Here is a 56,392-nt window from a genome sequence, read left to right as displayed (position 1 = left end):
CGACTTCGACCAGCCCGTCGCGGTGATGTTCATGGGCGTGATGGGCTACGAGCCCGACCTCTCCGTGGTGCGCTCGATCGTCGAGCGGACCATGGACGCGATGCCCTCCGGCAGCTACCTCGTGCTCTGGGACGGCACCAACACCAGCCCGGCTGTCGTCTCCGGTGCCGAGCGACTGGCACAGAGCGGCGGCGTCCCGTACATCCTGCGCAGCCCGGCGGACCTGGACAGTTGCTTCTCCGGCCTGTCGAAGGTGGAGCCGGGCCTGGTGCCGATCCCCCTGTGGCGACCGGACGAGCCCGACGTCACCGCGATCGACGCCTACGGCGCGGTGGCCCGTAAACCCTGACCGACAGCACGCCGCCCCCGCTCGCGCCAGCACGGCGGGAGCGGGGCGGACGTCGTTTACCGGGCGCAGGCCATCGTCAACCCGTCGGGCACCGCGCTGGTCGTCACCAGCATTCCGAACGTCGTCGCACCGTCCAGCGCCAGCGCCCCGTTGTGCGAGGCATTGCGGACCGTGACGTCGACACCGACGGTCTCGGCCACGCCACCCCAGACCGACTGGACGCGCTCGTCACCGGACCACCGCCAGGACACCAGCCACCGGTCCAGTGGTTGGGTCCCGGTGTTGCGGACCGTGACCGTAGCGACGAAGCCGTTGCCCCAGCGGGCGTCGATCGTGGCCGTCGCGCGGCAGGATGCCAGCGATGCCGTCCGCGCCGACGCGTTCATGAACGGGTGCCGCCGACCGTCGACGTCGGTCAACCGGTACCAGTACTCCGTGTCCGGGGTCAGGCGGTCGACGGTGACCGAGCCGTCGCGCTCCGGCCCGGAGACGGCCACGGCAACCGGCGTCCGCCACTGTTGGGCGTCCTCACGGCTGGCGAAGAGGCTGACGGTCATCGGCGGGTCGTAGCCGCAGGGTGGGCGGAGGAAGATCGAGTACGAGATGGTGGCGCTGGTGGTGGTGACCCCGGCGACGTTGGTGGTGATCGGCAACACGGGCGGGCAGGTGAGCGTCGGCGAGGGCGTCGGCGTGGCCGTGGGCGTGGGCTCTGTGGTGCCGCTCGCCCCGCCCCAGACGGCGAGCGCGACGGTCGTGACGGCGAGGAACATGCGAAGCATCGGTACCTCCGGTGGTTGCCGGGCACCGCTGACCGAGATCGCAGCCGGTGCCGTGCTCAGGATCCGGTCGCCGACGAGGACTGCCCGGCACGGGTGAACTGGCCACCTCGTGCGTCCTGTGGACCGGAGAGGGTGTGGTGCGCGCTGGCTCCCGAGCACGACCGAACCACATCATGGCAGTCGACAATCATCGATACAAGGCCGTTGGGGTTGGCCTCACCGGGGCGACGCGGCGACCCGCACCCGGTCGCTCTCCTTGTCGGAGAGGAACAGCGCCAGTGCCTGCCCCTGCTCGGCGACGGCGGTGCGGTCGGCCCGGGAGAAGCCGGTCAACGGGTTGACGGTCACCGTGCCCGCCTCGACGCTCCAGGTCGCGGCGACCCGGCCGTCGACCAGCACCACGCGCTCACCGGCCACGGACAGGCCGCGGTGGGCGTCGTCGATGATCCGGCTGCGGTCGTCGTAGCCGAGGATCGCGTTGTCGAACGCCGGGAGGAAGCGCACCGGAGCGGGTGTCTCGGGGTCGGGGCGTGGTGCGTCGGCAAGGTCGATCAGCTTTCGGCCGCGCTCGTCGCGGAAGGTGATCAGCTCGTCACGCATCGCGGTCACCGCAGCCGGCAGCCCGGCGAGGCCGGACCAGGCGCGCACGTCGGCCGTAGCGGCCGGCCCGAACGCGGCCAGATAGCGCCGTACGAGGATCTGGCCGACGGGATCGGCGTCGTCCGGCGTCGGCGGGTGGACCTCCCGACCCAGCCACGCGGAGAGCAGGGCGTGTCGGGCGCCGCCCTTCATCCGCCACACTCCGCGCGGCGGCAGTTGGGTCAGCGGGACGAGGGCCATCGCCATCTCGCCCAGGGCCTGCGGACCCGGTGTCGGCCAACGCTCGCCGAGCGCTCGCCCGATCTCTGGCATCGAGCGCGGCTCACCGTCGGCCAGCAGCGCCCGCGCCGCTGCGGCGAGCTCGTCGAGGCCAACCCCGTCCAACTCGCCGCGGTAGACCCCGAGCACCCGCTGGCACAGCATGGCCTGGTGCCGGGATCGCCAGGCCAGCGCGTCGTCGGCGACGAGCAGGTGCACGGTGCGGCGCATGAGATGGGTACGCACCACCTGTCGCTGGGTCAGCAGGGTCGAGAGCACCGCGGGGTCGAAGGTGCGCAGCCGCGACCAGAGCCCGACGAAGGGTTCCTGCGGTTCCTGCGCCTGCAGGCCGCCGAGGTGCGCGACGGCGTCGAGGACCGGAAGGTCGGCGCGATCGAGCAGCAACTGCCGGGCGAGCGTCGCGCGGTTGAGCGCCCGCGGGTCGAGAACGGTCACCTCCTCATTGTCAGGCCCGGGGGGACAGTCACTGACGACGCGGCCGGTCGACGGGGCGGGTCACCGGGAACGAGCCGTACGTCACGCCCGGCGCGAGCCTCCCGGTCGAGGTGACGGTGATCCGGGTGCCCGCCTGGGCTACCGTGGCGGTCGCGGGCTGCGGGGACACCAAAAACTTTTGTTCACTTCCTACAACTGAGAGACGGTTGGTTCGGTGGTTGCGCCATAGCGCTGGCAGCCGCCAGCCGGAAAGGTGATCACTGCTGGGAGCCGTCGTCTCGCGGCACGCAGTTCAAGGTCTAGCTAAGGGGTCAGTCGGGTGTTCAACCGTGTCGCCATCGTCAACCGTGGTGAAGCCGCCATGCGGCTCATCCACGCGGTCCGCGAGTTGGCCGCGGAGACCGGCAACCAGATCGAAACCGTCGCTCTCTACACCGACGTCGACCGCACCGCCACCTTCGTCCGCGAAGCGGACATCGCCTACGATCTCGGTTCCGCGTCTGCCCGCCCGTACCTCAATCTGGCGGTGCTGGAGCGCGCCCTGACGGAGACCGGGGCCGACGCCGCCTGGGTGGGCTGGGGTTTCGTCGCCGAGGATCCCGCGTTCGCGGAGCTGTGCGAGAAGATCGGCGTCACCTTCGTCGGGCCGAGCCCGGACGCCATGCGCCAGCTCGGCGACAAGATCGGCTCCAAGCTGATCGCCGAGGAGGTCGGCGTGCCGGTCGCGCCGTGGAGCCGTGGCGCCGTCGAGACCCTGGACGCCGCTCGCGCCTCGGCAGCCAAGATCGGCTACCCGCTGATGCTGAAGGCGACAGCGGGCGGCGGCGGGCGCGGCATCCGCGTGGTGCGCACCGAGGCCGAGCTCGTCGACGCGTACGAGCGGACCAGTCAGGAGGCCGCGCGGGCCTTCGGCAGTGGCATCGTGTTCCTGGAACGCCTGGTCACCGGGGCCCGGCACGTCGAGGTCCAGGTGATCGCCGACGGGCAGGGCACCGCATGGGCGCTCGGGGTGCGCGACTGCTCGGTGCAGCGACGCAACCAGAAGGTCATCGAGGAGTCGGCGTCGCCGGTGCTCGACCCGGCGCAGGCCGCCGAGCTCAAGACGTCGGCCGAGCGGCTGGCCATCGCGGTCGGCTACCGCGGCGCGGCGACCGTCGAGTTCCTGTACCACCCCGGCGACCGGCTGTTCGCGTTCCTGGAGGTCAACACCCGCCTCCAGGTCGAGCACCCGATCACCGAGTTGACCACCGGGTTCGACCTGGTCAAGGCGCAGCTGCACGTCGCCTCCGGTGGGCGGCTCGAGGGCGAGCCGCCGATGGAGCGCGGGCACGCCATCGAGGCCCGCCTGAACGCCGAGGATCCCGACCGCGACTTCGCGCCGTCGCCGGGGCGGATCGCGCGGCTGGACCTGCCCAGCGGCCCCGGCATCCGGGTGGACACCGGCGTCAGCGAGGGCGACACCATCCCGGCCGACTTCGACTCGATGATCGCGAAGATCATCGCGTACGGCCGCAACCGCGACGAGGCGCTCGGCAAGCTGCGTCGGGCGATGGCGAACACCACGGTGATCATCGAGGGTGGCGCGACCAACAAGAGCTTCGTGCTCGACCTGCTCGACCAGCCCGAGGTGATCGACGCCAGCGCCGACACCGGCTGGATCGACCGCGTCCGCGGTGAGGGCCGACTCGTCACGCACCGCCACTCCGCGGTCGCCCTGGCGGCCGCCGCCATCGAGTCGTACGAGGAGGAGGAGCGCGCCGAGCGGCAGCGGCTGCTGTCGACGGCGTCCGGTGGGCGCCCGCAGGTGCAGCACGCCAGCGGCCGACCGCTGGACCTCAAGCTGCGCGGTGTCGGCTACCGCACCCGCGTGGCACGGGTCGGCCCACACCGGTTCCGGGTCGGCATCGAGGCGGGCACCGTCGTCCGCACCGCCGACGTCGAACTCGACCGGTTCGACCGGCACACCGGCCAGATCGTCGTCAACGGCATCCGATACCGCCTGCTCACCGGCACGTACGGGCCGACCCACCTGGTCGAGGTGGACGGTGTGACGCACCGGGTCAGCCGCGACGAGGGCGGCGTCCTGCGCTCCCCGATGCCGGCACTCGTCGTCGCCACACCGCTGGAGGTCGGCGCCGAGGTCGAGGCGGGCGCTCCGGTGCTGGTGCTCGAAGCGATGAAGATGGAGACGGTGCTGCGCGCGCCGTTCAGGGCGCGGCTCAAGGAGTGCGCCGTCTCGGTGGGCAGCCAGGTCGAGGCGGGCGCGCCGCTGATGCGCCTGGAGCCGCTCGCGGACGACGCCGAGGAGACCACGGACGACCCGACCGCCGAGACCGTCGAACTGGACCTGCCGACCGCCTACGAGACCGTTCCGGCGGATGAGCGGGGCAGGCGCGGTCAGGAGGACCTGCGGGGTCTGCTGCTCGGCTTCGACGTCGACCCGCACGACGACCGTCGGGTGCTCGACGGCTATCTCGCCGCGCGGCGGGAGGCCGCCGAGGCCGGTCACCGGCCACTGGCCGCGGAACTCGACCTCATCGAGGTGTTCGCCGACCTCACCGAACTGAGCCGCAACCGGCCGACGGGTGAGGACGGCGGCGCCGCCCACGTGCACAGCGCGCGGGAGTACTTCCACACCTACCTGCAGAGCCTCGACGTCGAGCGGGCCGGGCTGCCGGACGCCTTCCAGACCAGGCTCGCCAAGGCACTCGGCCGGTACGGTGTCACCGACCTGGAACGCTCCCCCGCCCTCGAAGCCGCCGTCTTCCGGATCTTCCTCGCCCAGCAGCGCGCGTCCGCCGACGCCACGGTCATCGCGACCCTGCTGCGCGCCTGGCTGCGGGAGACCCCGCCGGACGAGAGTTTGCGCGAGCCCGCCGGCCTGGCGCTGGAGCGGCTGATCGCCGCGACGCAGGTCCGCTTCCCCGTGGTCGCCGACCTCGCCCGCGGCGTGGTGTTCGCCTGGTTCGCCCAGCCGCTGCTGCGCCGCAACCGCGCCCGGGTCTACGCCGAGGTCCGTGGGCACCTGCGGCACCTGGACGCGCACCCGGACGCGGCGGACCGCGCCGAGCGCATCGCCGAGATGGTACGCAGCACCGAGCCACTGGTCCGGCTGCTCGGCCAGCGGCTCGTCCGCGACCACCTCGACAACGCGGTCATGCTGGAGGTGCTGACCCGCCGGTACTACGGCAACAGGGCGCTCACCAGCGTGCGTACCCAGGAGGCCGCGGGCTGCACGTTCGTGGTCGCCGAGCGCGCCGATTCGAGCGTGGTCTCCGCCGCGGTGAGCTTCGACGCGTTGGGCGGTGCGCTGCGCGGGCTGGCCGAGCTGGCCGGCGACGAGGACTCCGTCGACGCCGACATCTACCTCGGCTGGGAGAACCAGCCGGAGGACTTCGACGCGATGGCGGCGGCGCTGGCCGAGGTCATCGCCGCGCACCCGCTGCCGCCTCAGGTCCGCCGGGTCACCACCACCGTCGCGGGTCGCGGCGGAGCGGTGATGCACCACCACTTCACCTTCCGGCCGTCGGGCACCCAGCTGACCGAGGACCGGCTGATCCGCGGCCTGCACCCGTACATCGCGCAGCGGATGCAGTTGGAGCGTCTGCACAAGTTCGACCTGACCCGGCTGCCGTCGTCGGACGAGGAGGTCTACCTCTTCCAGTGCGTGGCGCGCGAAAACCGGTCGGACGAGCGCCTCGTGGCGTTCGCGCAGGTGCGTGACCTGACCGAGCTTCGCGAGCAGGACGGCCGACTGGTCGCGCTGCCGACGACCGAGGACGCCATCGCCGCCTGCCTCGACTCGATCCGCCGCGCCCAGTCGCTGCGGCCGTCGAAGACGCGCTTCAACACCAACCGGATCGTGGTCTACGTCTGGCCGCCGAGCGAGCTCACCCGCGAGGAGATGGAGATGATCGCCGGGCGCGTGCGCCCGACGACTGCGGGGGCAGGGCTGGAGGAGATCCTGTTCATCGCGCGCCAGCGCGACCGCCGGACCGGCGAGCTGACCAAGATCGCCGTACGGATCTCGTTCGACGCCGCGGGCGGCGCGGAGCTGGCCGTCGGCGAGCCGCCGGTCGAGGCGATCGAGCCGCTCGACGAGTACCGGCTCAAGGTGTTGCGGGCGAGCAGCCGCAACACGGTGTACCCGTACGAGCTGACCGGCAGGCTCGGTGACTTCGTCGAGCACGACCTCGACGACGACCACGCGCTGCAGCCGGTGGACCGGCCGCGGGGGCGCAACAGCGCCGCGATCGTCGCCGGGGTGGTCACGACGCCGACCGAGCGCTACCCGCAGGGCGTCACCCGGGTGGTGCTGCTCGGCGACCCGACGAAGTCGCTGGGCGCCCTGTCCGAGCCGGAGTGCCGGCGCGTGATCGCCGCCCTGGACCTGGCGGAGCGGATGCACGTGCCGCTGGAGTGGTGGGCGCTGTCCGCCGGCGCCCGGATCTCGATGACGTCGGGCACGGAGAACATGGACTGGGTGGCCGCGGCGCTCAAGCGGATCGTCGAGTTCACCCAGGCCGGTGGTGAGATCAACATCGTGGTCGCGGGCATCAACGTCGGCGCGCAGCCGTACTGGAACGCCGAGGCGACGATGCTCATGCACACCAAGGGCATCCTGGTGATGACCCCGGACTCGGCGATGGTGCTCACCGGCAAGCAGTCGCTGGACTTCTCCGGTGGCGTGTCGGCCGAGGACAACTTCGGCATCGGCGGCTACGACCGGGTGATGGGCCCGAACGGGCAGGCACAGTACTGGGCGCCGAACCTGACGGCCGCCCGGGACGTGGTGATGGCGCACTACGACCACACGTACGTCGCGCCCGGCGAGGACGCGCCCCGGCGGGCGGTCACCACCGACCCGACCGACCGCGACATCTCCGACTTCCCACACGACGTGGCGGGCAGCGCCTTCGCCACCGTCGGGGAGATCTTCTCCGTCGAGGCCAACCCGGACCGCAAGAAGCCGTTCGACATCCGTACGGTGATGCGGGCGCTCTCCGATCAGGACCACCCGGTGCTGGAGCGCTGGGCGGGCATGGCCGACGCGGACACCGCGGTCGTGCAGGACATCCACCTCGGTGGCATCCCGGTCTGCCTGCTCGGCATCGAGTCCCGGTCGGTGCCGCGGCACGGCTTCCCGCCCACCGACGGTCCGGACACCTACACGGCGGGCACGCTGTTCCCCCGCTCGTCGAAGAAGGCAGCGCGGGCCATCAACGCGGCCAGCGGCAACCGGCCCCTCGTCGTGCTGGCGAACCTGTCGGGCTTCGACGGCTCACCGGAGTCGATGCGCAAGCTGCAACTGGAGTACGGGGCCGAGATCGGCCGGGCGATCGTGAACTTCCGGGGGCCCATCGTCTTCTGCGTGATCTCGCGCTACCACGGCGGTGCGTTCGTGGTGTTCTCGAAGGCGCTGAACCCGAACATGACAGTGCTCGCGCTGGAGGGCTCGTTCGCCTCGGTGCTCGGTGGCGCGCCCGCCGCCGCTGTGGTGTTCGCCGCCGACGTCAACGCCCGTACGGCGGCCGACCCCCGCGTGCGGGACCTGGAAGCCCGCGTCGGCGCCGCGGCCGGCACCGAACGCGCCGCGCTGACCGCGGAACTCGACGAGCTGCGCTCGTCGGTGCGCGCGGAGAAGCTGGGCGAGGTGGCGACCGAGTTCGACCGGGTGCACAACATCCAGCGCGCCGTGCAGGTCGGCTCGGTGGACGCCGTCATCCGCGCCGCAGAGCTGCGTCCGCGCATCATCGAGGCCATCGAGGCCCGCCTGGGGTGAGCGGACGGGATCGGGCGGGGGTCCCAGCCTCAGCTGGTTCGCCGCGTACGGCTCTGGTCGCCCTCGGCCTGCCAGGCGGCGACGAGGTCCTCCCTCGCCCGGGCGACCCGGGAGCGGATCGTGCCGATGGGGCACTGGCAGACGTCCGCGGCCTCGGCGTAGGAGAGGCCGAGCACGTGGGTGGCGACGAACGCCTCGCGACGCTCCCGGGTCAGGCCGGCGATCAACTGGTGCAGGGTCACGCCCTCGTCGGCCCCGGCGGCGATCGCGCCGGCTGACTCGGCCGCTGTCTGCCAGTCCGGCACCGACGCGATCCTCGGCCGGGCCACCGCCGTCCGGACATGGTCGACGGCGACGCGCCGGGCGATCGTGAACACCCACGTCCGGGCCGACGAGCGGCCGGCGAAGCCGGGCAGGTTGCGGAACGCCCGCAGGAACGTCTCCTGGGTCAGGTCGTCAGCCTCACCCGGCCCGGCGAGGTGCGACAGGAACCGCCAGACCTGGTCCTGGAGGGCCCGGATGAACGCGGTGGCGGCCTGCCGGTCACCCCGGCCAGCCTCCTTCGCCCAGCGGGTCACCTGGTCGTCGTCAGCGACGCCGTCTCGCACGGACCACCGTCCTGTGTGCCACGGGCGCTCCTTCATGGCGAGGTGCCGTCGTCGGGACGCCGCCGGTCAGCCGCGCATCCTGGTTGTCGCTGGCCGGTCCGGAAAAGTTCCCGGGCTCCCCCGTTCGGTCGACTTCCCGGTTGCGTACCGGCGGGCCGGGGGGCCACGGCGGGACGGCGCGCGCCTCGCCGGCCGCTCAACCCAGGACGGGCTGCTCCTCGATCTGCTCGGTGCTCCCGCGCCCCTGCGGCGGCACGGGGTCGGGCATGCGCCAGGACCGCCACAGCTGGCTGTAGCCGCCCCCGGCCGCCAGCAGCTCGGCGTGCGTGCCGTGCTCGGTGACACGCCCATGCTCCATCACGATGATGCGGTCGGCGGTGGCCGCCTGGCTCAGTCGGTGGGCGACGACCAGGGTGGTACGTCCCTCGGTGGCCGCCACGGCGGCGCGGTCGAGGTCACGCGCACCCGCGCTGCCCGCCTCCGCGGTGGCCTCGTCGAGGACCGCGACGGCGGGATCGGCGAGGACGAGGCGGGCCAGCGCGAGCTGCTGGGCCTGGGCCGCGGTGAGGTGCCGTCCACCCTCCCCCACCTCCGTGGCGAGGCCGTCCGGCAGGGTACGGAACCAGTGGGTGGCGCCGACGAGGTCGAGGGCGGCGGTCAGCTCGTCGTCGGTGGCGTCCGGGTCGGCCAGCCGCAGGTCGTCGGCGAGCGGCCCGGCGAAGACGTGCACCTCCTGGCTGATGAGGGCGATCTCGCGGCGCAGCCGGTGCTCGCCGAGCTCGGCCAGCGGCACGCCGCGCAGGGTCACCGACCCGTGGGTGGGCGCGATGATGCCGGCGATGATCCCGGCGAGCGTGCTCTTGCCCGCGCCGCTGGCGCCCACGAGGGCGACGCGCTCGCCCGGTGCGAGTCGGAGGTCGACGTCGCGCAACACGACCGGCCCGTCGTCGTAGCGGTGCTGCGCGACGGTCACCTCCAGTGCCGCCGGTTCGGGCCGCGCCGGCCGGGCGGGCTCCGGGCCGGCCGGGGTCGCGGTGTCCGGCAGCGCGGTGACCCCGACGAGCCGGGCGAGGCTGGCACCGGCCTGCAGCACGGAGTCCGACTCGAACAGCAGCAGGCCGATGGGGTTGAAGAGGCGGTGGAAGTAGAGCGCGGCGGTGGTGGCGGCTCCCACCGTGGCGAGGTCGTCGCGCACCAGCAGGAAGCCGGCGAGCAGCACGGCGGCCAGCCCCACGAACTCCGACCGGTTGATGCGCAGCCCGAACCGCGTGAACAGCCCGAAGATCTCCAGCGACAGGTCGCGGGCTACGCCGGAGCGCGCCGCGATCCGGGCGACGTGGGCGTCCTCCATCCGGTAGGCGCGCACGGTCGCCGCGCCGCGGAGCGCCTCGGCCGTCGCCTGCGCGCGTTCGCCAGTGGCCACCCGCTCAAGGGCGTAGTACGGGATCGACCGTTTGAGGTACCAGCGCAGCGCCAGCGCGTACGCCGGTGCGGCGACCAGGCCGGCGATGCCGAGCCGCCAGTCGAGGGCGAAGAGCCCCGCCGCGGTCAACACGACGGACAGCAGCGCGCCGAGGAAGGCCGGGCCGCTGGTGGCGATCACGTTCGTCACCACGGCCACGTCGTCGCCGGCGCGGGCAACCAGGTCCCCGGTGCCGGCTCGCTCCAGGGTGGCCGACGGCAGGTGCAGGGCGCGGTCGAGGACCCGCTCCCGGAGCCGGGCCAGCACCGTCTCGCCGAGGCGTGCGGCGACCGCGGCGCCGACCGCGGTGAGGAGGCCCGCGAGCACCGCGGCACCCGCGATCACGCCCGCCCAGGTCACGATCTGCGACGTGTCGGAGCCGGCGATGACGTCGTCCACGAGGCGACCGAGCACCCAGGGGGCGACGAGCCCGGTCGCGGACGCGGCCACCAGCAACGTGCCGGCGACGGCGCTGAGCCCCGGCAGGCGGGCCAGCTCGGTGCGGAGGGTGGCCCAGGTCTGTCCGGCGGTGGCCGTCGGCAGCAGTTGCCGGGGCTCGGCCCCGGTCATGGTCGGCTCGGTCATCGCAGGATCTCTTCCCGGTAGCGGGCGTCGCTGGCGAGCAACTGCTCGTGCGGCCCCTCGGCGATGACCCGGCCCCGGTCGAGCACGACGACCCGGTGTGTGACCCGCAGCAACGCCGGGCTGGTGGTGATCAGCACCGTGCCGTGGGTGTCCGCTCCGCGGGCCGAGGCCAGCCCTTCGGCGAGCAGGCCCTCGGTCACGGCGTCGACCGCCGTGGTGGGGTTGTGCAGCACCAGCACCGGAGGGTCGGCGACGAGCGCCCGGGCCAGCCCGATCCGCTGCCGCTGCCCGCCGGACAGGTTCGCCCCCCGTTCGGTGAGCTGGCGGTCGAAGCCGTGCGGGTGCGCGGCGAGCACGTCCTCGGCCGCCGCGGCCCGCATCGCGGCACGCAGGACCGTGTCGTCGACCTGGGCGCCGGCGCTGAGGTTGGCGCGCAGGGTGCCCTCGAACAGCGCCACGTCATGCTGCTCCACCAGGACCACGGCGCGCAGGGCGTCGATGTGCAGCTCTTCGGCGGGCACGCCGTCGACGTACAGCGTTCCCCGGCGGTCCGGTTGCGGCGCCCGGCCGGCCAGCACCGCGACCAGCGCCTCGGCGTCGCTCGGGTCGTAGGCGAGCACGCCCAGGATCTCGCCGGCGCGGACGTGCAGGCTGACACTGTCGAGGCCCGCGTGACTGACCCCGTCGAGGGTCAGCCGGGACGGGGTCGGCGCGGGCGGCCCGGCGTCGCCCGGCACCAGGACCGGTGCCGCGCCGAGGACCCGGGCGACCCGCCCCGCGGAGGCCCGGGCCATGGCGAACAGCTGTACGCAGTACCCGAGCGTCTGCACCGGCTCGGCGATGAACTGGGCCAGCCCGACGACGGCGACGAGTTCGCCGATGGTGAGCCGGCCCTGGAGCGCGAGCCAGCCCGCGACGCCGGCGACCGTCGCGAGGAACAGGCCGTTGACCATGGTGGTGAGCCCGAGGTGCAGGCCCTTGGTGGTGGCGGCACGCAGGGTGACGTCGAGCGCGTGGCGGCTGGCGCCCGCGTACCGGCGCGCGGCGTGGTCCTGCGCGCCGATACCGCGCAGCACGCGCAGGCCGGTGACGAGGTCGACGGCGAGCGCGGTGGTGGCCGCGAGGGCCTCCTGCTGCGACGAGCTGCGCCGGGTGAGCAGCGGTGCCATCCGTTGCAGGGCGAGGACCAGCAGGGGTACGCCGAGGAGCACACCGAGCCCGAGCGGGACGTCGACGACGAGCAGCGCGACGGCCGCGACCACGATGGCGGTGAACGCGGCGGCGGTGAGCCCGGCGACCCGCACGACCAGCGCGGACAGTTCGGCGTCGGAGGCCGTGACGGACAGCAGCTCTCCGTCGCGCATACCGGAGTGGTGTCCACGCGGGTCGAGGGCGCTCCGGGCGATCTCGACCCGCGTCGCGTGCGCCTCGTGCTCCACCGCGGCGTACGCCATCCGGGCACCGGTCCGGTAGGCGAAGGCCAGGACGGTGAACAGGGCGGCCAGCCCGGCGAGTGAGAGCAGCAGCGCGCGGACGTCACCGGTGGCGACCGCCCGGTCGATGACCACCCCGATGGCGACGGGGACGAGGGCTTCGGCGGCCTGGTGCGTGCACAGCAACGCGATGCCGAGCAGCACCCGGCCACGCTGTCGGCGCAGCGCGCGACGAAGCACCACGCCACCGCTGATCTCGGCGACTGACATGCGAGGCGGACTCCGTTATCGATTAGGGTTGGCTAACCTAACACGCTCCCTTGCGGGTCCGGACGGCGGTAGGGGTGCAGGCCGAGGCCGTCCACTGCCGCCGCCACCAGCGCCTCCGGGGTGAGCGCGACGTCGAGCACGAGCACCGACTCGTCCGGCTCCGCCGGCTCCAGCGTGGCGAGCTGGGATTCGAGCAGGCTCGCCGGCATGTAGTGCCCCTCGCGCAGGGCCATCCTGGCCCGGATGACCTCCGCCGATCCGGCGAGGTGCACGAAGTCCAACCGGAACGTGCCCTGGCGCAGCACGTCCCGGTACGACCGCTTGAGCGCCGAGCAGGCCAGCACCGTCGACCTGCCCTCCGCGCCGCGATCGGCGATCCACCCGGCGATGTCCCGCAGCCAGGGCCAGCGGGTGGTGTCGTCCAGCGGTACGCCCGAGCGCATGCGCGCCACGTTCGCCGGGGAGTGGAACTCGTCCGCCTCGGCGAACGCCAGCCCGGTGGCTGCGCCGATCCCCCGCGCCACGGTGGTCTTGCCGGCGCCGGAGACCCCCATCACCACGACGTGCCGGGTGGGCCGGGCGTCGCCCCGCCCCTCACCAGTCATGGATCGTGCCGTCCTTGAGCCTGTTGAACGGCAGGTAGGCCGGCTCGTACGGGAAGCGGGCCGCCACCTCCTCGTCGAGCTCCACCCCGAGACCCGGCTGATCGCCCGGGTGCAGGTAGCCGTCGGTGAAGGTGAACGACTGCCGGAACACCTCGTTGGCCAGCGGGGTGTGCTTCATGTACTCCTGGATGCCGAAGTTGTGGATGGCCAGGTCGAGGTGCAGGGCCGCGGCCATGCCCACCGGGGAGATGTCGGTGGGGCCGTGGATGCCGGACTTGATCTGGTACTGGGCGGCGAAGTCGAGCAGCTTGCGCATGGCGGTGATGCCACCGGTGTGGGTGACCGCGGACCGGACGTAGTCGATCAGCTGCTCGCGGATCAGGGTCTGGTAGTCCCAGACCGTGTTGAAGACCTCGCCGATGGCCAGCGGGGTGGTGGTGTGCTGGCGGACCAGCCGCAGGGCCTCCTGGTTCTCCGCCGGGGTGCAGTCCTCCAGCCAGAACAGGTCGTACGGTTCGAGGGCCTTGCCGAGCTTGGCGGCCTGGATCGGGGTCATCCGGTGGTGACCGTCGTGCAGCAGCGGCAACTCCGGGCCGAACTCACCGCGGACCGCCTCGAAGACCTCGGGCAGGTGGCGCAGATACGCGCGGGTGTCCCAGTCCTCCTCGACGGGCAGCGGGGTGCGCTGCGCGGGTTCGTAGTCGTAGCGCTGGCCGGTGGCGCTGGGCTGGGCGGCCACGCCGTACACCGCGTTGATCCCCGGCACCGAGGTCTGCACCCGGATCGACCGGAAGCCCTCGTCGAGGTGGCGGCGGATCGAGTCGAACAGCTCGGGAAGGTCCCGTCCCGACGCGTGCCCGTACGCCATGATGCCGGTGCGGGACGCGCCGCCCAGCAGTTGGTACAGCGGCATGCCCGCGGCCTTGGCCTTGATGTCCCACAGCGCGACGTCGACCGCCGCGATGGCCGCCATCGTGACCGGTCCACGACGCCAGTACGCCGAGCGGTACAGGAACTGCCAGGTGTCCTCGATCCGGTGCGGGTCCCGCCCCATCAGCAACGGGGCCACGTGGTCGCGCAGGTACGAGGCGACGGACAGCTCACGGCCGTTGAGCGTGGCGTCGCCCAGGCCGGTGATGCCCTCGTCGGTGGTGATCTTCAGGGTGACGAAGTTCCGGTCGGGGCTGGACACGATGATGTCTGCTGCGACGATCTTCACGGGGGTGCCTTTCGTTCCTTCAGGACCGGGGTTGTCTCACCATTCGGCGAACGAGCCGTCGGGGTGCCGCCAGGTCGGGCTACGCCAGGCGTGGCCCCGCTTGTCGGCCGTCCGCACCGCGTGCTCGTCGATCTCGATGCCGAGGCCGGGTGCGGTCAACCGCTGTACGTAGCCGTCGACGAAGGTCAGCGGGGTCTTGTCGAGGCAGTAGTCGAGCACCTCGGCGCCCTGGTTGTAGTGGATGCCGACGCTCTGCTCCTGGATCAGGAAGTTGGGCGTCGCGAAGCCGACCTGGAGGCAGGCGGCGAGGGCGATGGGCCCGAGCGGGCAGTGCGGGGCGAGCTGCACGTCGTACACCTCGGCCAACGTGGCGATCTTGCGCACCTCGGTGATGCCGCCGGCGTGCGCGAGGTCCGGCTGGGCCACGGCGATGCCGGCCTGCAGCACGGGGAGGAACTCCTGCCGGCTGTAGAGCCGCTCCCCGGTCGAGACCGGGGTGGTGGTGCAGCGGACGACCTCGCCGATCAGGTGCGAGTTCTCCGGCACCACCGGTTCTTCGAGGAAGAACGGCCGGTACGGCTCCAGGAGTGGGGCGACCCGCCGGACGTTGGCGAGGGTGGATCGCCCGTGGAAGTCGACAGCGACGTCGCGGTCGTCGCCGAGGACCTCGCGGGCGACGGCCACCCGCTGCACGACCGCGTCGAGTTCGGCAACCGAGGCGAGCGCGCCCATCCGCCCCGACGCGTTCATCTTCACCGCGGTCAGGCCCGCCTCGACCTGGGCGCTGATCTGGTCGCGAATCTCGGCGGGCTCGTCGCCACCGACCCAGCCGTAGACCCGGATCCGGTCCCGGACCGGCCCGCCGAGCAGTTGGTGCACCGGGGCGCCGTAGTGCTTTCCGGCGATGTCCCAGAGCGCCTGGTCCAGACCGGACACCGCACTGGCCAGGATCGGGCCGCCACGATAGAAGGAGCCCTTGGTCATCACCTGCCAGTGGTCCTCGATGCGCAGCGCGTCCCGACCGGTGAGCAGCTCGCTGAGCTGGTGGACGGCCGTGCGTACGGTCTCGGACCGGCCCTCGCAGGTCGCCTCGCCCCAGCCGACGATGCCGGACTCCGTCTCGACCCGGACGAACAGCCAGCGCGGCGCGACCAGGAAGGTCTCCACCTTTGCGATCTTCGTCATGGAGCTGTCAGCCCTTCGTGGCACCGGCGGTGAGGCCGGAAACGACGTACTTCTGCACGAACAGGGCGATCAGCATGATCGGCAGGGTGACCACTGTCGCGGCGGCCATCAGGCCGCCCCAGTCGATGCTGGCGTACCCGACGAAGTCGAAGATCGCCACGGGCAGCGTCTTCGTGTCGGAGCCGGAAAGCACCAGGGCGAACATGAAGTTGTTCCAGGAGAAGATGAACGAGAGGATGCCGGCCGTCGCGACGCCGGGCACCGACAGCGGCAGGGTGATCCGCCGGAACGCGCCGATGTGGGTCAGCCCGTCGACCAGCGCCGCCTCTTCCAACTCGGTCGGCAGGCCGTCGAAGTAGCCCATCATGATATAGACGATCAGCGGCAGCGACACGAACATGTGGCTCAGGATCAGCACGCTGAACCCGCCGACCAGCTTCAGGTTCGAGAAGACGTAGTACCAGGGCACCAGGAGCGAGACGCCCGGGATCACCCGGGCCATGAGCACGACCAGCGCCGACTTCTTCATGTTGAAGCGGCTCATCGAGTAGGCGGCGGGCACGCCCAGCAGGAGCGAGAGCGTGGTGGCCGCGAACGCCACCCAGAGGCTGTTGCCGATGAACTCGAGATAGTTGGCCTGCTGGAGGACGGTCTCGTAGTTCTTCAGGCTGGGTGAGAAGACGAACGCCTTGGCGGTGTCGTAGATGTCCACATTGGTCTTGAAGGACGCCGCGATCATCCAGAGCAGCGGCGCCATCAGCCCGAACACCACGACGACGAGAGCTGACGTGCGGAAGACGCGGTACGGCTTGCTCGGCTTCATCGGCCCAGCCCCTTCTTGCGATAGGTGAGGGCCCACATCACCCCGATGATGATCAGGAAGAAGATGATGAGGACGGTCGACGAGACGCCGTAGTCGTTGTAGTCGAAGCTGAGGCCGTAGGCGTACACGTTGAGGGTCTCGACCTCGTGGAACGACCCGCCGCCGCGCCCCTTGGTCGCGTAGAGGATGTCGAACGTCTTGAGCGCGTCGATGCCGCGCAGCAGGATGGCGACGATCACCGTGGGCATCAACAGCGGGAGGGTGACGTGCCGGAACCGCTGCCAGCTGCTGGCGCCGTCGATCCGGGCCGCCTCCTGGGGCTCGTCGGAGAGTGAGGTGAGCCCGGCGAGCAGGATCAGCACGACCATCGGTGTCCACTGCCAGATGTCGATGAACATCGTCGTTGGCAGGGCCGAGTTCTGGCCGGCCAGCCAGGGCTGTGGGCCGATGCCGATCCAGCCGAGCAACTGGTTCGCCATCCCGATGTTGGGGTCGAAGATGAGGCGCCACATCATGCCGACCGCGACCGGGGTGGCCACCAGCGGCAGGAGGATCGCGACGCGGACCCACTTCTCACCGCGGAAGGGCCGCCACAGCAGCAGGGCTATCGCCATGCCGAGAACGACCTCGAAGAACAGCACGACGCCGGTGAACAGGACCGTACGCCAGACCGCCGGCCAGAACCGGTCGGTGTCGGTGAGCACGTCGAGGTAGTTCTGGAACCCGATGAATTCGGATTCGGCACGCACCGAACCCTCGGCGTCGGTCAGGCTCAGATAGCCCGTCCACGCCACCGGAAAGATGATCAGCACGGCGACGAACGCCATGGCGGGTGCCGCGAAGAGCCACTTGCGATGTTTGTTGGCCCACTGCGACCAGGCCGACGACTCCGGGGACGCCATGGGGGCCTTGGGCGAATCGGTGCGGGGTGCGGTGACGGCTGACATTCAGATCTCCGGGTTCGGGGGCCAGGTCCCGGCGAGGCGGCGGAGCACGTCGGCTCCGCCGCCCGGCGCGTGGGTTACTTCGCCTCGTCGTCGAGGAACTTCTGGAACGCCGCGTTCGCCGCGTCCGCCGAGCTGGCGGCGTCCTTGCCGGTGATCGCGTCGACGATCGGCTGGCCGACGATCTCGCGCGCCTCAGCCACCTTGACCACCAGCGGGCGGTCGTGCCCGACACCGTTCGCGGTGCTGACCGTGTTGGCCTCGGCCAGGTCCTTCGGCAGGGTCGCGGTGCTCGCCGGGTTCGCCCAGACCGAGGTACGGGCACCGGGCACGCCCGCCGTCTGCTGCGCCAGCGCCTGCTCCTTGCCGGCCGCCCACTGGATGAACTTCCAGGCGTTGTCCTTGTTCTCCGAGCTGTCGTTCATGCCGAGCGCCCAGGAGGGGATGTTGTACGGCTTCGACCCGGCAGGGCCGGCCGGGAACGCGGCGAAGCCGACGGTGTCGACGACCTTCGACTTGGTGGGGTCGGTGGCGTTCTTGTAGAGCGAGTTGGCCTCGGTGTAGAAGGCGGCCTTGCCCTGCGTGAAGATCGCCATCGCCTCCGACCAGCTCATGTCGGTGCTGATGTTCTCCGGGCCGTGGTCCCGGAGCAGGCCGCCGTAGAAGGCGTACGCCTGCTTGGCCTGCTCGGTGTTGACAGTGGCCTTTCCGCTGCTGTCCACGAAGTCGCCACCGAAGCTGAAGAGGAAGCTGGAGAACTGGGTGACGGCGGCGGCCTTGCCGGTACGAGCGACGAAGCCGGCGACGCCGGGGTTGTCGGCCTCGATCTTCGCCGCCTGTGCCTTGAGTTCGTCGAGGCTCTTGGGCGGTGCGGTGAAGCCGGACTTGGTCAGCAGGTCCTTGCGGTAGTAGAGGACCTCCTGCTCGGTGATGATCGGCAGGCCGACCACCTTGTCCTCATAGGTCGTCGCCTGCACCGGCCCGGCCTGGAAGTCGCCGAACTCGAAGGCGCTGTCCGACTTGACCCTCTCGCTCAGGTCGGCGAGGTACTTGTTCTTGCCGAACTGCTTCCCCTCCTGCAGGGGCCGGTACATCATCACGTCGAGGTCGGTGGACCCGGCGTTCAGCTTGACGTTGTACTGGTCGGACAGTTGGTCCTCGCCGAGCTGGGTGACCTCCACCTTGAGGCCGGTCTGCTTCTCGAACTCCGGCAGGGCCTTCTTGATGTTCTCTGTCCAGACGTGGTTCACCAGCGTCACGCGGACGGTCTTCGAACCTTCGCCGCCATCGTCGCCGCCGCAGGCGGTGAGGCTCATGGCGGTGACCACGGCCAGAGAAGTGCCGATTATCGATCGACGTCGCACGCTTGTCTCTCCTTCTGTCGTGGCCGCCGCCCTCGGAAGAGCCGCTACCTCGGTGTTACATCCGCTTAACATCGGGATGCTAGGCCGAATAGACGGATTACTTCAAGAGGTTGATGTAAATGATATGATCTTTGAGTGGAACCGTCCTCAGCAGAGGTTGCAGCCGCTCAGACCGCCCCCGCCGAGGCTGGGCTGCACGCCCGCGTCCTCGACCATCTGGGCACCGCCATCTGCGGCGGCGAGCTGGCGCCCGGCGCGATTCTCAACATCGACGAACTGGTCGACAGGTACGCCGTCTCCCGCTCGGTCGTCCGCGAGGTGCTGCGCGTCCTGGCGTCGATCGGGTTCATCGAGGCACGCCGCCGGGTGGGAGTGATGATCCTGCCGGCCAGCGCGTGGAACGTCTTCGACCCGCAGGTGATCCGCTGGCGGCTCGCCTCGGCTGGCCGGATGGCCCAGCTCCGGTCGATCACCGAGCTACGCACCGCCGTCGAGCCGCACGCGGCCTACCTGGCGGCCAACCGGATCGGCCACGACGAAGCGAGTGACCTGGTCGGGCTGGCGGCGAAGATGTGGGCGGCCGGCGAGGCCGGTGACGAGGAACGCTTCCTGCACCTCGACATCGAGTTCCACCGGCGCGTCCTGCTCGCCTCCGGCAACGAGATGTTCGTCCGGCTTCAGGATCTGGTCGCCGAGGTGCTCACCGGCCGGCACAAGCACCACCTCATGCCGCACCACCCGCACGAGCAGGCTCTCCAGATGCACGCGGACGTCGCCCAGGCGATCCAGCGACGCGACGGCGCACGCGCCCGGCAGGCGATGGTGCAGCTGATGGAGCAGGCGTTCGACGAGATGAAGTCACTGTGGGAGCAGACCTCGGTGCCCCCACGGAGCCCGGACCACGGCTCGGCCAGTCGCTGATCGACTCGGTTTTCGTGAAGTCGCGGTGTCAGGTCGCCCCGGACACCGCGACTTCCGTGAAACCGAGTCGATCATGGGCCGGCGCCGGGTGGCGCCGACCGGATCGGTCTCAGCGCGCGGTGCCGCGACCCGATCGACCCGCACCGGCGGAGGGCCGGTGCGCGATGCGGGGCGCCCGCACGGCGGAGGCGTTGCCGGCGCCGGGGCGGTAGTCCCGTGCCGCGCTGGCCACCATCTCGTCGGGGTCGCGGGTGAGCTGCTGCCGGATGTGCGCCGGCACGACCTCGGACGTCGCCATCGCCAGGCGGACCTGCACCGACCGGTCGTCGACCAGGCGCTCCAGGTCTGCCTCGTTCAACTCCAACGAGCGGACCAGCGCGGCACGCACGTCGACCACCGGGTCCGCGGCGAGCGCGCTGCGCTGCGCGGCGGTGGTCCGCGGGTTGCGGGCGACCCCCTTGCGTACGCGGGCGGTGCGATCGGCCAGCAGGGTGTTGATCACGTCGAGGTCGTGGGTGTGGGTGGCGAGTCGTTCCCGTACCTCGGGTGAGACGTCGTCGGTCAGCTTGGCGGCCAGCTCGGGCTCCAGGTCCCGGCTCTCCGCGAGGAGGCCGCGAAGCTCCTTGTCCGACGCCTGTGCCATGGCCCGGCGGACCGACTCGTCGCAGGCCGGGTTGCTGGCGACCGCCCAGCGGATCCACCGGTCGTCGTCCTTGACGAGACGCAGGAGGTTGGCGATCGAGGTGGAAGGGTTCCTCGCCACGGCCTCCCGGACCTGACGATCCTGGTCCCTGGTGAGCGGTCGCAGGGCCTGCGCGGGCGCGTCGGCCCGAGCGGCGACCGCCTTGCGGACCACCGCCGACGGGTCGGACGCCAGGTCGATAAGGGTCATTTGTGGCGTTGTGGGGTCCTGTGCGAGGGCGAGCCGCGCGTCAGCATCGCCACCGATCGGACGGTGGGCGGTGGCGTCGGACCCGCTGTGACGGTCGGGCTCGCCGACGTCCTGCTGTTTCCCCATGACCCAATCATGTCACGCGCCCGATCCGGCACTGCGGGCCTGACCAGCGCCAGGTGGCACCTGGGCGGGTAGTCGCAGGCCGGACATGCCACCATCCACCGCCAGCGACGTCCCGGTAACCGACCCCGTGGTGGGCGACGCGAGGTAGACGACGGCGGCGGCCACCTCGTCGGCGGTCACCAGACGGCCGGTCGGCTGACGGGACGCGAGCTGCCGCTTCTCCGCCGTCGGGTCGGCCGCGCCGGCCAGCAGGCGGGCCACCCATGGCGTGTCGACGGTGCCGGGGGCGACACAGTTGACCCGGATTCCCTCGGTCACCAGGTCGGCGGCCATGGCGAGGGTGAGGGCGTGCACGGCACCCTTCGACGCCGAGTACAGGGCGCGTCGGGGCAGGCCGACGGTCGCCGCGATCGACGAGACGTTGACGATCGCCGCCGACGACGATCGACGCAGGTACGGCAGGGCGACAGCGCTGGTGCGGGCCACGCCGGTGACGTTGACGTCGAGCACCCTGCTCCACCGCTCGTCGTCGTCCTCCTCCACGGTGCCGACGGCGGAGATGCCGGCGTTGTTAACCAGGATGTCGATGCCCCCGAATGCCTCGGCGACCGAGGCGACGGCCCCGCTGAGCGAGGACCGGTCGGCCACGTCGGCCCGGACGCCGTGGACGTGCGGATCGTCGGGCAGGCCCGACAGGTCCAGGTCCAGGACGCCGACCCGGGCGCCGGCGGCCACGAACGCCCGTACGCAGGCGTTGCCGATCCCCGAGCCACCGCCGGTCACCACCGCCACGAGACCGTCACACCGCATGTTGCTCTCCCATTCCGAGTAGTCCTCCAGGTTGACGCACCGCCATCAGGAAGGCCGTGCGGTCGAGCAGGTCGAGGCTCGTCAGACCCATGCCGGCCCGTCGGGGTACGCGTACCTGGCGAGGCTCTCCGGACGCATCGCGGCGGAGAACCCGGGGGCGGTCGGCGCCACGTAGTGCCCGTCGGAGATCACCACCGGGTCGACGAAGTGCTCGTGCAGGTGGTCGACGTACTCGACGACCCGGTCGCGGGTGGAGCCGGACACGGCCACGAAGTCGAACATGGACAGGTGCTGGACCAGCTCACAGAGGCCGACTCCCCCGGCGTGTGGGCACACCGGCACCCCGTACTTCGCGGCCAGCAACAGGATGGCGACGTTCTCGTTGACGCCACCCACCCGGCACGCGTCGATCTGCACGACGTCGACGGCGCCGGCCTGCAACAGCTGCTTGAACACCACCCGGTTCGCCACGTGCTCGCCGGTCGCGACCCGGATCGGCCCGCCACCGGGTGCGCTGGCCGACAGGGCGGACCGGATCGCCGCGTGGGCGAGCACATCGTCGGGGCTGGTCGGCTCCTCGATCCACCACGGGTCGTACGGCGCCAGCTCCCGCATCCGGGTGACCGCCTCGGCGACGTCCCAGCGTTGGTTGGCGTCGAGGGCGATCCGGATGTCCGGGCCGACCGTTTCGCGGGCGATGCGGAGGCGGCGCACGTCGTCGGCGGCGTCCGCGCCCACCTTCAGCTTGATCTGGGTGAACCCGTCGGCCACCGCCTGCTTGGCCAGCCGGATCACCTTCTCGTCCGGGTAGCCGAGCCAGCCGGGCGACGTCGTGTACGCGGGATATCCCCGCTCGATGAGCCGGACGATCCGCTGGGCCCGACCCGACTGCGCCGCCCGCAGGATCTCCAGCGCCTCGTCGGGGGTCAGCGCGTCGCTGAGGTACCGCCAGTCGACCAGGCCGACGATCTGCTCGGGGCTCAGGTCGGCCAGGTATCGCCAGACCGGTTTGCCCGCCCTCTTGGCGACCAGGTCCCACATCGCGTTGATCACCGCCGCCGTCGCCAGGTGCATCACCCCCTTCTCCGGGCCGAGCCAGCGCAACTGCGAGTCCTGGGTGAGCGAACGGGCGAACGCGCCGAGGTCGACGGTGTCCGGGTCGAGCCCGACCACGTACGGCACCAGCGCCTCGATCGCCGCCCGACAGACCTCGTTGCCCCTCCCGATGGTGAAGGTGAACCCGTGCCCGTCCGGCCCGTCGTCGGTGCTCAGCACCAGGTACGCGGCCGAGTAGTCGGGGTCCGGATTCATCGCGTCGGAACCGTCCAGGTCACGCGAGGTCGGGAACCGCACGTCGTACGTGTCGACGGAGGTGATCACCGCCATCAGGCCCTCCCGAGCGTGCTGCGCTGCCGGCCGAGACCGTCGATCTCGACCTCCATCACGTCGCCCGCGGCCAGGTACGGGAACCGGCCGGAGAGCGCCACCCCCTGCGGGGTGCCGGTGTTGATGACGTCGCCCGGGTCCAGGACGGTGTACTGCGACAGGTGCCAGACCAGGTGTGCCACGTCGAAGATCATGTCCTTGGTGCTGGAGTCCTGTCGGGGCTCGCCGTTGACCCAGGAACGCAGCCGCAGCGCCTGCGGGTCCTCGATCTCGTCGGCGGTGACCAGCCACGGGCCGAGCGGCTGGAACGTCTCACAGGACTTGCCCTTCGACCACTGGCCTCCGGAGACGGCGAGCTGGAAGTCGCGCTCGGAGACGTCGTTGGACAGCGCGTACCCCGCGATGTGCCCGAGGGCGTCGGCCGGAGAGGCGAGGTAGCGGGCCCGGCGGCCGATCACGACGGCCAGTTCCACCTCCCAGTCGGTCTTCGTCGAGCCACGCGGGATCAGGACGTCGTCGTGGGGGCCGACGACGGTGTTGGGCGCCTTGTAGAAGATGATCGGAGCGGTCGGGGGCTCGGCACCCGACTCGGCGGCGTGCGCGGCGTAGTTCTGCCCCACGCAGAGGACCACCCCGGGGCGGGCGACCGGCGCGCCGACCCGCTGCCCGGTGATGTCGACCTCGGGCAGGTCGTTGGCCTCCCGTGCCCGCTGGACGCCGTCGCCGGCGAGGAACTCCCCGTCGATGTCGGCGGTGAGCGACGAGAGGTCGAAGTGCCGTCCGTCGACGTACAGCACGGGGCGCTCCCGCCCCACGGGCCCGACGCGCATGAATTTCACGAACCAACCTCCAGTGCATAGGTACGAGTCGCGGTGCCCGCCAGCACGGCGGTCCGCTCGTCGGTCGACAACTCAGCCAGGCAGGCGTCGAGCGCCGTCCACGCCTCGGCGTACGAGGCGACGAGGTCGCAGACGGGCCAGTCGGAGCCGGCCATCAGCCGTTGCGGGCCGAACAGCTCCAGCGCGGTGTCGACGTACGGCCGGATGTCGGCCACCCGCCACCCGGGGCCGGCCTCGGTGAGCAGTCCGGAGAGCTTCGCGACGACGTTGTCGCAGGCGGCCAGGTCGCGCGCCGCGGCGCGCCACCCGGCGAGACCATCCGCGTCGATCCGCGGTTTGCCCAGATGGTCGAGGACGAAGGTGACACCGGGAGTGGCCCGGGCCGCCTCGGCGCAGGCGGGCAACTGCCCGAGGTGCACGACCAGGTCGAAGGTCAGCCCAGCGGCACCGATCGCCGCGAGGGCGGCACGCACGTCGGGACGGGCGAGGTGCCCTGGGTCGGCGACCGCCTGCACCTGGTCGCGGATGCCGACCAGCTTCGTCGCGCCGGGCAGGTCCCGGTAGCCGGCGAGGGTGGCGGGCAGGGCCGGGTCGGTGAGCGACGCCCAGCCGACCACGCCGGCGATCCGGGGGGTGGCGGCGGCGAGGGCGAGGAACTCGGCGGTCTCGGCGGCGTCGCAGCGGCCGGCCTCGACCAGCACGGTCGCCGTCACACCGGCCGCGTCGAGCCGGGGTACGAGGTCGGCGATGGTGTAGTCGCGCCGGATCGACTCCAGGCCCGGTGCGGCGAGCCAGGAATAGTCGGCGGTCCACAGGTGATGGTGAGCGTCGATGATCATGGCGTGGGCACCTCCTCCGGCAGCAGACCCTCGGCCTTCAGGTCCGCCCACAGCGCGCCGGGGACGTCCCACTCGAACATCGCCACGTTGTCGGCGATCTGCTCCGGGTCCTGGGCGCCGATCACCACGCTCGCGACCGCCGGGTGGCCGAGCGGGAACTGGATCGCCGCGGCACGCAGCGGCACACCGTGCCGCTCGCACACCGACCGGATCGCCATGGCCCGCCGCAGCAGCCCCGCGTCGGCCGGCCGGTAGTCGTAGTGGGCACCCGGCCTCGGGTCGGCCAACAGGCCCGAGTTGTAGACCCCGGCGGCGAGGACCGAGATCCCCTTCTGCTGGCACAGCGGCAGCAGCTCGTCGAGGCCGGACTGGTCGAGCAGCGTGTACCGGCCGGCGAGCATGAAGCAGTCGAAGTCGCCAGCGTGGGCCAGCTCGACCAGCGCCGGCGCCTGGTTCATCCCGGCGCCGACCGCGCCGATCTCACCGGCCTCGCGCAGCCGCGCCAGCTCCGGGTACGCCTCCGCCGCCGCCTCGGCGAGGTGGTCGTCCGGGTCGTGGATGTGCGCGATGTCGACCCGGTCCAGCCCCAACCGGGCCAGGCTCTCCTCGTGCGAGCGGCGCACCCCGGCGGCGGAGAAGTCGAACCTCGGCGCCAGGTCGGTCGACTCGGCCCAGAACCCCTGCCCATCGCCACCGCCGGGGACGAGCAGCCGACCCACCTTGGTGGAGAGGGTGAACTCGCCGCGCGGCTTGCCGGCGAGGACCGCCCCGGCCCGCCGTTCGGAGAGGCCGCAGCCGTAGAGCGGGGCGGTGTCGAAGTAGCGCAACCCGAGGTCCCAGGCCGCCTCGACGGTGGCGTGGGCGATCTCGTCGCCGACGGCGGTGAAGAGGCCGCCGATCGGGGCGAGCCCCAGACCGAGCCGGGTCACCGCCACGTCCGTACGCCCCACTGTCACCTGGTCCGTGGCCCTCACGCCACCACCCCCTGCCCGTCGTGGATGAAGCGGATCACCGACTGGCTCATCCGGTCATAGTCGTGGTCGTTGTCCAGCTCCCCGACGATGGCGAACTCCCGCATCACCGCGATCCGGTCGGCGAGGGTCACCATCTCCGGCAGGTCCGACGAGATCAGCAGGATCGCCATCCCCCGCGCGGCCAGACCGGCGATCAACTCGTGGAAGGCCGCCTTGGTGCGGACGTCGATGCCGACCGTGGGTTCGTCGATGATGAGCACGTCGCAGTCGGCGGCCAACCACTTGGCGAGGCTGACCTTCTGCTGGTTGCCGCCGGAGAGCTGACCGGCGTGCTGGTCGGGCGAGGCGAGGCGGATGCCCAGCCGGTCCGCGTACTCGTCGACCAGGGACCGCTCCGCCCGGTCCCGGACCAGGCCGAGCCGGGCCAGCTTGCGCCACACCGTCACCGCCGTGTTGCGGGCGACGGTCTGGTCGAGGAAGAGGCCCTCCTCCTTACGGTTCTCGGTGACATAACCGATCCGGTGCCGGTGCAGGGCGTCGCCCACGTCCCGGATCCGGGCCGGGCGCCCGTGCACCCGCACCTCACCGGCGGTGATCCGGTCCAGGCCGAGGAGCGCCTTGGCCAGCTCGCTGCGGCCGGCACCGACCAGCCCGTACAGGCCGACGATCTCGCCGGGGCGTACGACGAGACTGACGTCGTGGTGGCCGGCGGTGGTCGCGACGTGATCCAGAGCCAGGGCCGGTTCGGTGTCCGCGTCGACTGTGCGCTCGGCGAGGTGCACCTGCTGGTACGCCCGGCCGACCATCAGGTCGACGATCTGCTCGCGGGTGTGGTCGGCGAGGGGTTCGGCCTCGGCGACGCTGCGCCCGTCGCGCAGCACTGTCACCGTGTCGGCGACCGCGAAGACCTCCTCCAGCTTGTGGCTGACCAGCACGGTTGCGTGACCCCGCTCGGACAGTCGGCGCACGATCCCGTAGAGCCGGTCGGCCTCGTCGTTGGTCAGCGAGGCGGTCGGTTCGTCGAGCAGCAGCACCGTCGAGTCGGCCGACAACGCCTTGGCGATCTCCACCAACTGCATCTGGGCCACCGAGAGCCGCGACACCGGCAGGTCGGGGTCCAGGTCGAGGTCGAGCAGGTCGAGGCACCGACGTGCCTCGACGCGCAGCGCCGCCCGGTCGAGCAGGCCAGCGCGCCGGGGCAGGTGTTGCAGGCAGATGTTCTCCGCGACGGTGAACGCCGGGATGAGGTTCCGCTCCTGGTGCACCACACCGATGCCGGCCCGCTGGGCGTCCTGCGGGTTGCCGAGCTGCACCGTACGCAGCTCGCCGTCCGGCCCGGGCAGCCGCAGGAGCCCACCGTCCGGCCGGTACACCCCGGTGAGGATCTTGATCAGGGTGCTCTTGCCGGCGCCGTTCTCGCCGAGCAACGCGTGCACGCTGCCGGCGGTCAGGGTAAGCGTCGCCTCGTCCAGGGCACGCACCCCGGGGAACGTCTTGACCAGGTTCTCCGCGGACAGCACGATGCTCATCGCTGACCTCCGGAGAGCTTGTCGCGGAACTGACCGAGCAGCACCGCGCCGAGGACGACCGCGCCGATGATGAGGTCCACCCACCGCCGGTTGATGTCGAACTGCGACTGGCTCACGTCGACCAGCCTTACCAGGAAGGCCGCGAGGACCGTGCCGGTCACGCTGATCATGCCGCCGGCCAGGGCCACTCCGCCGATGATCGGCGCGGCGAAGCTGGGCAGCAGCAGGTCGTCGCCGATCGAGGCGTTCACCGAGCCGAAGGCGGCCACAACGATCACGGCGGCGAACCCGGCCAGCAGCCCGGACAGGGTGTGGGCCAGCACCAGCGCCCGGTCGTTGGAGATGCCCGACAACCGGGCCGCGAACGGGTTGCCGCCGGAGGCGAGCAGGTGCCGCCCCGGCATGGTACGACGGAAGAAGAGCGCGACCGCGACCGCGATGGCGACCGCCAGCAGGAACACCACGGGCACCCCCGCCAGGGACGCCTGCCCGAACTCCCGCAGCCCGGGCGAGTAGCCCTGGTAGGTGCCGGTGCCGTTCACCCCGTACCGCAGCCCCTCGAGGATCGTCATGGTGGCGAGGGTGACGATGAACCCGTTGATCCGGGTGAAGATCACCAACAGGCCGTTGACCAGGCCGACGATGGCGCCGAGGGCCAGCGCGGCGAGCACCGCGACCGGGGCCGGCAGACCAGCGTCGATCATCAGCCAGCCCGAGGCCACCGCGCAGAACCCGGTGAGCACGCCCACCGAGAGGTTCATCTGACCGACGGCGAGCACCACCATCTGGGCAAGGCCGATGACGATCGGCAGGGCGAGGAAGCGCAGGAACGCGTCCAACGTGCCGGCGGTGAGCAGGTTGAAGTCGGTGGCGACCGCGAGCGCCGCGAACCCGAGGGCGGCGATCACCGCGAGGGTGAACTCGTTGGTCCGGACCAGGCTCCTCATGATGTCGACACCGCCCTTCGCTCGGCGATCACGGCTCGAAGCCGGTCCAGCGACAGCGCCGCGAGCAGGACCAGTCCGATGTAGAGCTTCAGCTCCTCCAGGGAGAACTGGAGCAGGTTGAGGCCCTTGTAGATGACTTGGGTGAGGGTGGCGCCGAGTGCCGTGCCGAGCACGCTGACCGCGCCACCGGCGAGCAGTGTGCCGCCGAGCACCGGGGCCAGGAACGACGGCAGCAGGAACGACTCCCCGATGTTGGCGGAGAAGGCCCCGTTGTTGGCGGCCAGCAGGAACCCGGCCAGTGCGGCGAGCAGCCCGCTCACGGCGTGTGCGGCGACGATCCGACGGTGTGTGGGGATGCCGGACAGCTCGGCGGCGACCGTGTTGGAGCCCGTCATCAGGATCTCCCGACCCAGCCGGGCATGCCGGAACAGCAGTCCGACGGCGAGCGCCGCCGCGACCGCGATCGGCACGACCAGCGGGATCCGGGGTCCGCAGACATCCCCCATGCAGTAGTCGGCGAAGGTGTCGAAGCGCAGGGCGGACAGCCCGCTGGGCTGCACCGCGAACGACACCCCGCCGGTGGCCCACGTGTAGAGAATGGTGACCAGGCCCAGCAGCCCGAAGTCGAGCGCGAGGGTCACCACGAAGGAGTTGACGCCGGTCTTGGCGATGAGCAGGCCGGCGAGCGCGCCGATGCCCGCCCCGACGGCGAGGCCCACCAGCAGCCCGACCAGCAGGGGCACGCCGAGCCGGTCGTAGACCAGGCCCATCGCGAAGGTGGACAGCGCGGCCATCCGGCCGACCGCCATGTTCATGTGCCCGAGTGAGAGCACGGCGAGCTGGGCGAGACCGACCACGACGTACACGCTGATGTCGGCCTGTAGCGGCGCGAGGGTGAGCCGGGGGTCGAGGAATGCGGGGGTCAGCGACGAGAAGAGCACGACCAGCGCGGCGATGACGATGAGCAGGCCGAGTCGGGGGTTCGCCCAGACCGGCAGGACCCGGGTGGGAGGCCGGGCCTCGGCGGCCGGAGGCGCCGCCGGCGCCTCCGGCGCGGTTTCGGTCTTCACGCCACCCTCCTGTCCTCGATCGCGTCGCGGTCCCAGTCGATGCCGAGGCCGGCCTCGCCCGGGGCGAGCGCGTGGCCGTCGACGATCGCGACCTCGGTCCGGGTGATCGCGCGCAGTTGCGGGATGTGCTCGACGTAGCGGCTGTTGGGCACGGCCGCGCAGAGGCTCACGTGCAGCTCCATGAGGAAGTGCGGGCAGACCACCACGTTGCATGCCTCGGCCAGGTGCGCGACCTTCAGCCACGGTGTGATGCCACCGATCCGCGCGACGTCGACCTGGACGATGCCGGCGGCCTGGCGACGCAGGTACTCGGCGAACTGGCCGATGGAATACAGCGACTCCCCCACCGCGACGGGGATGCTGGTCGCGCGGGCGAGCAGCTCGTGCCCGGCGACGTCGTCGGCCGGCAACGGCTCCTCGAACCAGGCGACCTGGTGCGGTTCGAGCAGCCGGGCCCGGCGGATCGCCTCCGCTGCGGTCAGGGACTGGTTGGCGTCGACCATCACGTCGAAGTGGTCGCCCAGGGCCGCCCGGACCGCGCCGATCCGCGCCGCGTCCTCGGCCGGGTTCGGCTTGCCCACCTTGAGCTTGACGCCGGGCCAGCCGGCCGCCTGGGAGACCTTCGCGCCGGCGACCAACTCGTCCTCGGTGAGGTGCAGCCAGCCGCCCTCCGTGTCGTACAACGGGATGCGGTCCTTGGCGCCGCCGGCGAGCACCCACAGGGGCAGGCCGGCGGCTCGGGCGCGCAGGTCCCACAGCGCGGTGTCGACCGCGGCGAGCGCCAGCGAGGTGACGGCGCCGACGGTGGTGGCGCGGGTGGCGGCGTGCAGGTCACGCCAGATCGCCTCCACCCGCGCGGCGTCGCGGCCGACCAGGTGTGGCAGCAGGTAGTCGCGCAGCAGCGCGAGCACCGCGGTGCCGCCGGTCCCGATCGTGTACGAGTAGCCCGTGCCGTGCCCGCCGTCGGCCGTGCGTACCTCGACGAAGACCGTCTCCTGCTTGAGGAACGACTGCACCGCGTCGGTGCGGACGGTCTCGACGGGGATGTCGACGAGGTACGCCTCGGCCTTCGTGATCTTCGACATCAGTTGCACTTGAGCAGGTCGCCGTCGAACTTCTTCCGCAGTGCCTCGGTGGTCGCGGTGCGGTCTGCCTCGTAGCCGTCCAGCTTGTCCCTGGTCACCACGAACGAACCGGAGTCGATCGTCACGCCGGGCTCGGAGATCGTGCAGCCGCCGCTGAGCTTCATCAGCGCGTACGAGCCGACCCGGGCCTGGCCGACCGGGTTCTGCAGGACGGTGGCTGCCACCGATCCGCCCCGCAGTCCGTCGAGGACCGCCGGGTCGTCGTCGATGGCGATCACCTTGATGGGCAGCTTCGACTGGCGTACGCCCTCGGCGGAGGCGACCGCCGGGTTGTAGGCGGTGTTCACGATCGCCTGGATCTGGCGGCCCTTGGCGGCGAGGAGGTCGGCCACCGCCTTCTGGGCGCTCTGGAGGTCCTTGTCGATGTCGGTGACGCTCTGGACGAGCACCACCTTGCCGCCGGTCTCGGCGACCGCCTTCTCCACGCCCTTGATCCGGCGCTGAGTGTTGGAGTCGACCTTGTTGCCGGTCAGGTGCACCAGGTTGCCCTGGCCACCCATGGCGTCGATGGCGGCCTTGGCGCCCTTGTACGCGGCGACCTCGACGTCGGTGGAGAGGCAGAAGTCGGCCTTGTTGGCCCCGGCGGGGCACGACGCCAGGGAGCCGACGGCGAAGCCCTGCCGCTTGAGGTCCTCGAAGGTGGAGTTGATGTTGTCCGGCGAGACGCCGAAGACGCCGAAGGCGTTGTAGCCCTGTGCGGCCAGGGACTTGAGCACGTCGTTCTGTTTGGTCTGGTCCCAGCCGGCCGTCTCGTTGAAGGTGACGTCGCCGAGCGAGAGCTCCGATTTCGCGGCGGCTCCGGCGTCCTTCCAGGGCTGGAAGTACGGGTGCGAACCGCCGGGCACCAGCGCGACCTTGACCTGGGCTGGTTCCCGGCCGCCGGCTTCGGTGTCGGTGGTGTCGCTCTTCTTGGTGCAGGCCACTGTGGTCGTGGCGAGGGCCAGGACGGTGAGGCCCGAGCCGATCCGGGACAGCATTCTGCGCGACATGTTCGTCTCCTCGGGGCGGTGGTGGTGAGACGGCGGCGGGGGAACCTATTTCCTATAGGATGTTGCTTTGCTAGTGTGTACTCGCTCACGCCAGCACAGTCAAGGGGTTGCTTAGGAGACGAGATGGCCCAGCAGGAAGCACGCGAGGGTCGACTCCGTCCCGCCCGTCGGCTCACCCTCAGCGAGGACGTCTACGAGTCGATAAAGACCCTGGTGATGGACCACATCCTTCCCCCCGGGGAGCGGGTCAACATAGACGCCCTCGCTCGTGAGCTGGACGTCTCCCCCACACCGGTCCGCGAGGCCCTCGCCCGGTTGGAAGCCGACGGACTGGTCCGCAAGCGACCCCTGTCCGGCTACACCACCACGCCCCTGCTGAGCCGCGCCGAGTTCGACGACCTGTTCGACGTCCGCCTGCTGCTGGAGGGCGCCACCGCCGGCCGGGCCGCCACACACGCCTCCACCGAGGAACGGCAGCGGATCACCGCCGAGGCCGCGGCGAGCATCGATGTGGAGGCCGGCGACGGTTACCGCCGACACGCCGCCTTCACCGCGCTGGACGCGAGATTCCACGACCTGATCGCCGAGGTCGCCGGCAGCCCCCTGCTGCGCGACAGCGTCACGCGGCTGCACTCGCACCTGCACCTGCACCGGCTGTACTTTCCGGTCACCGGCGCTCCGGACACCAACACCGAACACCAACGCATCGCCGCCGCCATCGCCGCGGGTGACTCCGAGGCTGCCGCCGAGGCGATGCGGGCCCACCTGACCGCCGCCCGCGAGCGCCACCTGCCCGCCTTCGACCAGCTCCCCGACCCCGGAACACCGCGCGACCCGGTGTGACCCCGCCCCCGACACACGCGAGGAGTCGCCATGCGCATCGCCCTCTTCATCACCTGCGTCAACGACGTCGCCTACCCGGCCACCGGCATCGCCGTCACCCGCATCCTGCGGCGGCTCGGCCACACCGTCGACTTCCCCACCCGCCAGACCTGTTGCGGGCAGATGCACGCCAACACGGGCTACCGGGCCGAGGCGATGCCGATGGTGCGCAACTACGTCGACGTCTTCGACGGCTACGACGCCGTCGTCGTGCCGTCCGGGTCGTGCACCGCGATGATCCGCGACCAGTACCCGCACCTGCACCCGCCCGCCGCGTCGGTGGCCGCCCGCACCTACGAGCTGTCCGAGCTGCTCGTCGACGTCCTCGGCGTCACCGACGTCGGCGCCGAGTTCCCCGAGACGGTCACCTACCACCCCACCTGCCACGGCCTGCGGATGCTGCGGTTGGGTGACCGGCCGCTGCAACTGTTGCGTCAGGTTCGCGGCATCCGGCTGGTCGAGCTGGCCGACGCCGAGGAGTGCTGCGGTTTCGGCGGCACGTTCGCCCTGAAGAACCCGGACGTCTCCACAGCGATGCTCACCGACAAGTGCGCCCGGGTCGGTGAGACCGGAGCGCAGGTGCTCGCCGCCGCCGACAACTCCTGCCTGGCGCACATCGGGGGCGGCCTGGACCGCCGCCGGTCGGGCGTGCGGGCCGTGCACTACGCCGAGATCCTCGCCGCGACGGGAGCCGCCTCATGAATCGTCCGGTCGCACCGGCCACCGGCAGCGGACGCATCCGCACGCCACTGCCCTTCCCGACCGCGGCCAGACCGGCCGTCGCCGACACCCAACTGCGCGCCAACCTGCACCGGGCCACCCGCACCATCCGGGACAAACGCGCCCGGGTCGTCGACGAGGTACCCGACTGGGAAGCTCTCCGCGACGCCGGCTCCGCGATCAAGGCGGACGTCCAACGCCGGTTGCCGGAGCTGCTGGAGCAGTTCGAGGCGTCCGCCACCGCTGCCGGCGCCACAGTGCACTGGGCCCGGGACGCGGCCGAGGCCTGCCGGATCGTGGTCGAGCTGACCCGGGCCACCGGTGCCGACGAGGTCGTGAAGGTCAAGTCGATGGCGACCCAGGAGATCGAGCTCAACGAGGCGCTGGAGGCGGCCGGGATCGCCGCGTACGAGACCGACCTGGCGGAGCTGATCGTGCAGCTCGGCGACGACACGCCCTCGCACATCCTGGTGCCGGCGATCCACTACAACCGGGCGCAGATCCGGGAGATCTTCCAGCGTCGAATGCCCGACGTGCCGGCCGACCTCAGTGACGAGCCGTCCGCGTTGGCCGAGGCGGCCCGCGCGCATCTGCGCCGACGTTTCCTTTCGGCCCGGGTGGCCGTGTCCGGCGCCAACTTCGCCATCGCCGACACCGGCACGTTGGTGGTCGTGGAGTCCGAGGGCAACGGGCGGATGTGCCTCACCCTCCCGGAGACGCTGATCAGCGTCGTGGGCGTCGAGAAGCTGCTGCCGACCTTCACCGACCTGGAGGTCTTCCTGCAACTGCTGCCGCGGTCGTCGACCGGTGAGCGGATGAACCCGTACACCTCGATGTGGACGGGCGTCACCCCCGGTGACGGGCCACAGGACGTGCACGTGGTGCTGGTCGACAATGGACGCTCTGCGGTGCTGGCCGACCCGGTCGGGCGGCCGGCGCTGTCGTGCATCCGCTGCTCCGCCTGCCTGAACGTCTGTCCCGTCTACGAGCGGGCCGGCGGGCACGCGTACGGCTCGGTGTATCCGGGCCCGATCGGGGCGATCCTGTCACCTCAGTTGACCGGCGTGGCCGACAACGCGTCCCTGCCGTACGCGTCGACCCTCTGCGGCGCCTGCTACGACGTGTGTCCCGTGAAAATCAACATTCCGGAGATCCTGGTCCACCTCCGCCAGCAGGCACCGCATCCGCTGGCCGAACGCGCCACCATGGGCGTCCTGTCGTGGGTGATGCGCAGCCCTCGGCGCTGGGCCGCTGCCCTGCGCCTTGCCCGGACCGGCGCGGGCCCCCTCGGGGCGTACCGCGAACGGCGCACTGGCGCTCGGACGCTGCGCCGGCTTCCCTGGCCCGTCTCCGCGTGGACCCGGTCGCGTGACCTGCCGCTGCCCGCGGCGCAGACCTTCCGAGAATGGTGGGGAAAGCAGTGACCGCACGTGACGAGATCCTGGCGCGGCTCCGCACGGCCCTGGCCGACGACCCGCCGCCCGTGGACGTGCCCCGCCGGTACCGCCGGGTCGGTGACCGCCCCGACCCGGTCGCGATCCTGGTCGACCGGCTGGAGGACTACCGGGCGGTCGTGCACCACGGCATCGGCTCTCTGCCCGGGCTGCTGGCCGGGGTGGACCGGCTCGCCGTGCCCGTCGACGTCCCCGCCGGCTGGCTGACCGGCTACGCCGGGCAGGTGCACCGCGACGCTCCCCCGCTGACACCGGCCGATCTCGACGCGATGGACGCGGTCCTGACCGGCTGCGCCGTGGCGGTCGCCGAGACGGGCACCATCATCCTCGACGCCGGCCCGGCACAGGGGCGACGAGCACTCACCCTGGTGCCCGACCGACACATCTGCGTCGTCCGCGCCGACCAGGTCGTCGGCCTGCTGCCGGAGGCGCTGACCCGGCTGGACCCGCGCGCGGCACAGACCTGGATCTCGGGTCCGTCCGCGACCAGCGACATCGAGCTCAACCGGGTCGAGGGTGTGCACGGGCCGCGCCGGCTGGACATCGTGCTGGTCGGCGGCACCTCAGGAGCGTGACGCCACCTGCTCGTCGCCTGACGGGGTCTCCTCCCGCAGCGGGATGCCCCGCAGGTTCAGCACCATGACGACACCCACGCCGACCACCAGCGCGATGTCGGCGACGTTGCCGACGAAGAACCCCGCGTAGTCGATGAAGTCCACCACGTGCCCCCGGGCGAACCCCGGCTCGCGGAAGAGACGGTCCAGCAGGTGGGTCGTCGCGCCGCCGAGCACCAGCCCCAACGCCACCGCCCAGGCGCGCGACGTGACCCGCCGCGCCACGACCGTCACCGCGACCACCGCCGCGGCCGCGAACACCGCGAAGATCCAGGTGTACGCGGCGCCGATCGAGAACGCGGCACCCGGGTTGTAGACGAGTCGCAGTTGCAGCAGCTCACCGACGACGGTGATGGTCTGCCCGTCGGACAGCGCGGACTCGGCCCAGTACTTGGTGAGCTGATCCGCGGCGAGCACCACAGCAGCGATCAACACGACGGCGCGGAACATCCCGGAACCCTAGCCGCTCGACCTGGTTTTGCCATCTGAGGAAAAAGATCGCCACCTCTTGAAAAAAGTCTCGCGACGGTGAGGATATTCAAATGCGTCGTCTCCCTCAGACTTGCGGGCGGGTGGTCTCGGGCCTCCTCGCACTCCTCCTCGCCTCGGCGGTCGCACTCCTCGCGTCCGCCCAACCCGCCGCAGCTCACGGGACTCTCGCCATGTCCACTCCGGCGAGCGGCGCCACGGTGAACGAGCCGTTGACGTCGGTGCGGCTCTACTTCACCGAGAAGGCCGCCGCCAACGCGTTCTTCACGATCACCGCCCCGGGCGGCGTCCGGGTCGACAACGGCTGGTCGTACGGGGAGCCGAAGCCGCTGGACAAGCCGGTGCGGGAGTACTTCCTGGTCAACGGGCAGTTCGAGCCACGGGAGTACACGACGGGGTTCCCCGCGGTGGTTCCCGTCTCCCACCTGCCGGCCAAGGGCCAGTACTCGGTGAGCTACCTGTCGGTCGCCTCGGACGGCGACACCGTCCGGGGCACGTTGACCTTCCGCTACAACGGTCGGGTGACGGCAGCGCCGCAGGGGTGGAGCCCGCCGTCGACCCAGCCGGACCCGGCGCTGGTGGCCGCCACCGAGCAGCACGGATCATCCGGGCAGGGCTCAGCGGTTCCGACCACCGCAGCCGAGTCGGCGGTCCCGCCGTCCGCGGCTGCGGCGGCCCCGCCGACCGGGTCGACCGAGGAGAGCGACTCGGGGGCACTGGCCTGGGTCGGCTGGGCGGTCGCGGTCGCGGCGGCCGGGGCGGTGGCCGGATTCGTCGTCTGGCGTCGCCGATCGGCTTCCACCGGCAAACCCACCGGCCGGGGCCGTACCTCGTCGGCGACCTCCGGTCGACGCGGCGGCGGCGCCCGTTCCACGAACAGGACCGGCGCCGGCAAGACCGTCGGTGCCAAGCCCAGCGCCGGCAAGGTCGGCGGTGGCAAGGTCGGCGGTGGCAGGGCCAACGGTGGCACGGTCGGCGCGGCGACGGTCGGCGCGGCGACGGTCGACCCCGGCACACGGCCCGACACGGACCTCGCCGCCGTGACACCTGGGTCCCGGCTGAGCAACACCCACCTGGCGCTGCTCGTCGGTGGGCTCGTGATCGCCCTGCTGGCCGGGTTCGGGCTGGCTCGCATCGGGACCGGCGACGAGAGCCCGGCGGGCGGCAACGCCCGTCCGCCCGCCGCAGGGCAGGCGGAGTCCGCGACCGACGGGCACCAACACCCTGCGGGCACCGGGCCGCACACGCATCGCGGTGACGGCGCGACGGGCGAGACGCTGGCGACCGGGACGACGGTCAGCGCCGGTGGGTACACCCTGCAACCGCTGGAGCGGTCCCAACCCCCCGGTGTACGCGCGGACTACCGGTTCCGCATCGTAGGGACCGACCGGCAGCCGGCGACGCGTTTCGCTGTCGTCCACGACAAGCCGTTGCACCTGATCGTGGTGGGCCGCGACCTGTCCGGCTACCAGCACCTGCACCCGACGATGGCGCCGGACGGCACCTGGAGCGTCCCTGTGACGCTGGCCCGGCCTGGCGGCTACCGCGTATACGCGGACTTCTCCGTCACCGCGACCAACGGCACGCAGGTCCCTCTCGTGCTGGGTGTCGACCACACCGTGCCCGGCGCGCACACTCCGACCGCGCTGCCGCCGGCGCAGGCCGAGACGACGGCCGGGCCGTACGCGGTGTCGATGAACGGCACCCCGACGGTGGGGGTGACGGCACCGATGCACTTCCAGGTCAGCGCCGACCCGACCACGCCGGTGCAGTTGGAGCCGTACCTGGGCGCGTACGGGCACCTGGTCGTCGTCCGCGAGGGCGACCTCGGGTACGTGCACGTCCACCCCGAGCCGGAGCTGGTCGACGGCTCGGTCAAGTTCTGGCTGACCGCCCCGAGTTCGGGCAGGTACCGGGCGTTCTTCGACTTCCAGGTCGCCGGCAAGGTGCACACCGCCGAGTTCACGATCAACGTGCCCTGAGACCGGAACTTTCTCCCTGCTGCGGCCGACCATCCAGCCAGCAGCAATCATCGGAGGAAGAACACATGCGCACCACCAGCCCGCTCGGTTCACGCCGCTCGGCCACCGTCCTCACCGCCGCCATCCTGGCGGTGGGCGCCGCCGGTTGTGGCTCGTCCGACTCTCCGTCGGCAGCGCAACCGAGCCCATCCGTGTCGGCCTCGGCCAACCCGGACGCCGGTGTGATCGGCATTCGTGACCCGTGGGTCAAGGCGGCCGACAAGGGGATGACGGCGGCCTTCGGGACCCTGGTCAACGACGGCGACAGCGATGTCACGCTGACCAGTGCCACGACCTCGGTGTCGCCGATGGAGCTGCACGAGATGGCCATGAAGGACGGCAGGATGGTCATGCAGCAGAAGCAGGGCGGCATCGTGATCAAGTCAAAGGGCACGCACGCGTTGGAGCCCGGTGGCGATCACCTCATGCTGATGAACCTCACCAGGCCCGTCCAGGCCGGCGACGAGTTGACCTTCACCCTGACCTTCGCCGACGGCAGGACCCAGCAGTTTCGCGCGGTGGCCAAGCCGTTCACCGGCGCGCAGGAGAGCTACGCCCCCGGGCACGGCGAGCCCATGCCCGGCATGAGCGCTACGCCGGGGATGAGCATGAGCCCGGCATCGTGACCGGGACGGCACCCGTCCGGCCGGTGAGCAGGCGCGGCCTGCTCACCGGCGGGGCTCTCGCCGTCGGTGGTGCCGTGGCCGGCGGGGCCGCGATCGCCGCGACCCGCGCCGGGCAGACCGGAGCACCTCCGGCGACCGCTGCCGACACGGCCCTGGCGTCGACCGTCGGCAGCCTGGTCGAGCCGTTCCACGGCGCCCGGCAGGCCGGGGTGGCCACCGAGCCGCAGGCGCACGCGGCATTCGTCGCGTTGACCCTGCGGGCCGGAACCGACCGGGGCGCGTTGGGCCGGATGCTGCGGCTGCTCACCGACGACGCGGCCCGGCTCACCCGGGGCCAACCCGCCCTGGCCGACACCGAGTCCGAACTCGGGCTGCTACCGGCGCGACTGACGGTGACCTTCGGCTTCGGGCCCGGCCTGTACCGGGCCGCCGGCGTCGACGACCGGCGGCGGGCCTCGGTGGTCGACCTGCCGTCGTTCCGCGTCGACCGGCTCCAGCCGGCCTGGTCCGGCGGTGATCTGCTGTTGCAGATCTGCGCGGACGACGCGATCACCGTCGCCCACGCCCAACGAGTCCTGATCAAGGACAGTCGGCCCTTCGCCACAGTCCGCTGGGTCCAGCAGGGTTTCCGGCGCAGCCCCGGCGTCGAGCCGGGCGGCCACACCCAACGCAACCTGTTCGGCCAGCTCGACGGCACCGCCAACCCCCGGCCCGGCACACCGCTGGACACCGCCCTCTGGGTGCCGGACGGCCCGGCGTGGCTGCGCGACAGCACCACACTGGTGGTGCGCCGCATCAGCATGAACATGGAGACCTGGGACCTGCTCGGCCGCGCCGATCGCGAGCTCGCCGTCGGGCGGCGGCTCCACACCGGCGCTCCCCTCACCGGCACCGCCGAGCACGACGAGCCGGACTTCGCCGTCACCGGCCCCGACGGGCTCACCGTCATCCCCGACTTCTCGCACCTCACCCGGGCGCATGTCACCGACGACCGGCTGAAGATCCTGCGCCGGCCCTACAACTACGACGGGGTGCCGACAGCCGAGGGCCACGCCGACAGCGGGTTGGTCTTCACCTCGTACCAGGCCGACATCGCCAGGCAGTTCCTGCCCATTCAACGCCGGCTGGCCGACCGGGACCTGCTCAACGAATGGACCACGCCGATCGGGTCCGCCGTCTTCGCCATCCCACCCGGATGTCCACCGGACGGTTGGATCGGCGAGCAGGTGCTCGGATGACCCCCGCCAACCGGACACTCGTCATGACCGTGCCGCCGTCCCGTCGCACCGCCGTCCGGCTCGGCGCGGCGGTGCTCGCCGTCGTCGTGGCACTGCTCGTCCCGGCTGCGCCGGCCTGGGCGCACAACTCGCTCAAGTCGGCGACGCCGGCCCGGGAAGCGACAGTGCCGAGCCCACCGACCGAGGTCACCCTCGAATTCATGCAGCGGCTCGACCCCACCTTCACCACCATCGTGCTCACGGACGCCGCCAGGCGGAAGCTCGCCACCGGCGACCCGGTGGTCACCGGAGCGAAAAGCACGGTCCAGGTGACCGACCCACTGCCGAACGGGACGTACACGGTCGCCTACCGCGTCGTCTCCGCCGACGGACACCCGGTCCAGGGGTCGTACCCGTTCACGGTGGCCGACCCGGCGTCCAGCGCCGCGCCGGTCGCCGACCCCGGTACGTCGGCCGCTGCCCCGTCCGCCGTCGCCGCGGTGCCGACCGACGGCGGCCCGGGTGCCGGCGCACTCGTCGCGGGTGCCGCGCTGGCCGCTCTCGTCGTGGTGGCGGCTGGGCTGCTGTGGCGGCGGGCCGCCCGTCGCTGACCCGACCCGCTCTCGCCTCTCCGGCACCCGTCGGAAGCTGATCCGCGAGGGCCGGTCACAGTGGTCAGACCACCGTCTGCTTTGTGGTCGGCAAGGCGTCGACCATCGACTTCTGCACGTTGATCGTGTCCGCGATGATCTCGTGGGGCGTGTTTGCCATCCACTGCATCACCGAGATGTCCTCGAAGCGCGGATGCCGGAACATCTCCAGGAACACCAGCGGTTCGTCGCCGGTGTTCTCTATGTAGTGCCCGTACGCGAACGGCACGTAGCCCACGTCGCCGGCCTGGAAGTCGAACGTCCGGGCGGCGGCCTGGGCCGCGAAGACGCCCATCCGACCGGTGCCGGAGATGTAGTACTGCCACTCGTCGGTGGTGGGGTGCCAGTGCAGCTCGCGCATTCCCCCGGGCTCGACCTCGACGAGGGCGGCGGCGGTGGTCACGGACGCGGCGAAGTTGGTCGAGTCGGTGACCCGTACCGTCCCGCCGCGGAAGCGTTGCGGGGTCTGGGCGGTCATCCGGTGTTTGAAGCTGCGCGGGATGTCACCGGTGGGGCTGATCACCCGGTCCTGTTGCAGGGGCGGCGGCACGTCGCCCTGGAAGATGTACTTCTCCCGCTCGGGCAGGTTCTCCATCTGTTCCATCGTCCAGCCGAAGTTCTTGGCTAGGACGTGCCGGGGCGTGTGGGCGAAGAAGTCGCTGAGCAGGAAGGTGTTGTTCTCCGAGAACGCCCCGTCGTTGAAGACGAGCAGGAACTGCGCGCCCTCGTCCAGCGCCTGGATGTTGTGCGGCACACCCTGCGGAAAGAACCACAGGTCGCCCTCCTTCACGTCCTCGATGAAGTTGCGTCCCTCGTGGTCGACCGCGCTGATCCGGCAACTGCCGCTGAGCATGTACGCCCACTCCGACTGCTGGTGCCAGTGGATCTCGCGGTATCCGCCCGGCTCCAGGCCGAACTGGACGCCGGCCATCTGGGTGGCGATCGGCAGATCCCGGGCGGTGACCTCGCGGGTCCAGCCACCCTTCTCCACCCGGGTGTGCGCCTGGGAGAACGAGAACTTCAGGTTGGGCACCAGTCGACTGTCGGTCGTCGGCGGCACCACCAGGTCGGGGTTCTGCCGCTCAAGTGCGATGTTGCGGCCGGGGATGGGCGGGCCGCCCTGGTCGCCGCGTCGCGGCTGGGGATCGCTGTTCGCCATGATCGCTGTCTCCTCACTCCGGTTGGGCCGGATTGGGCGCGGACACGGATCCACCTCGCAGGCGTGGCCGGGACGGCAGCCCCAGCAGGGTGCGCACCGAGGACCACCCGTACTGGACTGCGATCGCGGCGGGAACCGCCACCGCGGTCGCCACCACCACCAGGCGGGTCCACGGTGGAGCGTGACCACCCGCCCCGGTGCTGGCGAACACGACGAGAGCCAGCAGTACGACCCGGAGCCGGTGCACGCCCGGAAGCCCGGTCCGCCCCGGCTGCTCGCCCCGATCGTTGGCTGTCGAACAGCAGTCGGGCCGACCCGTTGCGCTGCTCGGCAGCCAACCATCGAGGGGCGACGTGGAGTGAGCCATGCTTTCGATGATCGGAGCCGGGCCGGCGCCGTCGCATCACGTGATCGCGCCATTACGGCACGCCAAATCCGGGACGTCGTGGGCCATTCGGCGCAACCGCGCCGGTTCGTCGATCTGGTCGCCCGCCTCTGCCGCCATCGCTAGGCTCGGTCGCAGGACGGCATTTCGACGCGCCGGGTAACCACCGGGGAGAACGCCATTGTCCGAATCATCCTTCAACGCCGGAGCCATCCCGGCTGACGACATCGCCGCCGACGCCGAGCAACGACAACGGTGGCTGTTCGCCGCGGCGGATCAGCTCCGGCTCGACGAGCGCGGCCAGGCTGCCCTGCGCGTCCTTGCGGTGGAGATCGCCGCGAATGGCCGCGGTGAGCGACACCGTGCCCTGCTGCTCGGTCGCCTGGCACAGATCGCGGCGCTGGAGCCACCGTCGGTCGCCTTCGCGGGCCTACGGGAGTCGCTGAACCAACGGCTGGACGCTCCGAGCCGGGCCACTCTGCTCGCCGTCATCGCCACCGTCGCTGCCCGCACCGGGCATCCGGACGCCGATGCCCTGCTGCGCGAGGCGGGCACCGCGCACGCCACAGCGGGTGACTGGTCATCCGCCCGCCACCTCGCCCTCGGCCGGGCCGCCCGCGCGCTGTCGCACGGAGACCTGCCCGGCGCGCACGCCGTCCTGACGGCCATGGACCCGGACGCCAGGGCGGCCCGACGGGACGTCACCTCGGTCCGAGCCGAAGGAATCCTGGTGCAGCTCGGCCTCGGTCGGCACCAGGATGCCCGGACGGCGATCGGTCAGGCCTTCGACGACACCACCTCGACCGGTACGCCGTTGAGCGGCACCCTGACCGCCCTGGACTGCCTGCGCATGGTCGCGGTGGGCGAGTTGCCCGAGGCTGCCGCCCTCGCGGCCACCAGGCTCGGATCCGACTCGGTGGACATCAGTCAGGAGACACGTGCCCTGCTGGTCACGGTCATCGCGGAGGTGCACCACCGCCGGGGCGATCACCATGCGGCGCGCGCCATCCTGCGTACCTGCCTGACCCGGAGACGGTGGCCGGACAGTACGGTGTGGACTCCCGCTCTTTGCGTCGCCGTCCGCGATCCGGCCCTCAGCGAGCCGTCGAGCCTCCTCAACAGCATCGTCGGCGACCTGCACCGGTCAGTGCGGCCTCTCCTGCCCGTGCCGCAGTTCGGCCCCCGCCTGGTCCGCGTGGCAGTGGCCGCTGGCGACACGCAGGCCGCCCGCCGGGTCACCGAACTTGTCGCACTGGTGGCCACACGGACGCCGGTCCCGCTGTGGCAGGCACTGGCGGACCAGACCAGAGGGCTGCTCGATCGCGACCCCGACGCACTCCGGTCGGCGATCGCCGGGCTGCGCACCACCACCGCGTGGCCGGCCCTGGCCGACGCGTTGCTCGACCTCGCCAATAGTCCCCGGCTGTATCCGACCGAGGCGTGGGACGCCGCGCACGAGGCGGCCGCCCTCTACGCCCGCATCGGCGCGCCGGGCGACCAGGCGACCGCCGACCGGAGATGCGCCGAACTCGCTGCCACCCCACGCCGTCGGTCGTCGGTCGATAAGTCGCCCCGCACGGGCATCGACGCGCTCACGCCCGCCGAGGAGCGGGTGGCCGAGATGCTCGCCGCCGGTGCCACCAAGAAGGAAGCGGCCGGGCACCTCTTCGTCTCGTTCCACACGGTGGACACCCAGCTCCGATCCATCTACCACAAGCTGGGTATCAACAACCGCATGCAGCTGGTGCGAGCCTGGGACCGGTACAGGTCGACAATCGGCTGATGATCGACCCATCCGACCTGACCCCGCTCGCCGAAGGCATGGAGTGCGAATTCATGTACTCCTACGAGTCGCGGGCACCCGAGCCCGCGTACACCGATCTCGGGATCGCGACCACGCGCATCGGCGGCGGTGTCGCCCTCGCGATGCGCAACGACCCCTCCGGTGGGTACTGGAGCAAGGCGCTCGGCTTCGGCATCACCGAGCCGTTCACGGCGCGAATCCTGGACGACGTCCTCGACTTCTACCGGGAGCAGGGCGTCGGTCAGGCCGTCCTCCAGCTTGTCCCGTCGGTGCTGCCCGCAGGCTTCGACGAGATCGCCGCGGCACGCGGGCTCGAAGCGGGGAGCACCTGGCTCAAGCTCGCCGCCCGACCCGGTGACGTCGCTGCGGCCCCGACCCGCCTGCGCGTCGGCCCGGTGCCGACGGCCGAGGCGGAGCGCTGGGCGAACGTCGTGCTCTCCGGCTTCGGCATGCCGGCCGGTGGGCTCACCGACATGCTGACGGCGACCGTGGGCGAGCCAGCCTGGCGGCCGTACGCGGCGTGGGACGACGCGGAGCTCGTGGCGGGCGGCAACCTGTTCCTGCACGACCGGGCCGCGTCGCTCAACGCCGCCGCGACGGCACCCGGTCACCGCGGCCTCGGTGCGCAGTCGGCGCTGATCGCCGCCCGCGCCCGAGCCGCGGCCGAGGCCGGATGCCAATGGCTGTTCGCCGAGACCGGGAACCCCGCACCCGGTACGCAGAACCCGTCGCTGAACAACATGCGTCGCGCCGGGCTGGTGCCGCTCTACGAGCGCCGCAACTGGGTCTGGCGGTCAACTCCCTGACGTGGCCGTCACTTCTCGCTGTCGAGCAGGTCCATCATCGGCGCCGCGTACCGCTGGCCGGAGGCGGCACCGGCCGGCACGGCACGCTCGATCTCGTCCAACGTCTCCTGATCCAGCGTCAGGTCGGCTGCGGCCAACGACTCGGCCAGCCGATCCCGCCGCCGCGCGCCGACCAGTGGCACGATCTGCTCACCCTGCGCGGCGACCCAGGCGATCGCCACCTGACTCGTGGTCGCCCCCAGCCGCTGGGCGACCCGGCCGAGCGCGTCCACGAGGCGCAGGTTCGCGGCCAGGTGCTCGCCCTGGAACCGTGGGCTGTTCGCCCGGAAGTCCGTGCCGGTCAGCTCACGGTCCGCCGACCAGTGCCCGCTGAGCAGACCTCGGGACAGCACACCGTAGGCGGTCAGGCCGATGCCCAGCTCGCGCAGCGCCGGCAGGATCGTGGCCTCCGGGCCACGCGACAGCAGCGAGTACTCGATCTGGACGTCACTGATCGGTGCCACCGCGGCAGCCCGACGGATGCTGTCCGCGCTCACCTCGGAGAGCCCGATGTGCCGGATGTAGCCGGCCTGCTGCATGTCGAGCAGCGCGCCCACGGTCTCCTCGACCGGCACCTGCGGGTTCAGCCGCGACGGCCGGTAGATGTCGATGTAGTCGGTGCCCAACCGGCGCAGCGAGTACGCCAGCCGGTCCTTCACCGCTGCCGCCGACACGTCGTACGGTGCCGCCTGGAACCCGCCGTCCGGTGTCCGGCGCGCGCCGAACTTGACGCTGATCACCAGCTCCTCCCGGCGACGCTCCCGCAGCACACGGCCGATCAGCATCTCGTTGTGGCCCGACCCGTAGAAGTCGGCGGTGTCGACCAGGTTCACACCGGCGTCGATCGCCGCGTGCAGGGTCGCGATGCTCTCCGCCTCGTCGGCCGGCCCGTACAGGTCCGACATGCCCATCGCACCGAGGCCGATGATCGACACTTCCGGCCCGGAGGCACCCAACTGTCGCCGTCGTAGACCCGTCATGTTCCTCGTCTCCTTCGGTCGTCGTCGCGGTGCGTCCTGCTGTCGGGGCACCGTTGTGTACGCTGTGTCCATATAACCAGCACGAAGACACTCTGTCCATATAACTCGGAGGACCAGTGGCCCAGCTCACCCCGGATGCGAACACGCCACCCCGGCGTGGCCGTGGTCGCCGACCCGCCGACCAGGTACGCGCGGAGATCCTCACGGCCGCCGGTGATCTGCTGCTGGCCGAGGGCATGGCCGGCTTCACCATCGAGAAGGTCGCCGCCCAAGCCGGGGCCAGCCGGATGACGATCTACAAGTGGTGGCCCTCAAAGGGGGCACTCGCCCTGGACGGCTACTTCACCGTCGTCGCGCCCACGCTGGCCTTCACTGACACCGCCGACATCGTCGCCGACCTGACCAACCAGCTCGTCGCCTTCGTCCACCTCGTGCGCGACACCCCCGCCGGGCGGGTCATCGCCCACCTCATCGCGCAGGCGCAGACCGACCCCGAGCTGGCCGACGCCTATCGGCAGCGCTACTCGGGCCCCCGCCGGGCCCTCGCCGTGGAAGCCCTCACCCGGGCCATGGCCCGGGGGCAGCTACGCGCCGACATCGACCCCGAATCCGTGGTCGACCAGCTCTGGGGCGCCTGCTACCACCGGCTCCTCGTCCCCGACCTGCCGCTCACCGAGGACTTCGCCCGCACCCTGGTCGACAACCTCGTCCGCGGGCTGCGCTGACCGGCCGACCGCCGCCTCGCGTCGCGGGGCTCACTCGGGTGGCGTGGCCCCCGACTGCTCGCTGACCATGTACGCCGCGTACCAGTCGGGCCAGTTCTCGTCCCGCTGGCCGGTGCGCTCCTCGTGCTCGCCGTGGGCGGCAGCCGCGCGTCGCATCGCGCTCGCCAGGTCGGTCGCCGAGCCGTACGACGTCAGCCCACTCTCGATCCGACCCGGAAGCCTGTTCGTGATCTCCTGCATCAGCCAGGTGTTGCCGTCCGGGTCGCGGAACGTGGCGCGCGAGACGTAGCTGCGCCGCTCCGGGTCCAGCCCGTCAACCGGGCCGGCCGGGCTTACGTGGAAGACCCCGCCGACCTCGACACCGGCGGAGACCAGGGCGTTGCGGGTCGCCTCGATGTCGGACACGACCAGGTAGGCCATGGCCGAGCCGGGCGCCGCCGGCGTGAGCCCGGGGCCGAACTGCACGGAGCACCCGGAACCGTGCGGCGTCAGCTGGACGATGCCCGGCGGCGTCTGGTCGAGGCGCCACCCGAGGCGTACGTAGAACGCCTTCGCGCGGTCGACGTCCGACACCGGGATGACGATCACCTCCAGCTTCATGTCGACGCCCTCGACGCCCGACATGCCGCTCGCGTCGCCCTGAGCACTCTTCGGGCTCATCGCTGCCCCTTCCCGATCACCACGGAACCGCCTGCGTCTCTGCGGGATGCCGCGTTCCCGACATCAGCCGGACGACACCTTCGCGGCCCTACGCACCCCGACAGGGCGCGACGGGTGACGCCGTCTCAGCCCTCGGTGTCGTGACCGGTTGCCGGGAGGCTCGCCACGCCACGGCCCAGCGCGCTGCGGAAATCCTGATAGAGATCGGAGCCGAGCGTGTCGGAGAGTTTCTGCTCGATCAGGTTCACGATCCCGTCCGAGAGCTCCATGAACCTGAGGCCCCGATCGGTCGGCACGATCAGCTTCGCCCGCCGGTCGGCCGGGTCGGGCGTACGCCGGACGTAGCCCAGCCGCTCCAACTCGTCGAGGATCGCGCCCATCGTCTGCTTGTTGCGGCCTGCCAGGCGGGCGAGCTCGCCGGGGCGGGTGCCCTCCGCGTCCAGGTACGCGAGCACCGCGCCGTGGCGGGGCCGGACGTCGTCGAACCCGTGCTCGGCGGAGCGCCGGAAGATCTCGCGCTGGACGCGCGCGGAGAGCTGCACGGCCAGGATGCCGAGGTCCGGGTCCTGCTCCTTGAGTGTGCTGCGCTTCATAAGTTGGTCCAATCATTGGACGGTACAGCTTTTGGACTATATGGTCGCTGACGTCGACCAGCGGCCCGACCGCGGTCCACCTGACCGGGAGGACGACCATGACCATTCTGATCACCGGAGCAAACGGCACCGTGTCGAGGGAGGTGCTGCGGGAGCTCGCCGGCGCGCAGCCGGTGCGCGCCCTCGTACGGGACATGTCTCGCACGCCCAGGCTCGACGGTGTCGACTACGTCGTCGGCGACCTGGACAGCCCCGCCACGCTGACCCCGGCGTTCGAGGGCGTGACGACCCTGTGGCTGCTGACGCCGATGGGCCCGACGGCGCCGAGCCAGAGCATGAACGCGGTGTGGGCCGCCCGGCAGGCCGGAGTGCGGCACATCGTCCGACTCTCCGCCATCGGTGCCGCACACGACGCGCCCACCCGCAACGGCCGCCTGCACGCGCTCTCCGACGCCGAGCTGCAGGAGTCGGGCATCCCCTGGACGATCCTGCGCCCGAGCCACTTCATGCAGAACCTGCTCGGCTCCAAGGCCGGAGAGCACCTCTACGGGCTCTTCGGCGAGGCGCGGGTCGGTGTGATCGACGCACGGGACATCGCCGCCACAGGGGCGGCGATCCTCGCCGCGCCCGGGCGGCACGAGAGCAGGATCTACACGCCCACCGGCCCGGAGAGCATCACCCTGCACCAGGCCGCCGACGACATCGCCCGTACGCTCGGACAGCCGGTGCGCTACGTACCGCAGAGCCCGGAAGAGGCACGCGACAACCTGCTCCGGGCGGGCCTCGACCAGTGGACGGCGGAGGTCCTCGCCGAGTACCGGGTCGCCTACGGCTCCGGTTGGGGCGACTTCACCAACGATCATGTCGAGAACGTCGTCGGCCGGGCGCCGCGGAGCTTCACCGAGTTCGCCAACGACCACCGCGAGCAGTTCGCCACGGCCTGACCCCCGTTCCACATCTCGGCGCGGTGCCCTTCGGTGCGACCCCACCGGAGGGCACTGCCACGTCGCACGCTGATCAGCGCGGGAGCGACGGGCAGCGGTCGCGCGGTCACGGTTCGACGACGTCCTCGTCGTCCAGCACCGTCGCCGGGTCACGTGCCGTCCTGCGGAACCGCTGCTGGTAGGCACGTGGCGACACTCCGACCCGGGTGAGGAACATCCGGCGCAACGTCTCCGGGCTGCCGACGCCGACCTGTTGGGCGCAGGCGGTGACCGACTGGCCCGCGTGCAGCAGGCGGATGGCCGCGTCGACCCGCACGCCCTCCACGTACTTGCTGGGGCTGCTGCCCAGCTCCTGCCGGAACAGCCGGGAGAGGTGACGCGGGCTGACATGGGCCCGGCTGGCGGGGGCGGTCACCGAGTGGTCGCCAGCCGGGTCCGCTGCCACCGCGTCAGTCACCTGTCGCAGCACCGGGGTGCCCGGTCGGGGCAGGGCCAGCGAGGGAGAGAACTGCGACTGACCGCCGGGCCGTTGCAGGAACACGACCAGTGACTGCGCGACCGACCGGGCGATCTCCTCGCCGTGGTCGCGCTCGACCAGGGCCAGCGCGAGGTCGATGCCGGCGGACACACCGGCGGACGTGAAGATCGTCCCGTCTTGCACGAAGATGGCATCGGGCTCCACCCGCACCCTCGGGAACGCGGCAGCGAGCAGTCGGGCGTGCTGCCAGTGGGTCGTCGCGCGCCGGCCGTCCAGCAGGCCGGCGCCGGCGAGCACGAAGGCGCCGGTGCAGACCGAGGCCGTACGAGCGGCCCGGCGGGACAGAGCCGTCGCGGCGGCGGTGAGTTCAGCACTGATCGGGTTCGTCGGGAGCGCATCGCCGCCGACCACGAGGGCGGTCCCGACGTCGGTCGCCGAGTCGACGTCGCCGTCCACGGGGACGCGCATACCCGTCGAGGCGCGCACCGCGGCGCCGTCGCTGGAGCGCACCTCCAGCTCGTACCGTGCGCCGAACCTGGCGGCCTCCGCGAATACCTCGAACGGCCCGGCCAGGTCGAGTAGCTTCATCCCGTCGAAGACCAGAGCCGTCACCCGGTGCGGCTCTGCCGCCGGACTGCCCACAGCGTGGCCCCCTTCACCCATGTCCCGATCTGAGGGAAGCATGGCAGATGGGACGGGGCGCTGATCGGTCCGCTCGGGTGACGCTTGACGCATCGGAGCCCGGCCGGGCTCCCGGACCGACAGGAACCTCCATGAGCCAGACGATCGCCGGCATCGAGATCCCCGACTCACGTCTCGCCAACGACGCCACCGAGCTCGTCCGCCAGGCCACCGACGACCTGCTGTTCCATCACTCCCGGCGGGTCTTCGTCTTCGGCTCGCTCCAGGGTCGGCGGCTCGGCCTGAGGGCCGACCCCGAGCTGCTCTACGTGGGCGCGATGTTCCATGACCTGGGGCTGACCGAACGCTACCGCCGCGACGATCAGCGCTTCGAACTCGACGGCGCGGACGAGGCACGCCGCTTCCTCCGGTCGAACGGCATCGGCGAGCGCGAGGCGCGGCTCGTGTGGGAGGGCATCGCCCTGCACACCACGCCGGAGGTCCCGTACCGCCTGGAGCCCGAGGTCGCCCTCGTCACCGCCGGGGTCGAGACGGACGTGCTCGGCATCGGCTACCACGAGTTGTCGCCCGCCGACATCGCGGCGGTCACCACGGCGCACCCGCGGCCGAACTTCAAGCGAGCCATCGTCGACGCGTTCGCCGACGGCTTCCGGCACCGGCCGGACACCACCTTCGGCACCGTCAACGGTGACGTGCTGGAGCACCGGGTGCCCGGCTACCGCCACATCGACTTCGTCCGGGTCATCGAGGAGTCCGCCTGGCCCGAATGAGACCCGGGGACCTAGACCTGCGGGTGGCCGAAGAGGCCGGGAAGGCCGCCGGTGTGCAGAAAGATCACCCGGTCGCCGTGCGGGAAGCTGCCGGCCAGCAGCGCAGCCATCGCCCGACCGGTGTACGTCGGGTCCAGGAAGACCCCCTCGTCGCGCGCGGTCGTCTCCAACGCCGCCCGCGCCGTGTCGGTGAGCGTGCGGTACCCGGCGCCCACCTGGGAGCCGTCGATCCGCAGCGCGTCCGGCTCGACCTCGCCGACGAGCAGCCCGGCGACAGTCGCGCGCGGGTCGGGCACGGCGCCGACACTCACGCCGACAACCCGCTCGGCGCCCAGTTCCTGCACGAGGCCGGCCATCGTCCCACCGGAGCCGAGCGCCACCACGACCTCGGCCGAGTCGATGTCCGGCACCTGGGCGCGCAGCTCCCGAGCGCAGTCCACGTAACCCTGGGTGGACGCGGGCGAGGTGCCGCCGAACGGGATGAGGTACGCGGATCGGCTCTCCGCCTCGTGCGCCACCACCTCGGCGAGCGGTCGGTGCCCGCCCCAGACGATCTCGGCGCCGGCGAGCCCGTCGAGCAGCAGGTTGCCGCGCTGCTCGTCCGGGGGCGGGCCGTCGAGCACCAGCACGCAGGCGAGGCCGAGCCGGGCGGCTGCGGCGGCGGTGAGGCGGGCGTGGTTGCTCTGCGGTGCGCCGGAGGTGATCACGGTGGTGGCGCCGACTGCGAGCGCCTCGGCGCAGGTGTACTGCAACTTGCGGATCTTGTTGCCGCCACCGCCGAGGCCGTTGAGGTCGTCACGCTTGAACCAGAGCTCGGCCAGGCCCAGCCGGGCGGCGAGCCGGGGCGCGGCCTCCAGCGGAGTCGGCCAGGTGCCGAGGGAAACGGGGGCGATCATCCGTGCAGCTAATCACTCCACTGCCCCGCCCGCAGCACCTCGGCCGACAGTGGCAGGTGACGCGTCAGCCCCGACGCACCGCGGCACGCGGCAGCGGGCCGACGTCCGAGTGGCGACCGGGCCGGAGTGCCGCGTGCCGCTGTCCAGGTCCGGCGCCGTCGCGGGCGGCGAGCACATCCGCCACCGCGCCGGTGGCGAACCCGTAGATGGACTTGTGCACCATGTCGATGGCGAGTTCCGCACGTGGCCAGGTCAGCGGGGGCGCCCCCACACCGGTGGCGTTCTCCAGGATCTGGTCGCTGGTCAGGCGCACCGCCGTGAACATCCCCGAGGCCCAGGTGCCGCGCAGGCCGGCCTGGGCCATGACACTTCGCAGCACGCCGACCAGCGCGCCCTGCCCGTAGTGCATCGCCAGGTTCTGCCACCGCGGCTGCTGCCCCGGACGTTCCGGCAGGCCAGTCAGCCGTGCCAGCACCCGGGCCGGCACGTACGAGTCGGGTCGGCCTGTCACCCGTTGCTCGACCTTCTCGGCAGCCGTCATCACCGCCGCCCCCACCAGACCTGCCACCAGTCCCTGCCACACCGCTCTCTTCAGCATGGTGGACGCCCTACCCAGTGGACGGGTACTCACACCCGTCTCCAGCCTCGCGTGGCCGCCGGATCCAGGTCCCGGAGGACGGGTTTGGTTTGTGCCCGCTTGCCGTGGGTAGCGTGATTTTCGGGTCAAGACACGCGCCCTTCGATGGTCATCCCTGCCTCGCGCCCACACGCGGCGGGTGGGCACCCTCGTCGATGGCGGAGGCAACGTGTGACGGACCGGATTCCTCTTCCGCAGCCACCACTCCACGGCCGTGTCCTCAGCGCGGCCCGGGTGGCGCCGCACCCTGCCCTCCGCGTATGTCCCACCTCCCCCGACAAAGGAGAGAGATGTTCAACCCCCTGGACCACAAAGGAATCCCGCTCGACGGTCAGATCCGCAACTGGCGTGAACTGAACGTCGAGCCGATCGACCCGGAGGCGGTCGACCCGTACACCCGGTGCCGGATCATCACGATGAACGGCATCGAGGTCGAGGCGATCAACTTCCAGCACCAGTTCGCCCGGAACTGCCCGGACCAGGAGGTCCGCCGGCAGCTCGCCTACGTCCGGTACGTGGAGAGCCAGCAGCAGAGGGTGGTGAACTGGCTGCTTCCCGGCGTCGCCAGCGTGCTCGAGACGACGCTCGGCTACGAACAGGTGGCCGTCGACCTCACCGCCTGGGTGGCCCGACACGAACCCGACCCCTACCTCAAGCAGGCGTACGAGTTCGGCGTGCTGGAGGACTTCGACCACCTGTACCGCTACGCCAACCTCTACGAGATGGTCGAACGGCGTAAGGCGGAGAAGATCGTCAACGGTCTCACCGAGGTCATGCCGGGTCGGCCGACCATTCAGGAGCACCGGCACCCCTTCGACGAGGTTCGCACCCCGTACGACCGCAACTCGGTGGACCCGCGCTCGAAGCTGCACGCGTTGACGATCCTCTCGGCGGAGCAGCAGGTGATGTTCTACTACATGAACGTCGGCCCGCAGTACATGGAACCGATCGCGCGCCAGCTCTACCAGGAGATCAGCCTCATCGAGCAGGAGCACGTCACCCACTACGAGTCCCTGCTGGACCCGGGCGAGAACTGGTGGGAGCGACTGCTCACCCACGAGTACAACGAGTGCTGGCTCTACTACTCCTTCCTGCAACAGGAGAGCGACCCCCGGATCAAGGCAGTCTGGGAGCTGCACCTGCAGATGGAGCTGGCTCACCTCCAGCAGGCCGCCGACCTGTTGCGCCGGCACGACGGCCGGGAACCCGAGGAGATCGTCGGCACGGCCGGGTTGCCGGAGCCGCTGACCTTCGAGCCCAACAAGGACTACCTGCGCCACCTGCTGGCCACCCAGATGGATCTCACCAAACTCGGCGAGGGCTACGTCCGTGAGGCCCACGAGCGTTTCGAGTGGATGCAGGAGCAACTGCACGACGGCCAGAAGCCGCCGAGCGAGCAGGTCATCGACATGCACCGGGAACGCTTCGGCGACGAGTACCGAATGGAGACCGAGGGGCCGCACCCGATCGAGGCGCTGCGCGCCGAAGGAGGCAGCCATGCCTGACGCCGACGCTCCGACCACGCCCGGGCCCGAGGAGGACGTGGTCGACCTGCTGCTCGCGCAGCACGCCCAGATCGAGCAGCTCTTCCTGCTGGTCATCGGCAGCACCGGCGACACCCGGCGGGACGCCTTCGACGATCTGGTCAAGCTCCTCGCCGCGCACGAGACCGCCGAGGAGGAGGTCGTCCACCCGCTCGCCCGGACGCTGCCCGGTGGGGGTGGGGACGCGATGGTCGACGACCGGCTCGACGAGGAGCGGCAGGCGAAGGAGACCCTGCAAACCCTGATCAAGGGCGGTGTGGACGCCGACGGCTTCGACACCGGGATCGTCCTGCTGCGCGACGCCGTACTCACGCACGCCCGTTACGAGGAACGCTACGAGTTCCCCCAGCTGCGCCAGCACGTCCCGGTCGACCGGCTGCGCAGCCTCGCCACCGCCGTGCGGGCGGCGGAGGCGTCCGCGCCGACGCGGCCGCATCCCAGCGCCCAGTCCGCGAAGGGCAACCTGGCCGCCGGTCCGGTACTGGCGGTCATCGACCGGGTACGCGACGCGGTGCGCAAGCCGTCGGAGAGCTGACCGGAATCAGGCGGGCGGTGATCCGGTCCGCGTGATCTGCCGACAGGGCCACCCGCCTCGTGCGGGTGGCCCTGTCGGTGAGCATCGTGCAGTCGCGGCGTGGCTCACCCGCGCTTCTTTCCGACAGCCTGGGCGACAAGGGCCTCCGCGACCTCGCGCACCTTGCGGTTGGTGTCCTGGGAGATCTTCGACAGCAGCGCGAACGCCTCCTCCGACGAGCACCGCCGGTCCCCCATGATGATCCCTTTGGCCTGCTCGATCACGGCTCGGCTGCGCATCGCCTCCTGCATCTGCGCTGCCAGTGTGGCGGCGTTCTCGTACAGGTGCGCGTTGGCCAGGGCCACCGCCGCGTACGCGGCGAAGCCTTCCGCGTTCGCGATCGAGGACGAATCGAAGGCGTTCGGCGAGTCGCTGTAGACGTTGAGCGCGCCCACCACCGACCCCTGGATGGGAAGCCCGATCGAGAGAGAGCTCTGCACCCCGGCGGCGCGGGCCTTCTCCGCCCATGCGGGCCAGCGATCTTCGGTGGTCATGTCCGGCACCGAGATGGTGTCACCGCTGGCGGACGCATCGAGGCACGGGCCGCGGTGCTCCTCGTACTGCCACTCGTCCAACTTACGGGCCAACTCGCCGGTGAACGCCCCGGTCGAACCGACCTGCCCCCGAACCAGGGTGACGGTCACCTCCCTGGTCCCGGGAATGCTCCGGTTGGCGAGTTCGGCGATCCGGCCCAGCATGTCGTCGAGGCTGATCTCGTCGAGTCTGACCCGGCTCAGCTCGGCCAACGCGTCAGCGGGTTGCATCGTCGGCTGCGTCATCGCCGTAGGCCCTCCTCGATCAGCGTCCGCCAAAATGCGACATTCCGGGATGGCCGGCACCCCGTCAACTGCGCTCCGGGGCGTTCGTCGTCAATCTTGGTCCTACCCCCTGACTCACCCACTCACACCCCGCCCGGAACGTGGCGGGCCGCGTTCCCGCCGATCAGCTCAGGCAGGTCGGGCCCGGGAGCGCCAGGTCAGCGCCTCGTCACACCGAGCCGGCGAACTGGCTGACGTGGTAGGCGGTGCTGCGGCCGTCCGGCGTACGCGTCCACTTGGAGACCATCAGGTGAAGATCGTTGGCGTTGCGGCTCGACCAGGGATGGATGAACCCACCGTAGAGAGCCGGCTCCTGCCAGCTCGTCACCTGGATCTTCTCCGCCGTCCACGCCCGGTCCGGTCCGGACGCGGTCCGGGTGACCAGGCACCCGTTCTGGCAGTTTAGGTATGACATCACCCAGGTCCCGTCGGCCAGGCGGCGCACCGATGGTTCACCGAAACGGCCGGTGAGGATGGGTGTGCAGGGCCGGCCCCAGCCCCAGTTGGTGCCGTTCCAGCCCCAGCCCTCGTACGACTCGGGGTAGAACAGCCGGTCCCAGCGGACGCGGCGCAGCATCATCGGGCCGTCCTGCCGCCCCGCGCGCACCGAGAAGACGTAGACGTGATCGCCGTCGCGCTGCATGGTCCACATCTGGAACGGGTCCCTGTTGTCCGGGCTGTTCCACCACTTGAGCGGCGTACGGACGAAGTCGTTGCCGTTGTCGGAGAACGCCAGCCCCGCGTAGCGGGACTTCCACTGCGGCCCGGCCGGGCCGGCGGAGTTCCAGTTCTCGATGCTCATGTAGGAGATGACCTGCCGGTCGGTCTCCGGGAAGCTGATGCCGTCGTTGGGGATGACTGTCACCTCCGGCAGCCCGTCGATGCCGATGCCGTGGTGGCCGTTGTGCATCAGCTCGGGCGCGCGCCCGTTGCCGGCCACCCGCGCCGCGCTGTCGAAGACCACTCCACCCGCCGCGGCGGGGTGGACGGCTGAACGCAGCATCACCGGTGAGCGCCAGTCGTTCGGCACGGGCGGTCCCTCGGGCCACGGTGTGTCGAAGGTGTCGCCGAAGAGGTAGCCGATCGAGCCGTTCTCCAGCACGTACGGGATGCCCAGATCGGTGCCGGCCACCCGCCAGCGGCTGGAGGTGTCGAGGTCGGCGCCGGTCAACCGCTTCTTCCACACCGCGGCCTGGGCCGGCGCTGCCGTTGTCAGGACCGTGCCGACGGCACCGAGCGCGCCGGCCGCACCTATCGCGGCGGCGCGACCGAGCAGCGAGCGACGTCGCACACCCATGGCTGTCCCCTCCGGTCGGATCGATGCCCTCGACACCGGTTGCGGGCGAGTAAACCCGCGACAATCGTCGGTGTCAATACCTGCCCGCCCTGACCCGTGCAATGAAGGAATTCTTCATGACGCATTGACATCGATCATCGCCCTGATGACACTCTCAGCATTCGATACGGGTGTCCGAGGCGGTTCGCGACGCCACCAGGATGGCCGCTCGAGCCCCTGGGAGGAGCAGCGTGAGACGTACTCTCCTGGCCCTGCTGGTCGCCCTCGGCACCGCCGCGGCGACGGTCATGGCGGCGCCCGCGCAGGCCGACCCGGTCGGCACCCTGGCCTGCACCTCCATCCCGGCCAACCGCGACCCCGCGGTGACCCTGGTCGTCTACCGGGTCGCCCGCGCGCACAACGCCAACGACAAGGTGACGCTGTCCGCCTTCGAGGCGGGCTGGGTCGAGTCACACATGAACAACCTGCCGTGTGGCGACAAGTCGTCGCTCGGGGTCTTCCAGCAGCGCTGGGACTACGGCTGGGGAACGCCAGAGCAGATCATGGACCCGGTCTACGCCAGCACCCAGTACGTCACCCGGGCGATCGTCTGCGACCGCAACAACCCGGGGTTCAGCGCCGGCCAGGTCGCCCAGTGCGTCCAACGGTCGGGTTTTCCCGACCGGTACGACCAGGCGGCCGCCACGGCGCGGGCCCAGCTCAACGAGGCGGCCCGGACCCACGCCATCGCCGGCGGATCCGCCACCGACGTCACCGGCGACGGCCGCGACGACATCGTC

The 56,392-nt window shown here is 71.2% G+C and carries 51 protein-coding genes and 1 pseudogene (1 of these 52 cut by a window edge); 19 read left to right on the top strand and 33 right to left on the bottom strand.

Features of this window, described 5'->3' with window-relative positions:
- A protein-coding gene (locus KBX34_RS10050) for an SAM-dependent methyltransferase (protein WP_141909927.1) crosses the window boundary here: on the top strand, positions 1-349 show its 3' end. The gene continues 449 nt to the left of window position 1, outside the view; the window shows 349 of its 798 coding nt (coding positions 450-798); its start codon lies beyond the left edge, outside the window; it ends in the stop codon at positions 347-349.
- Between the two features lie 56 nt (positions 350-405).
- On the opposite strand, the gene KBX34_RS10045 is transcribed toward KBX34_RS10050, so the two are convergent.
- The gene (locus KBX34_RS10045; protein ID WP_210924617.1) at positions 406-1,128 is read right to left on the bottom strand and encodes a cellulose binding domain-containing protein; all 723 of its coding nucleotides are present in this window, start codon (positions 1,126-1,128) and stop codon (positions 406-408) included.
- Positions 1,129-1,344: 216 nt separating this feature from the next.
- On the bottom strand, positions 1,345-2,442 hold the full coding sequence (locus KBX34_RS10040) for a winged helix DNA-binding domain-containing protein (RefSeq protein WP_210924615.1): 1,098 nt from the start codon (positions 2,440-2,442) through the stop codon (positions 1,345-1,347).
- A gap of 319 nt (positions 2,443-2,761) precedes the next feature.
- On the opposite strand from KBX34_RS10040, the gene KBX34_RS10035 reads away from it, so the two are divergent.
- Positions 2,762-8,224 carry a carboxyl transferase domain-containing protein gene (locus tag KBX34_RS10035; protein WP_210790543.1) on the top strand — a complete coding sequence of 1,821 codons (5,463 nt, stop codon included), beginning with the start codon at positions 2,762-2,764 and terminating at the stop codon, positions 8,222-8,224.
- Between the two features lie 29 nt (positions 8,225-8,253).
- Here the strand turns inward: KBX34_RS10035 and KBX34_RS10030 are convergent, their stop codons facing one another.
- The 9 genes from KBX34_RS10030 to KBX34_RS09990 all read right to left on the bottom strand — a co-directional run bounded on the left by KBX34_RS10030 (position 8,254) and on the right by KBX34_RS09990 (position 18,722).
- Entirely contained in the window at positions 8,254-8,832 is a 579-nt protein-coding gene (locus KBX34_RS10030) for a sigma-70 family RNA polymerase sigma factor (protein WP_307871367.1), read from the bottom strand.
- Positions 8,833-9,028: 196 nt separating this feature from the next.
- Positions 9,029-10,879 (bottom strand): ABC transporter ATP-binding protein, encoded by a 1,851-nt coding sequence (locus KBX34_RS10025; protein WP_247666798.1) that lies wholly within the window; start codon positions 10,877-10,879, stop codon positions 9,029-9,031.
- Positions 10,876-12,582, bottom strand: a complete 1,707-nt coding sequence (locus KBX34_RS10020; RefSeq protein ID WP_210790548.1) for an ABC transporter ATP-binding protein — start codon at positions 12,580-12,582, stop codon at positions 10,876-10,878. The genes KBX34_RS10025 and KBX34_RS10020 overlap by 4 nt, the downstream gene beginning before the upstream one ends.
- A gap of 32 nt (positions 12,583-12,614) precedes the next feature.
- Positions 12,615-13,187 (bottom strand): gluconokinase, encoded by a 573-nt coding sequence (locus KBX34_RS10015; RefSeq protein ID WP_210790552.1) that lies wholly within the window; start codon positions 13,185-13,187, stop codon positions 12,615-12,617.
- Positions 13,177-14,406 carry a D-mannonate dehydratase ManD gene (gene manD, locus KBX34_RS10010; protein ID WP_088948824.1) on the bottom strand — a complete coding sequence of 410 codons (1,230 nt, stop codon included), beginning with the start codon at positions 14,404-14,406 and terminating at the stop codon, positions 13,177-13,179. The genes KBX34_RS10015 and manD overlap by 11 nt, the downstream gene beginning before the upstream one ends.
- A 36-nt stretch (positions 14,407-14,442) precedes the next feature.
- Entirely contained in the window at positions 14,443-15,591 is a 1,149-nt protein-coding gene (dgoD, locus tag KBX34_RS10005) for a galactonate dehydratase (RefSeq protein ID WP_210790554.1), read from the bottom strand.
- Between the two features lie 7 nt (positions 15,592-15,598).
- A complete protein-coding gene (locus tag KBX34_RS10000) occupies positions 15,599-16,414 on the bottom strand; it encodes a carbohydrate ABC transporter permease (RefSeq protein WP_088948826.1) in 816 nt (271 codons plus the stop codon).
- Complete coding sequence (locus tag KBX34_RS09995) at positions 16,411-17,361, bottom strand: carbohydrate ABC transporter permease (protein WP_088948827.1); 951 nt, start codon at positions 17,359-17,361, stop codon at positions 16,411-16,413. Before KBX34_RS09995 ends, KBX34_RS10000 begins: the two co-directional genes overlap by 4 nt.
- Before the next feature lie 74 nt (positions 17,362-17,435).
- Positions 17,436-18,722: a sugar ABC transporter substrate-binding protein gene (locus KBX34_RS09990; protein ID WP_307871366.1), complete on the bottom strand. Its 1,287-nt coding sequence runs from the start codon at positions 18,720-18,722 to the stop codon at positions 17,436-17,438.
- Positions 18,723-18,857: 135 nt separating this feature from the next.
- Here KBX34_RS09990 and KBX34_RS09985 point away from each other — a divergent pair, with 135 nt between their 5' ends.
- Positions 18,858-19,643 (top strand): FadR/GntR family transcriptional regulator, encoded by a 786-nt coding sequence (locus KBX34_RS09985; RefSeq protein WP_210924613.1) that lies wholly within the window; start codon positions 18,858-18,860, stop codon positions 19,641-19,643.
- 109 nt (positions 19,644-19,752) lie between these two features.
- On the opposite strand, the gene KBX34_RS09980 is transcribed toward KBX34_RS09985, so the two are convergent.
- The 11 genes from KBX34_RS09980 to KBX34_RS09930 form a co-directional block, all read right to left on the bottom strand.
- Entirely contained in the window at positions 19,753-20,535 is a 783-nt protein-coding gene (locus KBX34_RS09980; protein ID WP_210924609.1) for a hypothetical protein, read from the bottom strand.
- A 138-nt stretch (positions 20,536-20,673) separates the two neighbouring features.
- Entirely contained in the window at positions 20,674-21,471 is a 798-nt protein-coding gene (locus KBX34_RS09975; protein WP_210924607.1) for an SDR family NAD(P)-dependent oxidoreductase, read from the bottom strand.
- Between the two features lie 81 nt (positions 21,472-21,552).
- Positions 21,553-22,857, bottom strand: coding sequence for an L-fuconate dehydratase (locus tag KBX34_RS09970; RefSeq protein WP_210924605.1), 1,305 nt, complete (start codon positions 22,855-22,857; stop codon positions 21,553-21,555).
- Positions 22,857-23,696: a fumarylacetoacetate hydrolase family protein gene (locus tag KBX34_RS09965; protein WP_210924603.1), complete on the bottom strand. Its 840-nt coding sequence runs from the start codon at positions 23,694-23,696 to the stop codon at positions 22,857-22,859. The genes KBX34_RS09970 and KBX34_RS09965 overlap by 1 nt, the downstream gene beginning before the upstream one ends.
- Positions 23,693-24,535: an amidohydrolase gene (locus KBX34_RS09960; RefSeq protein WP_210924601.1), complete on the bottom strand. Its 843-nt coding sequence runs from the start codon at positions 24,533-24,535 to the stop codon at positions 23,693-23,695. The genes KBX34_RS09965 and KBX34_RS09960 overlap by 4 nt, the downstream gene beginning before the upstream one ends.
- Positions 24,532-25,509, bottom strand: a complete 978-nt coding sequence (locus tag KBX34_RS09955) for an aldo/keto reductase (protein WP_210790569.1) — start codon at positions 25,507-25,509, stop codon at positions 24,532-24,534. The genes KBX34_RS09960 and KBX34_RS09955 overlap by 4 nt, the downstream gene beginning before the upstream one ends.
- Positions 25,506-27,038, bottom strand: coding sequence for a sugar ABC transporter ATP-binding protein (locus KBX34_RS09950; RefSeq protein ID WP_210790579.1), 1,533 nt, complete (start codon positions 27,036-27,038; stop codon positions 25,506-25,508). The genes KBX34_RS09955 and KBX34_RS09950 overlap by 4 nt, the downstream gene beginning before the upstream one ends.
- Positions 27,035-27,985 (bottom strand): ABC transporter permease, encoded by a 951-nt coding sequence (locus tag KBX34_RS09945; RefSeq protein WP_210924599.1) that lies wholly within the window; start codon positions 27,983-27,985, stop codon positions 27,035-27,037. The genes KBX34_RS09950 and KBX34_RS09945 overlap by 4 nt, the downstream gene beginning before the upstream one ends.
- Positions 27,982-29,055 (bottom strand): ABC transporter permease, encoded by a 1,074-nt coding sequence (locus KBX34_RS09940; RefSeq protein WP_210924597.1) that lies wholly within the window; start codon positions 29,053-29,055, stop codon positions 27,982-27,984. The genes KBX34_RS09945 and KBX34_RS09940 overlap by 4 nt, the downstream gene beginning before the upstream one ends.
- The gene (locus KBX34_RS09935; protein WP_210924596.1) at positions 29,052-30,140 is read right to left on the bottom strand and encodes a mandelate racemase/muconate lactonizing enzyme family protein; all 1,089 of its coding nucleotides are present in this window, start codon (positions 30,138-30,140) and stop codon (positions 29,052-29,054) included. The genes KBX34_RS09940 and KBX34_RS09935 overlap by 4 nt, the downstream gene beginning before the upstream one ends.
- Positions 30,140-31,189, bottom strand: a complete 1,050-nt coding sequence (locus KBX34_RS09930) for a substrate-binding domain-containing protein (protein WP_197699539.1) — start codon at positions 31,187-31,189, stop codon at positions 30,140-30,142. Before KBX34_RS09930 ends, KBX34_RS09935 begins: the two co-directional genes overlap by 1 nt.
- Positions 31,190-31,312: 123 nt before the next feature.
- Between KBX34_RS09930 and KBX34_RS09925 the strand changes: the two genes are divergently transcribed.
- The 4 genes from KBX34_RS09925 to KBX34_RS09910 are packed head-to-tail and all read left to right on the top strand — an operon-like array spanning position 31,313 to position 34,820.
- Positions 31,313-32,032: a GntR family transcriptional regulator gene (locus KBX34_RS09925; protein WP_088948841.1), complete on the top strand. Its 720-nt coding sequence runs from the start codon at positions 31,313-31,315 to the stop codon at positions 32,030-32,032.
- 30 nt (positions 32,033-32,062) lie between these two features.
- Positions 32,063-32,773, top strand: coding sequence for a (Fe-S)-binding protein (locus tag KBX34_RS09920; RefSeq protein ID WP_210924594.1), 711 nt, complete (start codon positions 32,063-32,065; stop codon positions 32,771-32,773).
- Complete coding sequence (locus tag KBX34_RS09915) at positions 32,770-34,215, top strand: LutB/LldF family L-lactate oxidation iron-sulfur protein (protein ID WP_210924592.1); 1,446 nt, start codon at positions 32,770-32,772, stop codon at positions 34,213-34,215. The genes KBX34_RS09920 and KBX34_RS09915 overlap by 4 nt, the downstream gene beginning before the upstream one ends.
- Positions 34,212-34,820 (top strand): LUD domain-containing protein, encoded by a 609-nt coding sequence (locus tag KBX34_RS09910; RefSeq protein WP_307871365.1) that lies wholly within the window; start codon positions 34,212-34,214, stop codon positions 34,818-34,820. Before KBX34_RS09915 ends, KBX34_RS09910 begins: the two co-directional genes overlap by 4 nt.
- Here KBX34_RS09910 and lspA read toward each other — a convergent pair.
- On the bottom strand, positions 34,809-35,309 hold the full coding sequence (gene lspA / locus KBX34_RS09905; protein ID WP_210790612.1) for a signal peptidase II: 501 nt from the start codon (positions 35,307-35,309) through the stop codon (positions 34,809-34,811). The genes KBX34_RS09910 and lspA overlap by 12 nt on opposite strands.
- Before the next feature lie 92 nt (positions 35,310-35,401).
- Between lspA and KBX34_RS09900 the strand changes: the two genes are divergently transcribed.
- The 4 genes from KBX34_RS09900 to KBX34_RS09885 all read left to right on the top strand — a co-directional run bounded on the left by KBX34_RS09900 (position 35,402) and on the right by KBX34_RS09885 (position 39,823).
- Positions 35,402-37,330, top strand: coding sequence for a copper resistance protein CopC (locus tag KBX34_RS09900; protein WP_210924588.1), 1,929 nt, complete (start codon positions 35,402-35,404; stop codon positions 37,328-37,330).
- 65 nt (positions 37,331-37,395) lie between these two features.
- Positions 37,396-37,995, top strand: a complete 600-nt coding sequence (locus KBX34_RS09895; protein WP_210924586.1) for a copper chaperone PCu(A)C — start codon at positions 37,396-37,398, stop codon at positions 37,993-37,995.
- Positions 37,992-39,233: a Dyp-type peroxidase gene (locus tag KBX34_RS09890; RefSeq protein ID WP_210924584.1), complete on the top strand. Its 1,242-nt coding sequence runs from the start codon at positions 37,992-37,994 to the stop codon at positions 39,231-39,233. The genes KBX34_RS09895 and KBX34_RS09890 overlap by 4 nt, the downstream gene beginning before the upstream one ends.
- 23 nt (positions 39,234-39,256) lie before the next feature.
- Positions 39,257-39,823, top strand: coding sequence for a copper resistance CopC family protein (locus tag KBX34_RS09885; protein WP_210924700.1), 567 nt, complete (start codon positions 39,257-39,259; stop codon positions 39,821-39,823).
- A 64-nt stretch (positions 39,824-39,887) separates the two neighbouring features.
- Here KBX34_RS09885 and KBX34_RS09880 read toward each other — a convergent pair whose 3' ends face one another.
- Together KBX34_RS09880 and KBX34_RS09875 are read right to left on the bottom strand one after the other, a co-directional pair.
- Entirely contained in the window at positions 39,888-41,021 is a 1,134-nt protein-coding gene (locus KBX34_RS09880; protein WP_099854819.1) for a cupin domain-containing protein, read from the bottom strand.
- A 13-nt stretch (positions 41,022-41,034) separates the two neighbouring features.
- A complete protein-coding gene (locus KBX34_RS09875) occupies positions 41,035-41,388 on the bottom strand; it encodes a hypothetical protein (RefSeq protein ID WP_143743246.1) in 354 nt (117 codons plus the stop codon).
- Positions 41,389-41,587: 199 nt separating this feature from the next.
- Between KBX34_RS09875 and KBX34_RS09870 the strand changes: the two genes are divergently transcribed.
- Together KBX34_RS09870 and KBX34_RS09865 are read left to right on the top strand one after the other, a co-directional pair.
- Complete coding sequence (locus KBX34_RS09870) at positions 41,588-43,189, top strand: helix-turn-helix transcriptional regulator (RefSeq protein WP_210924582.1); 1,602 nt, start codon at positions 41,588-41,590, stop codon at positions 43,187-43,189.
- The gene (locus tag KBX34_RS09865) at positions 43,189-44,016 is read left to right on the top strand and encodes a GNAT family N-acetyltransferase (protein WP_210924580.1); all 828 of its coding nucleotides are present in this window, start codon (positions 43,189-43,191) and stop codon (positions 44,014-44,016) included. The genes KBX34_RS09870 and KBX34_RS09865 overlap by 1 nt, the downstream gene beginning before the upstream one ends.
- A gap of 8 nt (positions 44,017-44,024) precedes the next feature.
- Here the strand turns inward: KBX34_RS09865 and KBX34_RS09860 are convergent, their stop codons facing one another.
- Entirely contained in the window at positions 44,025-45,035 is a 1,011-nt protein-coding gene (locus KBX34_RS09860) for an aldo/keto reductase (protein WP_088948862.1), read from the bottom strand.
- Positions 45,036-45,151: 116 nt separating this feature from the next.
- On the opposite strand from KBX34_RS09860, the gene KBX34_RS09855 reads away from it, so the two are divergent.
- Entirely contained in the window at positions 45,152-45,760 is a 609-nt protein-coding gene (locus KBX34_RS09855) for a TetR/AcrR family transcriptional regulator (RefSeq protein WP_088948863.1), read from the top strand.
- A gap of 30 nt (positions 45,761-45,790) precedes the next feature.
- Here the strand turns inward: KBX34_RS09855 and KBX34_RS09850 are convergent, their stop codons facing one another.
- Positions 45,791-46,420 (bottom strand): VOC family protein, encoded by a 630-nt coding sequence (locus tag KBX34_RS09850; protein ID WP_141909955.1) that lies wholly within the window; start codon positions 46,418-46,420, stop codon positions 45,791-45,793.
- 125 nt (positions 46,421-46,545) lie between these two features.
- The gene (locus tag KBX34_RS09845) at positions 46,546-47,025 is read right to left on the bottom strand and encodes a MarR family winged helix-turn-helix transcriptional regulator (protein ID WP_247666800.1); all 480 of its coding nucleotides are present in this window, start codon (positions 47,023-47,025) and stop codon (positions 46,546-46,548) included.
- Between the two features lie 86 nt (positions 47,026-47,111).
- Between KBX34_RS09845 and KBX34_RS09840 the strand changes: the two genes are divergently transcribed.
- On the top strand, positions 47,112-47,957 hold the full coding sequence (locus tag KBX34_RS09840) for an SDR family oxidoreductase (RefSeq protein ID WP_210924578.1): 846 nt from the start codon (positions 47,112-47,114) through the stop codon (positions 47,955-47,957).
- Between the two features lie 106 nt (positions 47,958-48,063).
- Here the strand turns inward: KBX34_RS09840 and KBX34_RS09835 are convergent, their stop codons facing one another.
- Entirely contained in the window at positions 48,064-49,098 is a 1,035-nt protein-coding gene (locus KBX34_RS09835; RefSeq protein ID WP_210924576.1) for a GlxA family transcriptional regulator, read from the bottom strand.
- A gap of 110 nt (positions 49,099-49,208) precedes the next feature.
- Between KBX34_RS09835 and KBX34_RS09830 the strand changes: the two genes are divergently transcribed.
- Positions 49,209-49,847, top strand: a complete 639-nt coding sequence (locus KBX34_RS09830) for an HD domain-containing protein (RefSeq protein ID WP_210924575.1) — start codon at positions 49,209-49,211, stop codon at positions 49,845-49,847.
- A gap of 11 nt (positions 49,848-49,858) precedes the next feature.
- On the opposite strand, the gene KBX34_RS09825 is transcribed toward KBX34_RS09830, so the two are convergent.
- Both KBX34_RS09825 and KBX34_RS09820 read right to left on the bottom strand, forming a co-directional pair.
- Positions 49,859-50,743 carry a pyridoxal-phosphate dependent enzyme gene (locus KBX34_RS09825; protein WP_210790632.1) on the bottom strand — a complete coding sequence of 295 codons (885 nt, stop codon included), beginning with the start codon at positions 50,741-50,743 and terminating at the stop codon, positions 49,859-49,861.
- A gap of 64 nt (positions 50,744-50,807) precedes the next feature.
- Entirely contained in the window at positions 50,808-51,341 is a 534-nt protein-coding gene (locus tag KBX34_RS09820; protein ID WP_088948867.1) for a hypothetical protein, read from the bottom strand.
- Positions 51,342-51,670: 329 nt separating this feature from the next.
- Between KBX34_RS09820 and KBX34_RS09815 the strand changes: the two genes are divergently transcribed.
- Positions 51,671-52,885: a hypothetical protein gene (locus tag KBX34_RS09815; RefSeq protein ID WP_088948868.1), complete on the top strand. Its 1,215-nt coding sequence runs from the start codon at positions 51,671-51,673 to the stop codon at positions 52,883-52,885.
- Positions 52,878-53,459 carry a hemerythrin domain-containing protein gene (locus KBX34_RS09810; protein ID WP_210790635.1) on the top strand — a complete coding sequence of 194 codons (582 nt, stop codon included), beginning with the start codon at positions 52,878-52,880 and terminating at the stop codon, positions 53,457-53,459. Before KBX34_RS09815 ends, KBX34_RS09810 begins: the two co-directional genes overlap by 8 nt.
- A gap of 104 nt (positions 53,460-53,563) precedes the next feature.
- On the opposite strand, the gene KBX34_RS09805 is transcribed toward KBX34_RS09810, so the two are convergent.
- The gene (locus KBX34_RS09805; RefSeq protein ID WP_088948870.1) at positions 53,564-54,277 is read right to left on the bottom strand and encodes a GAF and ANTAR domain-containing protein; all 714 of its coding nucleotides are present in this window, start codon (positions 54,275-54,277) and stop codon (positions 53,564-53,566) included.
- 208 nt (positions 54,278-54,485) lie between these two features.
- On the bottom strand, positions 54,486-55,613 hold the full coding sequence (locus KBX34_RS09800) for a DUF4185 domain-containing protein (protein ID WP_210790637.1): 1,128 nt from the start codon (positions 55,611-55,613) through the stop codon (positions 54,486-54,488).
- Between the two features lie 230 nt (positions 55,614-55,843).
- Here KBX34_RS09800 and KBX34_RS09795 point away from each other — a divergent pair.
- Positions 55,844-56,392 (top strand): annotated as a pseudogene (locus KBX34_RS09795) (VCBS repeat-containing protein); the annotation flags it as partial.

It is taken from the genome of Micromonospora sp. M61 (assembly GCF_018070245.1).
GTDB lineage: Bacteria > Actinomycetota > Actinomycetes > Mycobacteriales > Micromonosporaceae > Micromonospora > Micromonospora zamorensis.
This window is presented reverse-complemented; position numbering and strand designations above follow the sequence as displayed.

What these genes read in the sequence shown, in the direction of transcription:
- KBX34_RS10045 (WP_210924617.1), bottom strand. Translation starts at nt 1,128, where the DNA reads ATGCTTCGCATGTTCCTCGCCGTCACGACCGTCGCGCTCGCCGTCTGG.
- KBX34_RS10025 (WP_247666798.1), bottom strand. Translation starts at nt 10,879, where the DNA reads ATGACCGAGCCGACCATGACCGGGGCCGAGCCCCGGCAACTGCTGCCG.
- KBX34_RS10020 (WP_210790548.1), bottom strand. Translation starts at nt 12,582, where the DNA reads ATGTCAGTCGCCGAGATCAGCGGTGGCGTGGTGCTTCGTCGCGCGCTG.
- KBX34_RS10015 (WP_210790552.1), bottom strand. Translation starts at nt 13,187, where the DNA reads ATGACTGGTGAGGGGCGGGGCGACGCCCGGCCCACCCGGCACGTCGTG.
- dgoD (WP_210790554.1), bottom strand. Translation starts at nt 15,591, where the DNA reads ATGACGAAGATCGCAAAGGTGGAGACCTTCCTGGTCGCGCCGCGCTGG.
- KBX34_RS10000 (WP_088948826.1), bottom strand. Translation starts at nt 16,414, where the DNA reads ATGAAGCCGAGCAAGCCGTACCGCGTCTTCCGCACGTCAGCTCTCGTC.
- KBX34_RS09995 (WP_088948827.1), bottom strand. Translation starts at nt 17,361, where the DNA reads ATGTCAGCCGTCACCGCACCCCGCACCGATTCGCCCAAGGCCCCCATG.
- KBX34_RS09980 (WP_210924609.1), bottom strand. Translation starts at nt 20,535, where the DNA reads ATGACCCTTATCGACCTGGCGTCCGACCCGTCGGCGGTGGTCCGCAAG.
- KBX34_RS09975 (WP_210924607.1), bottom strand. Translation starts at nt 21,471, where the DNA reads ATGCGGTGTGACGGTCTCGTGGCGGTGGTGACCGGCGGTGGCTCGGGG.
- KBX34_RS09970 (WP_210924605.1), bottom strand. Translation starts at nt 22,857, where the DNA reads ATGGCGGTGATCACCTCCGTCGACACGTACGACGTGCGGTTCCCGACC.
- KBX34_RS09960 (WP_210924601.1), bottom strand. Translation starts at nt 24,535, where the DNA reads ATGATCATCGACGCTCACCATCACCTGTGGACCGCCGACTATTCCTGG.
- KBX34_RS09950 (WP_210790579.1), bottom strand. Translation starts at nt 27,038, where the DNA reads ATGAGCATCGTGCTGTCCGCGGAGAACCTGGTCAAGACGTTCCCCGGG.
- KBX34_RS09945 (WP_210924599.1), bottom strand. Translation starts at nt 27,985, where the DNA reads ATGAGGAGCCTGGTCCGGACCAACGAGTTCACCCTCGCGGTGATCGCC.
- KBX34_RS09935 (WP_210924596.1), bottom strand. Translation starts at nt 30,140, where the DNA reads ATGTCGAAGATCACGAAGGCCGAGGCGTACCTCGTCGACATCCCCGTC.
- KBX34_RS09930 (WP_197699539.1), bottom strand. Translation starts at nt 31,189, where the DNA reads ATGTCGCGCAGAATGCTGTCCCGGATCGGCTCGGGCCTCACCGTCCTG.
- KBX34_RS09925 (WP_088948841.1), top strand. Translation starts at nt 31,313, where the DNA reads ATGGCCCAGCAGGAAGCACGCGAGGGTCGACTCCGTCCCGCCCGTCGG.
- KBX34_RS09920 (WP_210924594.1), top strand. Translation starts at nt 32,063, where the DNA reads ATGCGCATCGCCCTCTTCATCACCTGCGTCAACGACGTCGCCTACCCG.
- KBX34_RS09915 (WP_210924592.1), top strand. Translation starts at nt 32,770, where the DNA reads ATGAATCGTCCGGTCGCACCGGCCACCGGCAGCGGACGCATCCGCACG.
- lspA (WP_210790612.1), bottom strand. Translation starts at nt 35,309, where the DNA reads ATGTTCCGCGCCGTCGTGTTGATCGCTGCTGTGGTGCTCGCCGCGGAT.
- KBX34_RS09900 (WP_210924588.1), top strand. Translation starts at nt 35,402, where the DNA reads ATGCGTCGTCTCCCTCAGACTTGCGGGCGGGTGGTCTCGGGCCTCCTC.
- KBX34_RS09895 (WP_210924586.1), top strand. Translation starts at nt 37,396, where the DNA reads ATGCGCACCACCAGCCCGCTCGGTTCACGCCGCTCGGCCACCGTCCTC.
- KBX34_RS09885 (WP_210924700.1), top strand. Translation starts at nt 39,257, where the DNA reads ATGACCGTGCCGCCGTCCCGTCGCACCGCCGTCCGGCTCGGCGCGGCG.
- KBX34_RS09880 (WP_099854819.1), bottom strand. Translation starts at nt 41,021, where the DNA reads ATGGCGAACAGCGATCCCCAGCCGCGACGCGGCGACCAGGGCGGCCCG.
- KBX34_RS09875 (WP_143743246.1), bottom strand. Translation starts at nt 41,388, where the DNA reads ATGGCTCACTCCACGTCGCCCCTCGATGGTTGGCTGCCGAGCAGCGCA.
- KBX34_RS09865 (WP_210924580.1), top strand. Translation starts at nt 43,189, where the DNA reads ATGATCGACCCATCCGACCTGACCCCGCTCGCCGAAGGCATGGAGTGC.
- KBX34_RS09860 (WP_088948862.1), bottom strand. Translation starts at nt 45,035, where the DNA reads ATGACGGGTCTACGACGGCGACAGTTGGGTGCCTCCGGGCCGGAAGTG.
- KBX34_RS09850 (WP_141909955.1), bottom strand. Translation starts at nt 46,420, where the DNA reads ATGAGCCCGAAGAGTGCTCAGGGCGACGCGAGCGGCATGTCGGGCGTC.
- KBX34_RS09840 (WP_210924578.1), top strand. Translation starts at nt 47,112, where the DNA reads ATGACCATTCTGATCACCGGAGCAAACGGCACCGTGTCGAGGGAGGTG.
- KBX34_RS09835 (WP_210924576.1), bottom strand. Translation starts at nt 49,098, where the DNA reads ATGGGTGAAGGGGGCCACGCTGTGGGCAGTCCGGCGGCAGAGCCGCAC.
- KBX34_RS09830 (WP_210924575.1), top strand. Translation starts at nt 49,209, where the DNA reads ATGAGCCAGACGATCGCCGGCATCGAGATCCCCGACTCACGTCTCGCC.
- KBX34_RS09825 (WP_210790632.1), bottom strand. Translation starts at nt 50,743, where the DNA reads ATGATCGCCCCCGTTTCCCTCGGCACCTGGCCGACTCCGCTGGAGGCC.
- KBX34_RS09820 (WP_088948867.1), bottom strand. Translation starts at nt 51,341, where the DNA reads ATGCTGAAGAGAGCGGTGTGGCAGGGACTGGTGGCAGGTCTGGTGGGG.
- KBX34_RS09815 (WP_088948868.1), top strand. Translation starts at nt 51,671, where the DNA reads ATGTTCAACCCCCTGGACCACAAAGGAATCCCGCTCGACGGTCAGATC.
- KBX34_RS09810 (WP_210790635.1), top strand. Translation starts at nt 52,878, where the DNA reads ATGCCTGACGCCGACGCTCCGACCACGCCCGGGCCCGAGGAGGACGTG.
- KBX34_RS09805 (WP_088948870.1), bottom strand. Translation starts at nt 54,277, where the DNA reads ATGACGCAGCCGACGATGCAACCCGCTGACGCGTTGGCCGAGCTGAGC.
- KBX34_RS09800 (WP_210790637.1), bottom strand. Translation starts at nt 55,613, where the DNA reads ATGGGTGTGCGACGTCGCTCGCTGCTCGGTCGCGCCGCCGCGATAGGT.